The sequence below is a fragment of the Desulfosporosinus paludis genome (assembly GCF_045689965.1).
Classification (GTDB): Bacteria; Bacillota; Desulfitobacteriia; order Desulfitobacteriales; family Desulfitobacteriaceae; genus Desulfosporosinus; species Desulfosporosinus paludis.
Genome location: NZ_CP144211.1, coordinates 3178356 through 3236026, shown reverse-complemented (window position 1 = coordinate 3236026; position 57671 = coordinate 3178356). Strand labels below are relative to the sequence as shown.

Here is a 57671-nt window from a genome sequence, read left to right as displayed (position 1 = left end):
GATGTAACCAATTCTGCCTCAATTTCAAAGTATACATAAAATGTTGTACCTTCGAGACCGGTTTCAACACTTATCCGCGCGTTATGCCGTGAAACAATACCGTAACACACGGCAAGCCCTAAACCCGTACCTTGTTCTTTCGTTGTGAAAAATGGCGTTCCTAACTTCTCTAGTACAGACTGCTCAATTCCTTTGCCTTGATCGGCCACGACTAGCGCTACCTCTCTACCAACAAAATAGGTTTTTATTGTTAATTTCCCACCACCGGACATTGCTTCAAATCCATTACGAACAAGGTTTAACAGCAGTTGGCGTATTTCCTGGGTATCAAGTTGTAAATCCGGAACATTATTAAGGTCTACTGTTAATAAGTTATCGTTGTATTGAGCGTCGGCTTCGATGAGCGGCAAGGTAGATGTGACTAAATCATTTAGATTATACCTTTCAAACAGAGTTGGCTTATTTCTGCTAATGGATAGGAACTCCGAAAGAATAGAATTGGCACGATCCAGTTCTTCTATCATAAGATCAAAGTATTCTTGGTCCTTAAGCTCTTGTTTCTTCTTAAGCAATTGCAAAAAGCCCTTTACCGTTGTCATAGGATTACGAACTTCATGACTAATACTTGCCGCCATTTGGCCAATTAGGTTTAATCTGTCCATCCGTACCATCTCTATCTCTGCTCGTTTACGTTCAACAATTTCTTGTGAAAGCAATTGGTTAGCGGCTTGCAATTCTTTAGTTCGCTCATTGACAAGATCCTCTAGGTAATAATAATGTATTAACTCCTGCTGTTTAACTTTATAAAGTAACGCCGATAGAAAAAAGGATATTATAACTATTAGGGAAGTGTTTATATAATCCCCTTGGCGTATATTAGGATCTTTTAGACTAATAGTAAGGAAGGTCATCATCGCAGTATATGATGATCCATACAAAAGCGCTGTAACTCTGAGCCGATAATTGAACGTTACAGCAATTGTAATACATGCCATGACGTAGACGATAATTTGTCCATGAATCTTCTGATCAATCAAACCTGAAATTACTGCAGTAAGATTGAGTATGAAGATGGCAAAAGAAATTACATATAATTTATGCACTGAAGTTATCTCATTGGTAAAATAGGCTTTAATTCTGTAGAAAATCACAATATAAAAGAAAGTAACCAGACCTAAAACTACATGAGAAAAGTATAAATAGTTATAGCCTTCGTTAATACTCCAGAGCCCCTGCAGCCTATTATTGTAGTCGATAAGAAGGAGAATAAAATTTGTTAAAAATAAGATCGCAGATAACCTTTTTGTTCGATCAAAATTTTCAAGAATTATAATTTTTTCCAGGGTATCTTTATTGTAATCAGAATCATGCTGCAATTGAAAGAATCCCATAGATGTAACTCCTATTCCAAATTCCTTTTGTTTAAATTAATAATAAATTCAACATAAAAACGCATTATTCCTTCTTATTTTTCTTTCTTAAGGTAAAGTTCGGACTATTTCCAAGCTACACCCTATCTATTAGAAAATCGCTGAATGCTAATGATATAACCGACCTCCATAATTCAGTCCCAAAATCTCCTGATAGTACATACCTTAATAATATACAGGTGTAAGGTGTTTGACACTACTATGCCATAAAATCCCCTAGAGCAAGTGGGTTAGCTTAGTATAATTTGCATTTTCCTAATAACATTGATTTGAGGTAAGAGCTTTGCGAGTATAGTTAAGCAAGTCCAATATCCCACTGGAAAGGCCACGATTACTATGAAAGTTGGCATACCAAGAGCACTTTTATATTATAAATACAAGCACCTCTGGGAAAGTTTTTTTGACGAATTAGAGATCGATTATATCGTAAGCCCCGCTACGAACAAAGAAATTATTCTTAAAGGCATAAATCATGCCATTGATGAATCATGCCTGTCTTCCAAGATCTACATTGGACATGTGGAATGGTTGCTGGATAAATGTGACTATATTCTCGTTCCTCGTATTTCAGATTACGGCAGTGATGGAACAGTCTGTACTAAGTTTCAAGCCATTTACGATATATTGGCCAACACTTTCAGAAATAGAAATATTAACTTGTTGGATTATAATATTGATTCCCAAGCCGCTGATTTTGAAATGAACGCCTTTGTCAAAATGGGTAAAATTCTTGGCAAAAGGAAGTCTCAGAGTTTATATGCCTACCTTGTCGCAAAACAAGTGCAAAAAAAGGCACAAGCAATGGAGCTCAATGAACAGGAAGGTTTGATGAACGAAAACAAACTTAAAATCTTATTAATAGCACACCGCTATAATATTTGCGATAGCTATATTGGTGAACCTATCACTAACTTTCTTTGTAAGTTGGGGACTGTTCCGATCATTGGCGATATAGCTCCGAAAAAAGAGGCTTTAGCGAGATCTGCCGAAATCAGCGAAACATTACCATGGGCTTTTAACAAAGAGCTTGTCGGCTCCATCCCTATCTTCAAAGACAAGATCGACGGCATTATCCTCATGAGTGCTTTTCCCTGCGGCCCAGATTCTCTTGTTAATGAGATGATTATACGGCGGGTCAAGGATAAACCCATCCTGAATTTAATGATTGACGGCCAAGAGGGAAACGCCGGAATAGAAACCCGTTTGGAAAGCTTTGTCGATATTATCAGGTTTAAAAAGGATGATTTTGATGAAAGAAATTAAGGCAAGCTTTCCCCAATTAGGCAACTATTGTACTCCACTGGAGCTCTTATTCACTGTCGGATTCGGAGTAGACTATATTGTACCTCCGCCCATTACCAAAAAAACGTTAGCTTTAGGAAGCCGTTACAGTCCGGATTACGTTTGTGCTCCCTTTAAATATAACCTTGGAAACTTTATCGAGACGATTGAAGCTGGCGCAAATACCCTTGTCCAAACTGGCGGTGTATGCAGATTGCGTTATTATGGAGAGCTTCACGAGCAGATCCTCCGTGATTTGGGTTATAAGGTTAAGTTTGTGAACATGGCCAAAGTTCAAGACGCAAATCCTATTTCCTTTTACAACGGATTAAAAGAAATTAACCCCCAGATGTCCTTGAAAAAGATAGCGGGAATTCTGCCTGTTGTTTTGAAGATGATTGAGTACATCGACAAGGCTGAAGACTTTATCCGTAAAAATGTCGGCTTTGAAAGTAAGGCAGGGGCATTTGACAAAGTTCATACTGACTTTTTGAACGATCTGCGTACCGTACGTGATAAGAAAGGGCTTAACATCACTTACCGGAATTATATGAAACGTTTCAAGGAAATTGAGGTAAAGAAGCCTTCGAATCCTCTTAAGGTAGGGATTGTCGGAGAATATTACACCATTATGGAGCCGTTCAGCAATCATTATATTGAGAAAGAACTAGCCCAAATGGGTATCGTCGTTGACAGATGGCTGAATGTTACCAACACTTTGCTTCATTATCCCAAAAAACAAATCAAAGAGCACATTGAAAATTATGCCAAGTACCCAATGGGTGCTACCAGCATGGCAACCATAGACAGAGCGTTGGAGTTTGCTAAAAAAGGCTATGACGGCATCATTCATGTCAAGTCCTTTGGCTGTACACCGGAAATTGATGCCATACCGATTCTGCAGAATATCAGCAATGATTACAAAATTCCTATTCTCTATTTCAGCTTTGACACTCAAACTAGTGAGACAGGTTTCAATACGCGTCTTGAGGCCTTTTATGACATGATCATCATGAGAAAGGAAACAAAGAAATGAGCAAATCATATTTAGGAATCGATATCGGCTCAATTTCTACCAAAGGGGTGGTCATCGACGAAAACAATCAAATTAAGGCAAGCGAATATCTGTGGACAGAAGGTGATCCCCTAAAAGCCGTCAAACGGTTATTGTCCGCTCTGAAGGACCAGCTTGACGGCAGTCATGGAAAAATTGTCGCCGTTGGCACCACAGGCAGTGCCCGCAAACTCATTGGAGCCATGACAGGCGCCACTGTGGTAAAAAACGAGATAACCGCTCACGCCATTGGGGCAATGTCTGTTCATCCAGATGTCCGTACGATTATTGAAATAGGCGGACAAGATTCTAAAATGATCCTGATTGAAAACGGTATCGTTATTGACTATGCCATGAACACGCTTTGCGCTGCCGGAACTGGTGCCTTCTTGTCCAGTCAGGCTCAGCGCCTTCACATTAATATTGAGGATTTCGGAAAAATCGCCTTACAGTCTACCAAGCCGACATCTATTGCCGCTCGCTGCACTGTTTTCGCAGAATCTGACCTCGTGCACAAAGCTCAAATCGGCCATAAGAAAGAGGACATTGTTGCCGGTTTATGCAAGGCCGTTGTTACTAACTATCTCAATAATGTGGGCAAGGGAAAAAAGATCATTTCTCCTATTGTTTTCCAAGGTGGCGTAAGCAAAAACGTGGGCGTAATTAAAGCCTTCGAAGAATCACTTGGGATGCCCGTTACGGTGGACCTTAACAGCCATTTAACCGGTGCCCTCGGGGTAGCAATTCTTGCTAAGAAATCAAACATTGAGAACGATTTCTTCTTCGACATAACTGATATTGAATTTAAAACGATGGGTTATGAATGTAAAAAATGTTCCAACAACTGTGAAATCATCTGTATCTACAGGGAAAATGAGATTATTGATGCCTGGGGCAATAAATGCGAAAACGGAACGGTCCGAGTTCCCACTTTAACTTCCCAATAAACTATTTTTTTAAGTTATAATTCTAAATCAGTCATGACAACGCGCTAGACTGTGTTATAGATTATTAGAAAAGGACGTCCATTTTGACGTCCTAATTATTATAAAAATACAAATTATTCTAGCTCACTTGATTCTTCGCAAGGAAACAACTTTGGTTCCAGACATGTAGCGATCGATAAACTCTTGTGGTAGTTTCTTGATCAACATAACGGGTATCGTAGACCGGGTAAGGACAGTGTGAGCCAAACTACCGAAAATCAACCCCTGTAAATTCGAATGTCCCCGTGTACCCATAACTATTAAATCAAATGAATTCCGTTTTGCATAATCAAGGATAAGATCAGCAGTGTCAGATATCTCGGATAGTCTCGTATTCGAGAATAGTTCTTCATGATAGATTTTGTATTTTCTATTAGAGAATATTTCATTGGTTTTAAATAATATCGTATTATATTCTTTTTGCAATTCTATATTAGAATCGTTGAGGACATGTTTAACCCACTCCGTGGTGGGGCTAATTGGCCATGTATGAATCCAACTTTTTTCTTTATCTTCGGGAACCTCATCACGATCATGTATATGCAAGACGGTTAAATACATACTGGGCATATTCTGTAACAGCATCGCAGTGTAAACAGCTGCTGAAAAAGCCTGATGAGATCCATCGGAATAGAGGAGTACTTTAAACTTTGCATCCGTCATATGACAACCTCCCGAAATTTTCTAAGCAATTATACCATAATTTTTTAAATAATAAACAAACAGCTAGTTTTTATCTAACGATAGATCGCCCTATCTCCAATCAATTTACCAGATAACTTTTAAATAGCATGATATTCAAAAGGGCCAATATAACAGCAATAACCCACAGAGTAATATTATGTCCCAAAGAATTTTTGTATTTGCCCATCACCTTTTGAGACGAAGTTAAATAAATCTGAAGAAATACTGTAATTGGCAGTTGAATACTAAGAAGCATTTGGCTGTAAATTAGACCCTTGAAGGGATCACTGATCAGAAAAATAACAAAGGTTGCCAATGATAGAATACCAACAACACCGATTTTAGTGTGTCTGTCCCCGATATCATAAGGTTCCCCAAAAAACCCTGCAAATATGGATCCGCCTGCCATTCCAGCTGTCATTGTTGAGGAAATTCCTGAGAACAATAGGGCAATACCAAAGATAAGTGCTGCTGAATCGCCTACTATCGGCACCAACATCTGCTGAGCCTGCCCCAGCTCTCCTACCCTGGCATGATTTATATAGAAAGTTGTAGCTGCTAGGATAATCATGGAACTATTAATCGCCCAGCCAATGATCATGGAGAAAAGCGTATCCATAAACTCAAACTTTAATTGTTTCTTAATGACTGCATCTTCTTCTAGATTCCACTGTCTGCTCTGGATGACTTCCGAATGCAAAAATAGATTGTGAGGCATCACGACGGCACCTAAAACCGACATGATGATCGGCATTGAACCGATTGGAAATTGAATTAAGGTCCAACCACGGACTGCTTCTTCCCAGTTCACATGCACCATACTTAATTCATAAAGAAAAGAAATACCGATGATTGATACAAAACCGATAATCCATTTTTCCAGCTTTTTATATGTATTGCTAAACAGTAAACCAATGATAAGTATTAAAATAAACACTGCACCCAGCTTGATGGGAATACGAAATAACAGGTTTAAGGCAATCGCTCCGCCTAAAATCTCCGCCATCGCCGTTGAAACAGCTGCAATTATTCCGGTAGACAGAATTATTTTTGACAGCCATGGTTTTAAATGCTTCTTAGCAGCTTCAGAAAGACAGTCACCTGTGACAATACCCAAATGGGCCACATTATGCTGTAATAGAATCAACATGATCGTAGACAGTGTCACCATCCAAAGAAGCTTGTATCCGTATTCTGAGCCTGCAGCAATATTGGACGCCCAATTTCCAGGATCAATAAACCCGACTGTAACCAATAAACCTGGACCGATATATCCCAATAATTCACGAAGTCCGAAGCTAGGGTTATGCCCATGCGTATTTAATATTTTTTTTAACTTCATAAATCGTCCCCTATCAATTATATCTTGTGGTTATTATAATTTTACAACCTTCGCTTCCACTTATCTACTCAATACATAATTCTATCCTCTCTTTAAGATATCTCGATTATTTCTAAATTCTTTTGGCGTAAAACCCATCTGCTTTTTGAAGTGTGTATAAAAATTGGACAAACTTTTAAAGCCTGTCATATAGGCGATCTCAAGAATATCTATTTCCTTTTGTCCAAGTAATTCTGCTGCTTTAGTACCTCTTGAGGATTCCAATGTCAGTTTTTTAACTGAGAAAGATTCGTTGAAACCATTAATTATAACCTTATCTTCATTACCCCTGGTAAGTTCACGGTAAACGCTGTTCCTTGCCCTAGTTGACTATTGACCGAAATTGTCCCGCCGTGGCTTTGAACAATCCATTGGGCTATAGCTAACCCAAGTCCGCTGCCGCCTGTCTGTTTCGATCTTGCCTTATCTTCACGGTAGAATCGCTCAAAAATATGGGCCAAATGTTCTGGAGCAATCCCCTCGCCCGTATCCGTAATCACGATTTGCCCACCGTTACCATGCTGAAGCACTTTAACGTTTATCATGCCTCCTACAGGTGTATGTTTTAGGGCGTTGTCCAACAAGATGAGAACAAGCTGTTTCAACCTGTTCCCGTCTCCCAGAACATGGATGTTTTCATTGTGGTAACGTTTATGGCAATACCATTTTGTTCTGCCAGCGGTCGAAATGATCCTACCGTGTCTTCAACCACTTCAACTAGCGATAACTCTTTTGCTTCAAGCAGAAGTTCTTCAGAGTCTGCTCTGGCTAAAAAGAGGAGGTCATTGACAAGCCTGGCCAATCGTTGAGTTTCTAGATTGATATAGTCAAGCCATTTCATTTGATTTGCTACGGTTTCATCCGAATTTCCTCTTACTAACTCCAAGTTAGTCTGAATGACCGCTAATGGAGTTCTTAGTTCATGAGACGCATCCGCGACAAATTCCTTTTGTTTTTGCCAAGACTCCATTATAGGCTTTAAAGCACGTACGGCCAGAAATCGCCCGCTGAAATATGCCAGTACCAAATAGAACAGTCCAACCGCACTCAAGGTAATTAATAAGAGGTAAAGTGTATCCTGATCATGATCCACGCCTACGAAGGCAATTAACTCGCTTGCATTGTCAGGATCAACTGTTTTTAGAAAACTGTATGAATCATCATCGAGATCAACTTGTCCCCTGGAAGTATGGTGTGACTAGATAATCATCGGCTCCAGCATCCAATCCTTGAACCCGGTCATGGATGCTGTCCTTAGCAGTTAACATAAGTACCGGAGTAGTTATCCTTTGCCCTCGCAGTTCTCTTAAAAGAGTTATTCCTTCCTTACCAAGCAACATACGGTCTAAAATAATGAGATCATAAGCTCCCGATTCTGCCAAGTTTTGCCCAGTATTTCCATCGTAAGCTACATCAATCCCATAATTCTGTTTCTTTAGAATGTAAGCCAGAGCCTCAGCTAATCGTTCTTCATCTTCGATCAACAACAAGCGCATCAATACCACCTCCTTCATATATTACAATCATTTTCTTTGAATCGGTTTTGATCAAATTAACAAGTTCAGAATTGCCGCGAAGTCAGTTAGTTATAAATGCATATTGTACGTATAACTTGCTGCTTTCTATTGTGAAGGAACCCATTAAAATAGTTTTGGTTTCGTCTTTTAACAATTCTAAAGAAAATTAAAGGTTCGTATCCTATTATTGTATTAATTTCTCTCGATGAGTCAGCAATTTATCTTGAGAAATCATTTCCCTATTAATTATCGCTTAAGGAGTGAAGTTTTTGAACTGTCTTCTTTTAATATCGGCAATACTAACTTTATCATTCGAAGAACTCAATAAGAAACCATTAGCCACCTGCCGTCTCCGGGAAATAACGAAATGCCGGGAATTTTGCCCGGCATATCCCTCAAAATAGGCCAGAGCCCCCCTTATCTAGAGCTCTGACCTTTAGCTTTTTCTATATTAAACTATCATCTTTTTAAAACATTTTTTGAATCAATAAAAAACTTAAAAGCTACGAAGACGAACTTCTTTTTGTACCCAATAAATCGAAGTACAGGATCGTAATAACTAAATGATACAACCTAAAGCACCAGAGAATGGATCAGAGATATTAATATCAGGGAGCAACGCCTAGATTTCTTGCTTTAATCCTTTTCACTGACTATGACTCCAAAAAACCTATCTTATTCATATAGGTAAATATGCGTTTCAGATAATCAGTGTCGATATCTGGCCAATAAAAACCTAGTTTCATTAAATCCTTAGTCGTTTTTTCACAACCCATTTTTATAGTAGAACTATAAGTTAGGCCTTTGTTTAGACTAAGATCAACAATCAAACCATTTAAGATTCCAAAATTTCCTCTTCGGGCAATATTTTTTAGATGTTGTTCAAATATATCTCGATTTAGAATTTTAAAAGAATAACCAAGTAATTCTAATTTCTTAAGCAGGTTTCTCAATGTAATTATTTTATAATTATAAATATGATACACAAATCCAGTTACCTCACAGGATCGTATGATTTCTACTATTCCTTTTGCACAGAAATCTACCGGAGTAAATTCGATCGGCTGTTCGAGAAGATCTTCAGGGATTATACCTAATCTAATAATTGACTTAAGCCTGTTATAAAAGGCATTTTCAAAAGCGTTTTTTTGAAATTTACCATCTAGATACCTACCTGTTAATATACCTACTCTAAAAATCTTTGCTCGCAATCCAGAGTTTCTTGCCTTAACGATTATAGTCTCAGCTTCAAATTTACTGCGAACATAGACATTGTCCTTATAATTTTGGCCAATATACAAATCATCTTCTGTAAATTCGGTATGTTTTTCTTGATTAACCAGATAATTTCCAGAAACGCTCATAGTGGAAATATGATTTAAATTCTTATGATGAGCCAAACAAAATTCAACTATTTCTTTGGTACCGTTAAGGTTAACTTTCTCAAACTCAGAATAATCACCATAATGCTTTACATTTGCCGCTGAATGAATGACTGTATTGATAACTTGAGTTAACATGTTAAAATCATCTTCAGCTAATCCGAATTTTTCTTTTGTTAAATCACCATTAATTATAATAAGTTTTTCACTAACCAATCTAGTTGATTCACCGGGAAAATAAAACTCAATTGATTGGACCAGCCGATCGAACGGTTTATTTCCACGTATTAGACAATAGATTTTACCCGAAATATTGGTTATTAGTTCCTTTAATATATGAATCCCTAAAAAGCCAGTTGCACCTGTTAATAATATATTACCTAATTCGTACCCTTCTGAAGGGAGTACAATTTGGTTTGTATTGACAAAATTATTAACTAAAACATCGATTGACTCATCTCTGAATTCTTCTTTGATATGCCCCTTGATTTTTGTGGATAATTCTCGTATGGTAGGAAAATCATAAAAATCCTGAGCGATAATTCCCCAATCATAAGAAAAAACATCAGATAAAATCTCTAATACCGTTAGAGAATCTCCACCCAAAGAAAACAGATTATCGTCTATGCCAACCATTTTCACTTCTAATGCCTTGGCCCATACCTCAGCAAGAACTATTTCAACCGTATTTCTTGGCGCAGTATACTCCAAGCTTACAAGCAATTCTATTTGATCTAATTCAGGCAACGCTTTGCGGTCAATTTTCCCATTGGGAGTTAACGGGATTTCGTTAACCCAGATAAAGTGTGTAGGGATCATATAATCTGGCAAATATTTTTCGATGAAGGAACGCAATTCTCCATCTGATACTTTATTGCCTACTAGATAAGCATTTAGGTAACCCTTGCCACTTCTATCCTCTTTCATAGTTACCGCAGCCTGTTCGACTTGTGCGAATTTTAAGAGGCAGTTTTCTATTTCACCAAGTTCAATCCTGAAACCCCTGATCTTTACTTGAGCATCATTTCTTCCAATATACTCTATGCTTCCATCGGGAAGCCACCGACCTAAGTCACCCGTTTTATATATTTTAGCATCTGCAGAATACGGATTGACTATAAATTTTTTTCTTGTCATTTCATGGTTATTTAAGTAACCTCGGGCTAACCCATCTCCGCCAATATAAATCTCGCCTGCAACACCGACTGGTAAGAGTTTTAGGTTAGAATCTAAAATATAAATCTGTGTATTAGCTATTGGTTTACCAATTGATATTTTATTTGCATCTTTCAGCTTTTGGACGGTCGACCAAACTGTTGTTTCAGTGGGTCCGTAAAGATTATAGACTTCAGCTGAAGTTAAATGTTTAATCCGGTCTAACAATGGCTCAGGAAAACGTTCACCTCCTATTAAGATTTTGGATAAATTTTTAAATGAATGTATTCCGTTTGTATCCTTCAAGATTGATAACATACGGGTCGGTGTTACTTGAATGATATTAACCTTATGACAGTTAATGAGGTTAAATAGCTTCCGAGGGATCCTTTGCTCATCTTCATTAGCAATAACAACTTTTAACCCTTTTGCCAATGGCAAGAGGGTCTCAAGAACAAAAATATCAAAAGAAAAGGTAGTTAAACATATAATAGTGTCATTCGGAGAAAAGTTTAATTCGTTATATATTGCATGGATAAAATTATTTACAGACTTATGCTCGATCATCACGCCTTTAGGATTTCCTGTTGACCCAGAGGTATAAATAGCATAAGCCAAATTGTTGGGTTCCGCGTTTTCATCCGGATTTTGGGAAACTCCATCGTATAAATTTATTTCGTCTAAATATATCCTTTCAATAGGAAAGTTCAAAGTTGATTCCAAATTTGAATGTGTTAATAGAATCTTTGCGTTACTATCTTTTAAAATATAATTAATTCGTGCTTCTGGATAACCCGAATCCAGAGGCAAGTAAGCTCCTCCAGCTTTCAGAACTCCAATCATTCCGATGAGCATTTCGAAAGATCGTTTAGCTAAAAGAGCCACAATGGTGTCTCTCGTAACCCCTCTTGAACGTAGGTAATGTGCCAAAGCGTTTGCTCTTCGATTTAATTCTCCATAAGTCAACTCTTGTTCCTCAAAAATTAGAGCAATTTTATCAGGGTTTTGTTCTACTTGATTCTCGAATAACCGATTGAGTGATTTATCATTTGAATAGTTGATCTTAGTCGAGTTGAATTTTAACAAAATCCTTTCTTTTTCCTCTTCCGATAATACTTCCAGTCCAGACAGCTCTTTCTGAGGATTATTAAGTATATTTTGAATCAGACTGTAAGCCCCATTATGGATTTGCTCTATCTCCTCAATGGTAAAAAGCTCTGATAAATAAACATAATCAAGAATTAATTGGCCTTCGCCTTCTCGATCATTAATATGAATGGCCAAAGAATTGATTTCATTGCCATTAAAACACCAATTCGCCTTGAATTTTGTATCCAACACATCAAATTTTGCGTTTTGGTAGGATAAGGTAATATCTGTGATCCGATCCAAATTTCTATACTTATTTCTTAAATCTCTTAATAATAAGTTATATGGATATCGTTGATTTTTAAGTATATTTCGCCAATCTTTAGTTAACTTTTGAGTATAAGAATAAAAATCTAATGATCTATCTATATGTGTTTTAAATAGTACATTATCTGTGAACATTCCAATAGTAGTCTTTTCTCTAGAATTCGATCTATTTAAAACAGGTGTTGAAATTACAATATCTTCATTTGAAATAATTCTTGAAATATAGATACTAAAAATGGCAAATAAAAAAATAAATATAGAAATTTTATTTTCTAAACAATATACATTTATTTCTTCAGTATTAGATAAAATGAAAGTCTTTCTTTTAGCATTAGTAGACTTTAAAGAACTTCTTTTTTTAATATAAGTAGACTTCTCGGGAAGTAAATCAAACTGGTTATTCCAAAAATTCTTATTTTTCTCAAATTTTTCAGAACAATAATACTCGTCTTCACTCAATAAATAATTAATATAAGATGGCTTTAATTCAAAAGAAACACTTTGGTTGTTTATAAGATTTCGGTAATTATTTAATATTTGATTAATTAATTGAATTGTCCCCCAAACGTCACTTATAATGTGATGACATTTTAAGTATAGTGCACCCTCTTGGTTGTTCGTTTTAAGTAAGGCGAAGTAAAATAATTCGGAATCTTTAATTGTGAAAGGAGTTTGAGTTGTCTCTTTTTCCCAAGTAGCCAAATCATTTAATCCATCAGGATACGTAAAATCTTTTAGTTCGAAGTCATGTACCTTATATTCGGAGATATATTGTAAAGGATTGTTATCTTGCTGAGTGATTTTAATTCTTAATGCATCATTTTGTTCGAGACAAAGATTAATAGCTTCTTTTAATTTATCATAATTCACTTCTTCAAAAATCGTAATCATAGTTGCAATGTTCGAGAAATTGCTTTGGTAATATTGTTCAAGAGTCCAAATTGACTGTTGTGGGTAAGAAAGATGGAAATATTTTTCATTCAAGGAAACCACCTCATTATTTTAATTAGTCCGCACCCTCGGGCCCTTTCTGTTAAAATTCATCGGAAAATACATATCTTGCTCATTAACATAGAATCTATAATTCAAGTGATTCGAAGTTTATCAAGGGTAGTCGATTCCTTTTTAGGAACTAACTTCCCTGACTTAAAGAGTTCGACAAAAGCATTAACTAATACAGGATCAAATTGAGTCCCAGCCCCCTTAATCAATTCATCGATTGCTGTTTGAAAAGTGCGGGGCAAACGATACGATCGTTTTGAAGTTATTGCATCTACAGTATCAGATATTGAAATGATACGGGCAAGATATGGTATGTTATCACCGATTAATCCATCCGGATAACCATTTCCATCATATCGTTCGTGATGATATCGAATGACCGGAAGGATTTCACGTGCAAAGTTTAATTTAGAGCATATATTTTCACCATTCTCTGGATGAGATTTCATAATCGGCCATTCTTCGTTACTTAAACTACCAGTCTTGTTTAAAATGGCATCCGGAATCCCAATCTTACCAATATCATGTAAAATAGCCGCACGCCATAGATTTTCCTGTAATTTTTCGGGTAAGCCAAGGTAACGTGCAAGTTCTAGAGAATATTCAGCAACTCGTTCAGAATGCCCATGAGTATATGGATCTTTCGACTCTAAAGCCATCGCTAAAGTAAAAATCATATTTTGACTTTCGTCAAGAGCACGTAAAGATAACTCAAGTTGCGAATTTGCTTTGCTAAGTTCTCTATTCGTTGACTGAAGTTCATTTCTTTGACGTTCGATAGTTTTTTTCTTAATAAAATCTTTAACCTTTAAGTCATATAGAAGCACGGAAAGTAACCACGCTACTACAACAATCAGCGTGCCATTTATATAATTACCTCTCAGAATGTTATAGTTCCCCTGTACCTTCGTAATACCTATTATAAATATTAGATACGACAAGAAATAGATAATAAAACTTATAAATGGCTTGATATATAGAATAATTGCAACGGCACAAGACGTAAATACATAAACTGTTATCTGACCGTGAATAAGTTGGTCATTAACAGAGGTTCCTGCCCCCATGAAAGTCCAAAAAACTGCAAAAAATAGAGAAATAAATCGATAAAAAAATAACTTATTCTTAAAGAAATTGATTTTTGTAAACCATGAAAGTATCAGTAAACCAGACATAGTCGCCAAAATAACAATGTGAGAATAAAAAAGCAAACGATACGCTGGAGTTTTATCCCACAGACCATTGCCCTTTCCTAGAATATCCGTATAAATAAGAATGCAGGATGCTGCAATTAGAAGAATAAAAAAATTATGGCAACGAGTATAATTAATATACTCCAATTCAGATTTAATTTCATCTTTGTAGTTTTCGAATGAATTAAGAAATTTTTCACCAATTGATAGCATTCTATTTCTTTTATAACTGTTTAGCATCTTAAGTCACTTCCAGTTTATATTAATCCTATCATACTCTTCAGAATAATCATAAAAATTTTTACTCAAAAGAAGGCATTATCTGCTAAGATTCAACATTTTTTGCGTATTTCCTTCTCAAATAACAAAATAATTAAGTCCAAAAAATAGCAAGAAAGTATGATCAAGGAATTGAAACTTAATTTTTTAGTGCTATGATTTTATGAGTTTAATCTGTATCCCAGAAACTTCACATTTACTTCAACCTTGCAGACGTTTAAATCTAAACCTCACTCCGTCTCCCTGCGAGAAAAATCGCCTTTGTCAGACCCGTGCCCAACCGCTCATGAAGGGCTAGATAGTCTAAATTTTCACGATCGTCTAACTTGTAAATACAATAACTTAATCAATAATTACACCTCTACCAATCATAGCTATCACAATGCTCCCGACACCTATCGTTGGAATTCCTGCTGACAAAAGCATTCCTAGCAGTCTCACTTCCGAAAAGAAGAGTCAGGGAGGGCTCTTCTTCTTATATCTTGATGTTAGTCATATGGATAACATTTTAGTCTTTTAATGCGGATGATGATTGTCATTGGCTGCTCAGCAAATCACGTACTTGTGGTGACTTTTCGTATCTCATCTTATTTTCTCCCTCACTTGTCACACTTGTCCACTGCCATTCATAAGCTACCCTGAGGTGATGAAATGACAGTGTTATTACGTTGTCCCAATTGTCAGAGCACGAACCACTTAAGCAAATGGGTTAACTGCACAGCTAGAACTTTGAAAATGGACATTCTTTCTGCTACTAAGAATCCTGCTTTCGTCTGTCCAAAATGCAAAAGCGAATCACACCGTGCGAGTATTCCACGGATCAAACATTAAAGTTCAACTTAACTGTTTAAATTCTGCGCACTTGTTCGTTCGCTTCACAAATAATAAAAATTCTTCCTACTTGTCGGAAGGCGCCCTTGGAGATTTATCTTTAAGGTCCTTACTTCCCATGTACCTTTTTAGCTTTTTCGTTCAGTCCCGGGTTTGAACATGATCAATTGTAATAATGCCAGCGTCTATCTTTGCCATCATTTTCGTGCTTAAGTCCTAATTTACAAGTGACCAATGACATATGCTCTTATTTCCCCTCCTCCTGTAAACTGTATAAAAAAAGCCGAAAGGGGACTTATAGTAAATGTATGGAAAGGCAAACAAACCCGGAACTTTGCAAACTGCGCAAATGATGTGCGAATGCGAAAAGGAAAATACTCCTTTGTCTAGCGATTGTATGACTCGATTAATGACAGCCGAAGATTGGGAAAAATACGGACCATTAATTCTAGTTAAGAAAAGAAAACAGCAAAAATTAAAGGACTTTTAAATCTCTATCAATGTCTCGGCATCCAGTATTCGGTGGATCGAAATATCCTTCTTAATAAGGGTACAATCCAAATTAAGATTTCCTTTCCTGCCTCGGCAATCACGGAATTCTTCATAGTCAGGTCACGAATTTCCCGGACCATTCTTGCTGCAACTTAATTACTCAAGTATCTCATGACAGTAATTGCACTCACCAAGACGTAATTCAGTCCATTAAACCTGCAGCAATAAATTTGCAAAAGATTATTGACAGTACTGGATTATGTGACACATATTTTCCGGCATTCCATGAATCGGACCTTTGCCGCAATGGGAATAAAGAGAAAACCCATCGAAGCCAAACACAAGCTGCTTATCAAGTAATTATTTAAGAATCCTGTTGCTATTAATAAAATACCAATTACAAGTGGAAATATATATAATACACCTTGTCTAATTTTTCTCGTTTACGCTCGACATAAAGATACTACCAAAGAACGACATGACTCCCATCAATGACATTAAAACACCATATCCGGTTTCTAGCTTATGCAATATCTCTTTCGCAAACACGAGACGAGAGCCTTCCGAAAATGATTAAATTAGTTATTTCTTTAATTTGAACCAAACATGTAGGTTATGTTTAACCCCAAAACTTACTTATAAAAAACTGCCGGTTGCTGTTCTCAAACCGACTGGCAGTTCATTTTATGCTCATCTTATACTTTTAACAAAAGATAGGATTTACCCTCAGTGGGTGCATCTTTTAACGAAAAGGGCGCAAAATCGAAAAAGCACCGCTTTAAACGATGCTTAATCTGCCCTAAGCCAAAAAATCCAGTAATACTAGACTTTTATGTTCTTTATTCGTATCAGTTATTGAGTACTTATTTGAGCGGATGAGGCTAAACCGCGATCCTAATACAATTTAATGATGACTCGTCTATTACAAGATCCTCCTCAAACGTTTAATCCATGTGCTCTCATAAGAGAGACCAACTTTTCACGGTTTGCATCCTCCATAGTAGTGAGAGGCGATCTGAGATAATCCTTGCAGAAACCCATAGCCGCCATAGCCGCCTTGACCGGAATAGGGTTTACTTCACAAAACAGTGCGTCTATAAGTGTATAAAGCTTATATTGCTGCTCTGCACTGCCTGCAATGTCACCATTAAAGAAACGGGTGCAAATCTCACGTGTCTGTGCCGGCATAATGTTAGAAAGCACAGAAATGCCGCCAACTCCACCAAGCGCCATAAGTGGAACTAACTGATCGTCATTGCCTGAATACAAATCAAGCTTGCCATGCACACGTGCCATCGTTTCAACAATTTTAGAAATGTTGCCATTTGCTTCTTTAATCCCTACTATGTTTTCGTGTTCAGCCAATACCTCGTAGGTTGCAGGCTCAATATTTATACCTGTCCTTGAAGGCACATTATAGAGGATGATAGGCTTAGTACTCTTGTCAGCAATTTGAGTAAACATTTTAATCAGGCCTTTTTGCGTAGCCTTGTTGTAATAAGGGGTAACTACGAGCATTGCATCCGCACCTGCATCGCAGGCACAACGAGTAAGGTCATGCACGTATTCGGTGTCATTGCTACCTGTGCCAGCAATGATCGGCACTCTGCCTTCTGCGTGCTGAACTGCAAATGTAATAGCCGCTCTGTGCTCAGCGTCAGTTAGGGTCGACGCTTCACCTGTCGTCCCACAAATTACCAGAGCATCAATCCCTTCTATAATTTGCCAATCGATTAATTTGCCAAACTGCTCATAATTAATTCCTGTTTCGTCCAGAGGAGTGATGAGAGCAGTAGCGATACCTTTGAAAACAGTGTTCTTTTTCATGTTAATTCTACGTCTCCTTTATATAAAAAAATAGCTGATACGGAATCAGCTACTAAATTACACGTATGATTTTCCAATCATACCGTAATATAGATAGCTCTCCGCAAACGCGACAGTTGAACAAATCTTATTTTGTCCAACCAGCCCAGTCCCCACGTAATTGGGACCAACTTCGGCATCTACACCTTTCACTGAAGCTACGGTCTTACGTAAACCTTAACAACTTCGGGTACTGATTGTACGATGCACCTCTATCAATTCAATTAAGTGTATCCATATATTGCTACACTTGTCAAGCACAAATTAGAAGCGCAAGGAGACGGGAGTACAAGGGAGCGGTTCTTGGGTATTAAATCCTTCTTGCATAGTAAAGAGTTCAGAAATCATAACCACGAACGAAAAGATGAGGTACTTTTGGATTTTGAGCTAAGGACCTGTGCGGCAGAAGAATTTTGCATCAAACGAATCATCTCAAGGACTTTATTTACGGCATCCTATTCTGTCGCACAATAAAATTTTCCCATATTACGTTCTTCTAATTCCTCGAAGCTTAAGCTTCGGTACAAATAAGGTATTATAGTATTTGGATTTATACTATTCCTCTCATAAACTTGATTATTGCAAACCATAAAAGGTTTAAAGAAAATAAAAGATTATGACTGTTGAATTTTAACAGTATGGTACAACAATTAATAGTATATATCTTCCATTTCACATATGATGTACTCAGATTAGAAAAAGCATTCTAACCATAGTAAAAAATTAATTGCAGATATCTCGGCAAAGAATGGCTATTAATAAACCCCCAAACGTTTATAGCGTATGGAGGTTTTTGTGTTTCCTGAGCATAAGCTCCTTAAGTGACCTTTTCAAACAGCATTAAAGGCGTAGCTTTTGAAACAGCGATTATTGAACGATATCGTCGTCGGGAAAGCTCTGGAGAAGAAGCACTCTTAATGTCATCGAAAGGCCAAACTGGGAGATTCGAGGTAGAACCCGAGTGGTAGGTACATTTCCATTTGCGAAAGAATATTGACAGTACCATCTAACCCCATAAAAATATATAATTCAGACGTAGAAATATATAGATGCAAATCTATTAGACTTTGTGTAAACCTCCGGACGCGGAGGCTTTTTTAATTTTAATAGAAAAAAAGCGCCCCTTTCGGAACGCTCTTTATACATAGTACCATAGATTTTAAATTAAATTTTACAGGTTTATGCCGAATCGCTGCCAATAAGTTTAACAGTGCGTGGAATTATTCTTAGCTATTTATTCCTTAATGCCAATATGAATGATATACTAATAGTGGACGGGGAGGTTTCCCCTCCCCTTGTGTGGCTCATTATCGTTTGTGCTTTCCCGGCTTACTACGATTATGGGCCTTTTAATGTTTTCTTTCATTTGATTCCTTAACTTCAACAAATACAGGACAACCCATAATGTACATTAAAAGTTGTTTTTTCATTAAACAATACCCCCCTTTTTACTTGTACTAATTATCACATACCAAACGTTAATTATTTGGTAATACTTGCTTGTGAATTCCCTTACTTTTGTATATCTATCATCTCCTGGTTTCTAAATATAGTTTAGATCAATTTTATATATAAGTAAAATACATAGTTGGAATGCAAATTATGCACAAAACGAATGATCTTGTTTAGAATTTATTTTCATCTCACCCCCTGGTCAGAGCCCAACTTCACGGGCAAATTTATGGGTATTCTGCCAACGCAGTCATATATGAACATAAAACGTTGGAAATTACCCCGTTGTAAAAGAGACAGGTCCTTACGCAATCCCAGCAGCGCCCAGCGAGATCGCTAAGACCCCCGTTGCCCCTAACATAGTGATTTTTTTGAACTGCATTTGTTTTACCTCCTAGTTTTATATTTGGAACGTCCATAGTATTTTCATAATTTTTGAACTTTGCCTATAGATTTTGTGAATATATTGTTAAGATTTTTGTTTAAATGTATTTAATCATGTCCGGAATGTGAAGGTTACCTTTTCTTATAGCTGTTCACGCATATAGCCTCGTTCCTTTAGCTTAAAATGCAGACTTTATTTATGCTTTTCTCAGTTAACCCGATCTCTGGCACAAAAAGAAAATTCTATTAGCACAATCCACCGGTGATGCATCTACTATTGTATCTCCACGATGGTTAAGGAGAATTACGGGTGCAATGAACCGGAGGGATTAGCATGATTACACTGAAGGGAATAACCAAGATTTATGACACCGGATCCGTCAAATCCATCGCTCTACAGGGAATCAATTTACATATCAATGCCGGAGAATTCGTGGCGGTAATGGGGCCTTCAGGATCCGGCAAGTCAACGATGCTAAACATAATTGGTTGTCTGGATAAACCTACAAGCGGCGAATATTATCTTGACGGTAATAATGTTGCTCAAGCTTCGACCACCCAATTGGCAGAAATACGCAATAGGAAAATAGGCTTCATTTTTCAGGGGTTTAACCTTCTGCCTCGCACAACAGCTTTAGAAAACGTTGAATTACCCCTTATCTATGCAGAAATTCATGGCAAAGAACGACGCCAACGAGCATTAAAGGCCTTAGATACAGTTGGGCTTGCCAACCGGGTGAATCACACAAGTAAAGAACTATCTGGCGGTCAGCAGCAACGAGTAGCCATTGCCCGTGCTCTGATACACAATCCAGCTGTCATCCTTGCCGATGAGCCAACAGGAAATTTAGATACTCAAGCCAGTAAGGAGGTTATGGCCATATTAGAGGATCTGCACCAAGCTGGAAACACCATCGTTGTTGTCACACATGAGCAAACTATAGCTGACTTCACAAATCGAGTAATTCGGTTCCGTGATGGCCGGATCGTAAGAGAGGATAGGAAAACGGTTTAAGCCTGAAAGTCCTAAACATTATTAGGCCAAACATAGCTGTCTAAACAGCGATAGCCGCTCTTGAAGAGCGGCTACTACTACTTACCATAACCATTATCAGATAGAATCAAATTAAATTTAGTAGCATGTATTATTTACCCATGACTTTATTGAACCCCATACCTGGTTGAGCGGTACCAGCAGTACTAAGTGGGATACTCTCGACAATACTACCTCACAATGAAAAAATAGGCTTAACGGAGTTCCGTTGAGCCTATTTTTTGTGTAATCCATTGATTAAATGGTTAGCTGGAGAATTCGTTTTTGTACATCCTCTTTAAATACGCCCCCATGGTAACAAATAACGTTTTCAATATCGTATTGAGCTAATTTCTTAACTGATTTATTCGCCTCATCCATATCATAAGTGGCAGATGGGTTTGGGCCCGATAATCGACCCTCATTTGCTGTAAGGGCATCCCCAGTCACTAAGGTTTTACTTGGCTTGTGATATAAACAGATGTGACCGGGAGTATGTCCTGGCGTATAGATAACAATTATACCACCACAATATGGCAGTTCCTCTCCGTCCTCAATCGTTCTGTCGATTTTTGCTTTTGGCGGGTTGGAAAACACTGCTTGAAGTCGTTTTCGTTGTTCTTCAGGTAAAGTTTCAAACAGTTTTGATCTTTTAGCTGCATCCGCCTTAATCAGTGGCTTATCACCCTGAATATAAGGTTTCTCTACCTCATGCGCTAAGACCTCAACTTTCCGTTGAGACTTAGCTAAGATTTCTGGCAAACTGCCGACATGATCAACATCCTGATGGGTTATGATCACTTTGTTCAATCGGTCAAAGGACACTCCTGCCATTTCGATGGCTTCTCTAATTTGTTGTTCTAAGCCAGGAAAACCGGCATCTACCAGAATTACAGATTCTTCATCCCAAAATAGTGTTGGATAAATAGTCGTTTCCCGCCCCATCAGATTTACGGTCAGTTCAAGTGCCTCCACACCATCAGCTATTCTCAATTCAATCCACCCCATTTTTTTAACTGCTTTGAACTTTAGTATTCGTCATTCTATCATAAGCTAATCCCACTTGTTCGATTGGAAATTCTATTTAGTGAGTTACTAAATACCTCCTTAGCGGAAAGCATTCCCTTTGTCAGTGTATTTTGCAGATTAGTTTCGACTTGCTTAAGATTGTAACCAAGAAGTTTTTGAGCAATAGTGCTCGACTCATTTTGAATGGATGCTTGAATCTTGGAAGTAGTATTCTTTGGTATTGTTGTACCATTAGTCATATTCGTATAAACCATTAATACTACAGCCAGCAAAGCTAACAGAATTATCCCTTTAACAAAGAAGCGTATAAACTTTACGATAATAATAATCCCCACGACTACTGCCAATATTATTAGGATTGTGTTTGTCATGTTAACACCTCCTATGGCGGTCCCGATCTGGTTAATGACAATTCTATTCGTTTCTCAGGTACGTCTATCTAACCAAATTTATTACAACTTAAGCCGACTTAGAACATCCCATAACTTCTTCAGATCCTCTTTGCTAAGAGTTACGCCTTTCCCCATCTTCGTATGATCCGGAGACCATTCTCTAATATCATACTTTGGTTCCTTATCATTCCAGCTAATAAGGTTAAGTTCCTTTTTCCAGCCCTTTGCTGATTCTGAAAGGACACCGACTGTTTCCTTAATCTCGAATTTTATGTCAGCCATTCGCTTATCTCCTTTTAATCTTTCTTCTTCCTTACCTTCGGTAAACCTCAAGTAGCTTCTGAGATATGTAATTTTTAAGGAAGCATATATTTTCCTAAACGAAATCTTATAGGTATTGCCACAATTGTATCAAATATTGAGTACTTATTTGGTGGAGGCGAGACGGTACTATTTTTGTGCCTAATGAATATTTCCATCATTTTAAAAGTACTCCCCACCAACGAGGGTACTTTTAAAGAATTACAGCAGTCATTCAAGTTTACCTTTTGAACCCTTTTCCTATAGCAATTTTTTTATTTTAATTTAATTTCATAAAGTTCGTTTGTCCCTGACTTTCTGGATGCAATAAAATAACTTGTAGCGTCTGATGGTAATTCATATACCCAATTCCCTGTTACTTTAATACTCGGAGGAAGTTCTTTGTAATCGAGATAATCATCAATTACCCCAATAGTATCGGAGTAGGTTTTAAACTGACGATCTTTATTGTCAACAATCACCAGATCCGGAGGTATTTTAAATGCTGTATTTGTTATATTAGTGAGGTCGGCATTGACTACAACAAACTTTGCACCTTCCGTAGCGGTTTTTGGCGAACCATATTTAGAACTGATTGTTTGTTTTTCTTCCACCCCATTAACTTTAAGCTTAATCGTAGCAAAAGTAATTTCGTCTCCAATGTTTTTTGTTATTATGATCGTATCATCTTTCTCTGCCTTTTCCACGGCAGTGGACGGTTGCTGAGACGTGCCGAAACTTTTGTTTCTCATGTCCCCATCTCTTCTGAAATATATAATTTTAATGAAGCATATCTTTTCCAAAACGAAAAGTTATGGGTATTGCCACATTGACGTGAATATAACTTACAGGGTTTTTAATGAGGTAATGAGGTGATGAGGCTAAAAAACACATTCTCTGATACAATTTAATGGTACACCTCCCGCTTAATGATCAAGGGTGGGCAGCAATATGTCTTTGGTTTCCGTAACTTCTAACTCAAAATTTTCTTGATAAACCCATTAGATATTCGACTTTATTAAGTGTCGCTGCTGCTTTTTTGGAAGCTTTAGCTGCACCAATAGTTAATACTTGATCAAGGTAGTTACTATTAACAAATTCATTATACCTTTCTTGAATGGGACGTATGGCTTCAATAATTGCTTCGGCTACATCATTTTTAAATTGTCCGTAACCTTTTCCGTCATATAGTTGCTCGATTTCATTAATTGACTTATTAGTAATTAAAGCATATATAGCCATAAGATTCGATATGCCCGCCTTAAACTCTTTATTATAATAAATTTTGTTTTCCGAATCAGTTTGAGCTTTTTTAATCTTTTTTAGAATTATTTCAGGTTCATCAAGTAAATAAATAGTAGCAAAGGAATTTGCATCAGATTTACTCATCTTTTTCTTCGGTTCTTGTAATGACATAATTCTTGCTCCGACTTCTTGAGTATGAATAGCAGGAATTTTAAAAGTTTCCCCATAACGACTATTAAAACGTTGTGCTAAATCCCTGGTTATTTCAATGTGTTGTTTCTGATCATCTCCAACTGGAACATAATCAGTTTGGTAAAGCAGTATATCCGCAGCCATTAACGGCGGATAAGTGAGTAAGCCGGCAGGGATAGAGTCACCATTTCCATGACGTTGAGATTTATCTTTATATTGAGTCATCCGTTCAAGCTCTCCAATATATGATAAAGTAGTCATAATCCATCCCAATTTGACATGTTCTGGTACTTCGGATTGAATAAATAATGTCACTTTATCAGGGTCCAAACCTACTGCCAAATATAATGCGGCTAAATTCCTTATGTTTCTCCTGAGTTGATTTGGTTCTTGGGAAACAGTAATTGCATGTTGATTGACAATACAGAAGTAGCACTCATGCTCATTTTGATATTTTGTAAAGTTTTTCATTGCTCCAAGATAATTCCCTAAAGAGATTGTTCCACTAGGTTGTATACCTGAGAAAATTACCGACATAACTAACTCTCCTTTAAACTAAAATAAAATAGCCCAATCACCCTAAAAGGGACGATTGGACCGTGGTACCACCCATATTTATTTAATATTACATAATATTAAATCACTCATTCCGTACTAAATAATACGGCACCTTTTGTAACGTGTGGATTATCACGTCAACTCCTACTAACATTTCGGGTTGCTGCTCAAGAGGCCATTCAATATTTATTCCACACTGATTCTCACCACCACCAGCTCTCTGACGCTTCCTAAATATTTACTCTTCTCTATCATTGCTTTTAATCACTATTTATAATGTTTAAAAAAAGTTTATCAGTTTCATACAATTAAATCAAGTTTTATTCTTCTACATCGTAGATAATTAACTATCCATACAAGATTCCTCAATTAGCACTGTTTATATAACAGTGCTAATTGAGGAATATCATCTGCAATCATTTTACGCACCATCATTCTTTGTACCCCCTTTATTGCCACACCGAAGTCGTTTATTACCAAAACATAATTTAGCTTTGCCTGAATTTAAGCTTCCTTGTCGTTAACAACCAGTGAATAATTCCTGGTTATAAGAGAACATTAGGACTTCCCTTTAATTGGGAAGGCTTTTGCAGAAAGCATGACCTTCCTTTAGGGCGTTTGGAACGTTCCGTTTAACTGCTCATCCCATTTATCTTTATTCTTCCAGCCTCGAATCGTCCCAGAAGGAAGATTAAGCTGGCTGGCGATTTCGACCAGGTCTATGTTTTCATGATGATCTTGGTATAGTTCGAATGCCTTAGCCCGGCCCGGGCTCTCTCTTTAGGCACATCACCTCACCTGCCGTCTTGCTTCGTTTGTTTTGGTTATCCTGGTATAATTAATCCTCTGTTGCTTCTCATTATTCGGTCATACACTTTGAATCTCGGGCTTTCTTCGTATCGTTCTTTTATGATTACTTCGTCTTTGCATTTAACCCCGTTCCAGTGGCCGCAGGGCAATTAGCCTTATCCTTGGGATCTAATTCGTTATAATTCCAACATTTCGGATTAGCCATATTGCAATCACTGCCTTTTGAAAACAAAACAAAATAAAATAAACACCCTCTTTGCGCACGTATTAATACGTGTTATAATATGGATGTAAGGAGGGGAGAACATATGACAGAATCGGAAGTCCTTCGCTTATTCAAGGCAAATGGATGGGAGATAACTGAAGGTAAGAGACATCATTTAGCAACTCATCCACAAAAGCCGGGAATAAAAGTTCCAATACCGAGACATAAGAAGGACATCCCATCAGGAACGTTACACAATATCCTCAAGATAGCGGGGTTGAAATAACCCCGCTATCCAAGGGATAATCAAATATAAACAAACAAATATAAATAATTTATGAAGGAGAAATATATCATGAAATATGCTTATCCGGCTATTTTTACACCGGAAGATGAAGGTGGCTATGGCGTCATGGTTCCAGATTTACCTGGTTGCTTTACGTGTGGTAATAATATTATCGACGCTATTGATATGGCTAGAGATGCAATTTCTATGTGGATATGTGATGCCGAAGACAAAAACGAAAGCATTCCTGAACCCAGTGATCTGTCCAAGCATCAACCATCATCAGGTGGTTTTATCAATCTCGTAGATGTCGACACTATTGAATACCGTCGCCAAAATGATAGCCGCGCCGTTAAAAAGACCTTGACTATTCCTAGCTGGCTTAACGTAAAGGCAGAAAAGGCTGGCATAAATTTCTCTCAGGTTTTACAAAACGCTCTTAAGGACCAACTTGACCTTAATAACTAAACAAATATAATTTTTCTGCAGCCTTAACCGGCTGCTTTATTATTCCATTATCCCTTGATTCTTCTCCTTTGCTCGTTCTAATGCAATTGGGGAATAGAACATTACCATATTAATACTAATACAGAAATCACTGCAAGAGTAATACTTGCTTTAAATGCTATTGGAGAAGGGCCAAAGGTTTCGTTATATAAGGTCGATTGGGAAAAACGCCTTACTAATCAATACATACAAACACTTTAGCTCAATTAATTTTCTTTCCGTGGATCCCAAAGAATTATGAATCATATCGACCTCACGGATCTTTAGCCTCAAATCCCTGATTTCAATCTCCATCTCTAATCTTCTGTCCACGTATCTCCCTGTTTGGTCGCTAATACTTCCAATAGAACGGCCAGGGCTTAGGCTAATCTGAGCCGTATTACTAGGAAATTCAGTCTCAAGCTTTGCAATAAGTATTTGTAGGCGATGTTTATCCTGCGTGTATGTCGTAAACCGACGGATCGTTTGTCGGTACCACAACGGCTTTACACGCTTTTTCTTTTCCTCAGCTGCAACTTCAGGTATGTCCAAGCCCCTTCCCTCCTTATCCACATTTAATCCAAGCCATTTTGCCATCTCCTTTATTCACTACATTTGCATTTATTATCTGCAAGTTTCCTGATATCAGTTTCAGGAATCACCTTGGGATTTTTGGGGAAAGATTAACTCATCTTTATTGATTGTGAGGGAACTATTGTGGAACTTAGCTTTCAAAGAAATTTAGGCGCTTTAGACAGAGGAATACGTGTTGTTATTAGCTTGGCATTATTTGGCTTAGTCGCGATGAAACTTCTAACCGGATGGGTAGCCACAATAGCCAATATCCTTGCGCTCTTCAACCTACTAGAAGCCGCTATCGGTTACTGAATTGTTTATGACATAATGGGTTGGTCAACCCGCGAAAAAATTGAATTACATTAACTATTTAAGTTTAAGTCCCCATGTTCGCCCTTCACTCATCCAAGGCTTCTCCACTAGTTCATGGTACAATTAAACGTTTTAAAATTTCCTCTTTTACAGGAACTAGATAAAATCTAGATCTGACGCAAAGGAGATTAAATTATGGCAACTTTAGGTAAGGGAAACAATTCAAAATTTGTACCAGAAGAATTTAGCATTCAGTAGTTTCAGCCATAGAAGGAGTTTCCAAATCTCCAATAGTAGTTAGGGTATAACTGAACGGCAGCCAAACCCACTTTTGTCCATGACGCTCTGTTATTACAAAATTCATTGTCTTTTCTTCAGGGGTAAGTTCTGAGACCGGGCAAAGAAAGCTTTTACTTAGAGGTTCCTCTTTGATATCTTCAAAAAGGTTTTCCTCCTCGGTAATGCCATGTTCCTTGAGATACCCTTCCTGAGCTTGCTCCTTCGATTCAGCTGCAACCCAATCATAATCATTCATTTTGAAGAGTTTAATCTTAGTTTTATCAATCATGACTCTTCAGCCATTACACGATTTACCAATGGTTCTATTTTCGAGAGATCCATGATACAATTTAAATGAGCTATTTATCGACGGTCTCTGTTGGCGCAGAGGCCTTTTTCGCGTCCCAGGGTAAGGAATCATCATTCCAAACTTGATTAAGGTAAATAAGAGTTTCTTTGATCTCTAGAATTTTTTGATCAGAAAGACAAGATGAATCCATAATTATACCTCTGATATTTCCAACAACATAATGATATAGGCTGTTTCTTCCACATTCTTTCGCCAGTTCGACTAATCGCTGCTTAAGGTCCAATGTAGATCACTCCCTCCTCAAGCCGAACGGCCTAATAATGTTCGGATTAACCCCACGCTGAGATATCCTTCGGGTATCCATGTAATCAACGATTACCTCAGAGACCTTCTCATCCGTACGAACAGAATTACTGATACACATAAACTTAGAAAATTTCTTTCGATCCTGGTACGCTTCAATTTCGTGCCTGATCCTTTCGGCCTTAAGGAGTTGGTTTCGCATAAACCTTATGAACCTTTTAATCATCTACGCCCCGCCTTTCTTCTCTTAGCTTTGTTCCTTCGTTTCATGTAACGTTTATAACGACTTGACTTAGCTTTTGTCGTTGTCGGGGTAATTAATGGACCTTGGTTATACCAAATAACCTTCTTGACCGAGTATCCAGAGAGCACCGCATAAGCATTTGGTCCGTATTTCCCCATCGGGAAATTCCATGGGTAAGCCACAATAACAGGTTTTCGACATTTGTTTTATTACCACAAAGAGCTCATCCTCCTGGTTAAATTGAGACCCCTCTCGCTCTAAGTTCTTTCTTCCACCATACCTGCATCTCTGGTGAACAATAGGCCATAGCATCCTCCCATGATGGCCAGCGGTCATGCTCTTTTCGGAATTTGTACTGGTAATAACGGCTTTGTTAGTCGCAACCTTCCCCTTATGGAGTGCAGAAAAACAAATTATCGCAATCTCTATCGTGTCATGAAGGCTTGTCATCTTACCAAAGCTGATGCGGTTTTTTTTATATCCGTGGTGGCAAGGTCGAGGATTTCTTTGAATTCCGAGTTGGTTATAGGTCCAAGAGTTGATTCGATGATTTTACGGAGCAATGGTTCCATCTCACCCCTCAAATTTCTTCCCACATGCAGAACAGTAACTAAACATGATCTGCTGCAACTCATCTACAGTATCGCCTTCCGGTAGTTCTTGAATTGCTTTCTGAAGCAATGCTTCCACATGTTTGCAATTGCAAAACGGGTCATATGGGAGCTGCTCTAGCGTCAGGTAAAAGGAGACGGTTTTATCGGCCAGCTCCTTTGCAAGCGCCCTGGACATTTCAATTTTCTCGTTGGACTTTGCACGACTGCCTTTTATAACCCACCCAATACGTGGCAAGTGCATGATCTTCATGGCCATGCCACGCGCCTGGTCTTTATTCATAATCTGTTCTTGCGTAGTCGCACTCATATGTTTCTCACCTCACTTTCGCTATTTATTTACAGGGTTTTCCTCGCATGTTGTCGAAGTTAGCAATATTCCTAACATTATGAAAGGGGTGAGTGTTTTGAATCCATCAATTAAAGACCTATCCGATCCGATTGAGCAAAACGATAAAGGAACTCATGCTTATATTTTTGATTGCTACAATATCCTCATTTGTAGGTCCTATGGTGAGACGAGCCCTTCATGCGTTGCCGGTAGCCATGCCAATACTAGATGTTCACTAGCCGAAAAAATGCAGATACGAATACTAAATGATTCGAACCCTAATGCAGTTTACAAACCGAGGAAAGTTTCTAGAGGGTAATATTTACAGGGTTTTCCCTCTAACATAGAATTTGGTAGTTATCCAGCTAACAAATTGACGAAAGGAGGAAGCTAATCTTGTATTTGTATAAAAGCCCAATTGGTTTAATGCAAATTTACTTTGATCCTGTCATGAGAAAGTACGCTTTAAAAATTGAAGATGTAGTTTATGAACATCATGAAAGTGCACAGTCGGCAGCAGATAACGTTTACGTTCATGTCAAGGGATGCTACGAATGGGATAAGCTTAACGGAATAGTCAACGGCCCTACTGATCTTTCGGAATGGGATTATCTCCCATAGGCATTCCTCCTTCGTTGAAAACGTCATCTTGCCTACCGAAAGCAGTTCGTTGCTTCCTGAAAAGTTAAACTTTTTTTCCTGATTAGTTTAATAAATTGCTGAGTAATATTATTGGTAGTTTTATGCCGATCTGAAACTAGCCCTTTCAGCTCGGCTATTTCTTTTTCTAAGGCAGATACGCGCTGCTCAAATGTTCGATCAAGCATCTTCTTGCATTCATAGATGGCTTCACGAAATTTAGCTTTTGCCTCCCAGTCTAAGTTTGTTCCCCATTTTTCTAACCAAGATTCAAGTGGGGCTTTGTTTGTTCATCGTTCTCACCTCCCTTCAATGCTTGTCCATCTCTTGGATAAATACCTAATTGTCTCCCACTCTTCCCGAATTCACGCCGAAGCACCGTTATTGGCCTTCTCCTTCCTTTCCGCCTCCTCCTTGAGTATTTGTTTAAGCACCAAACCTGCCAGAAGATTTATCCCTCTCTCTGGATTAAATAATCAAATGTCGGCTATACCGACTAAAGGGGAAGACACGCGTGACGCTAGGTGAAAGCATTAAGTTTTATCGAAATCAAAAAAAGCTTACTCAAAATGAATTAGCAATTCTTACTAATATGTACGTTCTTATTTAGCTGATATTGAGCATGATAGATATAACCCGAGTGTAGAAACATTAAAAGCTATAGCAGACGGCCTTTACATCAAGGTCTCGTTGTTAATGGACGAAGAGAACGTTCCCTCTCGGGCTACGTCAAAGGATAAACGCGATTTCAAGAAAATGCTTGAAGAAGACGATGACTTAATGTTTGATGGCGTCCCTATTGAGGGTGAGGATCAACAAAGGATTAAAGATGTTCTTACTGGTCTTTTCTGGGAGGCTAAACAGATGAACAAACGCAAAAAAAACCTGACAGCACGAACGACACCAAGAAATAATCATAGGTGCCGTTTTTTTAAAGGGGTGCTTTAAAATATGCACAAGCTTATACATAACCCGTAAGTATAAAACCAATTGCCCCTTCACCATTGTAGAACATCTTGGTATTCACATCCGGTATGCTGATCTTGGTGAACATACGCGTGGGATTTATTATAATAAACTTAGGCGCAGATTTATCGTGATTAACTCAAGGCTAAATTCTCATTGGCAACGTTTCATATGCGCTCACGAATTGGCACATGATAGGCTTCACAGGGGGCTAAATCGGTTTTTCTTAGATGAATATTCGTTTTTAAATGCAGATAAGTATAAAAGACAAGCTAACCAATTTGCTGTGGAATTGCTTTTAATAAATAAAGATATCCATTCTGGTGAAACTATTGAACAATTTTTTTTAAACATTGTGTTCCCATTGAAATGGTAAAATACTATCGATGAAAACTTAAAATAAGAAAAACCGAGGCTGCGGCTGCGGCCTCAGTCCTTTTATTGTTCTTGGATATCTGAAATTTTATATTCATAGCCATGAAATCCCTTATAATACTCTGGGTACATATCTCCTCCACATTCCTCACAACTAAACTGCGGAGGAACGGTTGGATCTCCATTATCCATTGCATCAAACGATCTTACTACATTTAGCGGGATCTCCTCAATTTGTTTCCACGCTAAACAAATATACTTGACTATACTCTGGGTTCCGACTAAGCTCCGGCTGTTTTGGGGTTTTTTCTTCTTTTTTATGGCCTTTCTCTGTTTTGATACCGGTGAAATTATAAATCATCCTTTCTAGACATGCTATTGCTGTATGGTCACTCGCATGTTTTATGGCCAATTGTCCCTCTTTTAGGCATACTTCTCCCTTGTATTCATAGTAATTCCCGCAATGTGGACATTGCATGGGATCCTTCCCCGTCTGTTCTTTGATCCGTTGCTCCCATTTCCTACGACTTATGGTCTTCTTTACTTTGACGATCCACTTCCGTGCTTCTTTTTGCCAAACTGAGATGACTTTCCTACAAAGAGCCTTGATTCTCCTGAAGTATACTCCATAGTAACGTATCATTTTGAATTGCTCATCCGGTATATGCACGATCAACCGTGCAATAAATTCTTCAACCGTTAGCTTTTCACGCTTTTCTTGTTCATCCGTTTTGTCATGATATCGAAACGTTACATATTGGCCATCATACTCCTCAATCCGACTCAGCGCTATTGCGGGTCGACGAATATACCGACCAATATATCCTATTTGCACCTTTACATTCCCTTTCTGTTTCGGTGCATAAACGTAAAATCCATCGCCATTGGCTTTATAAGCCTTTTGTAATAATGGTTGTACTTCCCTTTTTTCTCTCTCATCTAAAGATCTACGAATCAATTTTAAGACGACCGTTTGCCATTGTTTTCGGAACATTTCGAATGGAATATAGTCATAGACCTTCCATTCTCCACTCTTCTTCATTCCGACCATGGTTACAAGCATATGAACATGAGGATTAAAGTTCATCCGTGCCCCAAATGTATGTAATCCTGCTATAATTCCCGGAACTACTTTCGATTTCTTTTTATAATAGTCCTGAACTATCCGTACAGCCTCGATTGAAGTCACCGAGGAGAGCCTACGGAAGATGTTCTCCATGTTTAGGAAATTCGTTACGGAGAAAAATATCCCCGAGTGTAAGAAATTCATTGACAGCTACGTTGATAAAGTTATTGTTTACAAAGACCACCTTGAAGTATCATTCAAGGTGGCCCTTTCTTTTGAGCAGAAAAATAATATCTATTCTTTCAAGACATCAGTTAAACTCACCAATCTTATGAAGACTTACAGAAAAGCCGCCGGAATGTAAGGCCATGTGGACAACAAAGGAAGGAGTACATCCGTTGTTGGCGATGTACTCCTGGGACATAAATCAAATACAAGGATCGACCCGGCATATTGTACGGAACGTCTACTACGCAGTTTGGGTCTTTAGCGAAGGTGTTATTGCTGAATATAATGAGTCTTATACACAGCAAGGTCTGTTCATCATTCGTAGTTTCGCTAAACCCCCTCTAAGGGAATCGTCAACTGTCCCTCTCCTGAAATACCTTAGAGTCTATTCTTACGTAAATCATGATATACTAACAGAATTTCATCTTAACATGCAAAAAAGCCTTGAGTCGTACTTATTAATGTACCTCAAGGCTTTCATTATGTATCTGTCATTTTACCCATATTTCTTCCCCTCAATGAAACCATATTTTTTCCTTAAAACCTTAGAAATACACCTCCAATATTTCGAAATCTACTGTATAATGGAACAATATTTTTACCGCGGGGAAAAACATGAATCATATTATTGCCACGGGAATTTACCAGGTCTTCTCACATTATCCAAGGGAAAAGTTTGAAAAAATTTATTCCTTCGTATTACTATTTATGAAGCTTAGAAGTTGTCCATAACCAGGCTTATATTAACATCCACAAAACTTCTTATTATTGTAAGCGAAAGTAATCCTGTGTATGGAAATTTGTTTCCTATTCATAAAATGTATAGTAATCGATCTCTATCTTGTTTAGGCTGATTATAGAAATTTCTTGATCTAATAAGAAGATCAAAACACATCGGAAACCTTATATAATTCATCGTTACCCTAAATCAAAAGATACTCCTACTGTAACAATCCTAGGTGATGAGGGGTATCAAAGGTACTTCCGCGAAAAGTGTTAGTCTCCAAATCTTATATAATCACTTTTAATGGTCTCAAGAAGCTGCTTGGATAACTCGTACCAATCAACTTTTTCTTTGTTATCCAACCGATAAAAATATTGTTTTAACCAAATAGCAAAACTATCAATTCGTTCCTTGTCGTCTTGTAAATGATAATAATAGTAAATAACATCCAGTACTTCACGACTATTGACCGTCAGATTAAACAATGCTTGTGTCTCCAAATTCATCCAAACAACCCCTTATATAAAGACAATGTAAGAACCAGTCTCTAATAGACAATTGAAAAGTGTTTACCGTTAGAATATTGTTCCAAGATGGAAAAGTAAATGAGTCCGTTTATAAGGAATCGATCTGTAACCCTAAGTATAAATCACTTTTAACTTTATTGAAAATAATGGAAACCTCGAGTGAGCTCCTTAGCGGATTAAGGCTTCGCCTAAGTGCAATAGTCGCTCATAAAGTTTTAGACCTCGACAGCAACAAGATGCAGTTGTTCATCCGCAACGCTAAAGGTAGTAAAGACCGATAGGCTCTGCTTTCACAAACTAATCTCATATTCTCAGAATTTACTGGAAGGCTTATCGCCCTAAAGATAGCTTTTTTACAGCAGAAATCGTATTGGTACTCCTATGAGAGGACCAGAGCCATTCAAAATCTCTTTCAATGAGACTGAAGAATGTGGTGAAAACAAGAAAGCTTTTAACAAATTGTTGTTTATAGTTTTATAGAAATTTAACAATTCGTATGATGGGGGTATAGCTCCCCTCGCCTTGACTGAGATGATGAGGCTAAAAAACACATTCTTTGATACAATTTAACGATACATCTTTCGATTATAGTCAAAGGGGTGCATTTGCTTAATGGGGGCTGCAGCAACTTCTTGGTACAATCTACAAAAAGGATTTCATTAACGATTATAGAATACTCTAGCTACCAGATACCGAGATGAGATTCGCCAGATATTCCAGTCTCCGAAAGGATTGAAGGTAGCCGTGAGCCTAGAGAGAAAAGTAACAAGAGTTGATCACTATCCACTAATAAAAAGGTTAAAAGTAGCCATCTACTGCAGGGTCAGCACCTCCCACGAAGATCAAGCCCACAGCCTTGCGAACCAAACTTCCTATTTTAGAGATCTGGTTGATAGTCATTTGGATTGGGAACTTGTGGGCATTTATGCTGACGTGTGTTCTGGAAAGAACACCTCCGGACGTCCAGAGTTCCAAAGAATGCTGGAAGAATGCCGCAATCATAAAATTGAGATGATAATAACAAAATCAATCAGCCGCTTTGGCAGGAACACAGTAGAAACCATTGATGCGATAAATGAGCTACGATCCCTTTTAGTCGACGTATACTTTGAAAACGATAATATTCACTCTAAGGGATCTAAGAATGATTTTATTGTATCCATTCTAGAAGCCTATGCACAAGCCGAAAGCCAGGCTCGGAGCGAGAACATAAAATGGGGTATCGCCAAAGGTTTTAAGGACGGAAGCTCGAAACTGTATAACAGAAGGTGTTTCGGTTACCGTCATGATCAGGAAGGCGAACTGATCATCGACGAGAAAGAAGCTCTAATCGTTCAAAATATCTTCGATAAGTACTTAAACGGATACAGTGTAATTGCTACTATCCGTGAACTTGAGACTCTAAGGATAAAATCGCCTACCGGCAAAGATCGTTGGAGCAAAAGAGCAATAGAAAATATGCTAATCAATGAGAAATACATAGGCAATGTCTTAGTTGGTAAAACGTATTCTAACGACTTTCCGAACAATAAACGCTTGGCGGACAAAAATGAAAGCGATAAATATTTGGCCGAAGACTGCCATCCCGCTATTATTTCGAAGGAGAAGTTTGATCGCATTCAAGCTGAAAAGGCACGTCGAAGCAATATGGAAACCGATGGTGTTAAACGCAAAAGCACTCACTATAGTATGAAAAGGGTCAACTATCCGGAATAAATTAAACCGAAATTTCGCATAGAAAAACCTTTTTATTTACTGCTTTCTTTTATATGCCGTAGTGAAAGTACGCAGTTGTTAGTTACAAAGACCAGAATACTTTTGCAGACCATGCTTTGTACAATACAAATATAAATCTCCACCCTTTTTCATCATTGGAATACGGGCTTCTGCACTCTGTTCAGGATACAAGCGGATGAGAAGTACTCTATCGTAAAGCACATACGCCACAAAAGTGATATAGTGGTCTTTCGTCATAATATGACGAATAGAAACATAGTAGTCCATGTCCATTTCTTCCACTGTAATTTCATGTTCTATTGTGTAGGGCACGGGCTTTAGCTGCCGTAGTTTTCGCCCACAGCATGTAATGGAGGCGTTCCCAGTGCTTGTCAGAATGTTTCCGCAGGCGGGGCATACATAAAATTGAGTATTATAAATCTTTCCCACATCAGGCAGGTTGGGATCAAGTTTACCCTCCAGCATATTTTGAATATCTGCCCCTAGTACTTCTGAAAGCTCAGACCATAGCGTAACATCGGGACAACCCAAACCGCACTCCCATTTGGATATGGTCTTATTGCTGATATTCAGTAAATCTGCAACCTGTTGCTGTGTCAGGCCCTTTTCTTTTCGCAGATGAAAAATCAAACGCCCAACCTTGGCGCAATCCACATTAATCACCTCCAGTTGTTACGAGATTATCTATACTATAGATATTTTGCAATAACTTGAACCAGCCGTATCGGAAGCTGCCGTAAATCGGTGATATCTAAAAAGTGTTCTTGTCCGTAAATATCACAAATGGTCTCTTTATCCTGCCCTATGGCAGCAGCTAGAAACAATATCCCTTTGCGCTTATATTCCTGTATTACTTCTTTCATATCAGTTATGGCTTTCTCACCGGTATAGTTTGGCATAGCTTTTGGCTGACCGTCGCTGATGCTGATGAGCAGCTTTGTCTTTTGCGGAGCTTTCATTAGTTTTTCTGCCAGGATTCGCAGCGCCATGCCATCCCGGTTGTTGCTGTGTCCTTGTATCGCCATAAGGCAATACTTGTCGTTCAGGGCTGGATTTTCGTAATCGATATAGGAGTAAAGCGACATCTGCTCCAGAGATGAGCGGTCTGCAGTATCCCCGTAAATTAACATTGGTATTTTGCAGCTTTCACAAAATTCATAAACAGCAACAGCAGCCTGCTTTGCAGCATCCAACCGCCCAAAGGCGCTCATAGAGGCCGATTCGTCAATTCGTAATGCCACCGCAAGAGAAAGTTCTTCATCCGGCGGACATTTCTGGGAATAGTAGTGAAAATCAGGAGAAGCTAGCTTTTCTGCATGGAATTTCGTCCCGTAAAGACGAGATTTCGCTAACTCCGTGGATACTTCGTGTTCCAAAAGCGGAAGGATTTTTCGTATCAACTCCCGGACTATTGGCATTAGCGTCGATGCAATCTGTTGATATTCACGGTGATGGGCGATCGTTGCTTCCGGTCTGTGAACAATTAGATTGACTTTCTCATGGGAAGAACCCTTAACTATTTCCCGCGCTTGACGATTCAGATGTTTGCGAAAATCTCTCCTTTGCTGCTCCAATTCCAGATTGTTTTTTTGTTGCAACTCGTGATATATAGGGTCTCCGTCCTCGCCGTGGTCTGAGCTTTGCGTATCGGCTGCGTTTTCCGCGTCATCATTTGAATAACCTTCGTTGTCAGCTGACTTTCGCAGGGCTACCGCCAAGATGTCATCCGCAATAGTGTTAAAAAACTCTGTTTCCATAGTTCCTTCTGTATGGATTTCCATAACCTGGCCGTTGGTTTTGATTTGCCGTTCCGATATCTCTTCCAGTTCTGACAACACTCCATGCTTTGATAAGGCTTGTTCCAGAATAACGATTTCATCGGGGTCGGTAGTGATTTTATAAATTACCTTGTGATATAGTGCATTCACCGTCTCTGAGCCCTGAAGTACAGCGTCCACCCAGAAAAAATAGGAACGCATACCTGCAACACTCTTGATGGCGTTTGCCTTGGCGGTTTGATCCAATAAAACAATAACACGGGCAAAGGTCAACAGCAATTCTTCATCAGTACAGCCGGTTTTAGCCGCCGCTCTTGTCGACATAACTTCGATGGGGGGTAAATCCATCTTTTCACTGTGCTGCACACGGTCACGCAGGGCCTCGTTCAACGGGCGGCAGCCATTGTAGCCCCGATTTGTAGTAATAACAGCGATAAAATCAGGATGACGATGCAAAATCCGAGTAGGCAGATTGATGCTGCCGTCCGCCTCCAACGCCGAGTTCAGTGCCATCAGTACCGCTGCGTCACGAATTACTGTAGGCTCCTGAATTTCCAGCAACCAGCCGTTTTCATAAGCTCGCACAATTTCTGAGGGATAATATTTGTAAGTTACGCCTTTAGTATTGTTTTCATCCTCCGGCAGCACAGGCAGGATAGAACCTAATACGTCGGATTTATCCATATCCGCAAAACAGGTCACCTTCGTATAGGGAAGTCCAAAGTCAGCGGAGAGGGCTTTGGCAAGCTGTGTCTTACCGGAACCGGCATCTCCTTCTAAAAGGATATTTGTGATTTTCATTTCACCGCGTGTCCAATTGCGCTTTACTTCTGAACATATACGGCGTTCAGCGTCACTTTCAATGTGGGTGACAGGCTTTTGCCAAACAAGGGATCTTTCTACTTCCGTCAACTGTCTTTTAGGGGACAGAAGCCATTGATTTTCCATTTTAATAATACTCCATTTCCTCAAATATACGAGACAGCACGCGCAGCCGTTCGCCGGTCAGCTCTCCTAAATTGCTTAACGCTTCTGAGAACTTTTGAATATCTTCGTTGATATTCGGATTCTCAGTACACACAGCGATTGGCATTACGCTGCCCTGCACGCCAATCCGTTCCACTATCGGCTTCTCCGGGTCGTATAACAGCGGCAGCCTATAGGCCTCACGAAAATACAGCAAGGTGCGGCTTAGAAAAATCATCAGATCAATCGCCTGATGTATGGGAAGCTCAGCACTGAGTTCTAATTCGCCGTTCGCTTCTTGTTTCCAGATTTGCACTGCAATTTGCATATTCTTGTTGATTTCCAAAGTTGGTGCGCCCAGTGTCAGACGTTTGATATCTGACTTATAGGCATTTCTCCCATCGATGCGGTCATACTGATCAGCAATCATTACAATATCTTTGCTCATTTCCAGATCCTCCTTGCTTGTTTGTCCTGTGCCAGACACTGCTCACGCAACGCTTCCAGTTCGGCGGTGTGATCGTCGGCAGGGTTTTCATATTTAAGGACTTTCATTACGGAAAGCTCAAAGCCTCTCATGCCGTAATGATTCCAAAGTTCTAGGAGCCTTTTATTAGGATGATAGTTTCCATCAAGTTTGGCGCTGGTACTATTAAAGTCGGCCTTCGTATCTTTGGAAATACCCAAGAAAGACTCATTAGTTGCTATGCAACGGTAAGAAATCACGCCCATTTCGGGTCGTCTGTTTTTATATTCCTCAAGAAGTTGCTTTTTTCTTTTCATATCCATTTTGTTCACCTCGGCTTTATTGTATAAGTTGCATATAATGAAAACAATCCACGCCCCGTAGAGTCTACACTCTAATTAAACTAGATATAATAAAGAAACCTATGTCATTTATTTGTGGATCCCATTACAATTTTGTATTTTGCTTTTTTTCATCTTCTTTTTTTTACTTTACCTACTCATCTTAAGTATTTAGCCTACTTATCTATACTTGCTAACCTTTTTATTCCGTCCCTATGATCGGCAGAATATCCTCTAAATTAGCTATATTTTCCGCTCTTCAGAATTTAAGTACTTGATTCTCAGCTTTACACTTTTTAAACGTTTCCTCATACCTTTTAACGATTCCTATACTTTTTAACGAAAGGTAGTAATCGTTAAAAAGTAGGGTGCATCATTAAACAATTTGGTTTAAAAACAAAGAAAGCACCGCCCTAAACGATGCTTTACTTTGCCCTAAATAGCCGAAAAGCCCAGCATTGCTGGACTTTTTATGTTCATTAATGTGACTTAACTCATTTCTTTTCCGGCTGCGTAACGATATCTTTTCCGTCAAAGGCCCGTTTACTGACCTTTGAGTTTAGTAGATTCTTTACTTTTGGAACCATAACTTTTCCTTTAACACAAAAAGGAAGCATAACATTTCTTATAGCGATTTCTCTTTCATTGTTAAAAAGCGATGGTTCTACTTGTTTGTCTAAGCTTTTTCGCCGGGACCGTGTCCGAAAAATCACTAGCCTTGCATGAAATATATAATGATTTGTCAAGTGCAGTCTTACAGTGATATGTCATGAAAACTGCCTAATAACAGCTGAAATATGCTAAAAATCCTGTTTTTTGGTATAAAAAAGCCTTATAATTAGAGATGGAGTAGTTCTTGTCCAAATCTAAGTATAAGGAAAAACAAAAATGCAGGACAAGAATACCACGGAATCCACTTTTTTTCAATTGTTAGGACCCATTTTATCTCAGGATCTTTGGCGAAAAATTAGCCGAAACGTTGAGTTCGTCGATAAGTATGTTAAGAAGTTAAAAACCGTTCAGCTCGTCCAACTGGTGATCAATGCAGAAATACAAGAATATACAAGTCTGGACGAGATCAGCAACAGTTTAAACAAAGATGCGTTTGCCAAAGCCATCCACTTGGACTCCATTAGTACTTCTCAGATTTCTCGTCGATTCAGAGACATGTCAACCAATGTCGCAGATATTATTCATAAAAGCATTGTACAAACGTTAGGCGTAGAACAGGGTTTCAAGACTTTACGTCAATCATTAGGTCGCATCTACTTAATTGATGCTTCGACCATCAGTCTTTGTCTTTCCCAATACTTATGGGCAGACTTTAGAGAGACGAAAGGTGGGGTGAAACTCCACCAACGAATTCGATTTGATGGCGATCCTATACCGGATGAAGCCACGATTACAGTCGCTCGTAAATCCGACAAAAGTCAACTGGAATTCCTGGTTGTTGAGGATGAGGATGCCTTAAATGTTTTTGATCGGGGCTATTTAGAGTATAAGCAGTTTGATCGTTATTGCAGGGACGGCATTCGTTTTGTCACTCGCTTAAAAAATAACGCCTGTGTTGAAGTTCTACAAGAACTTGAGGTTGACGAAGAGAGCATCATAGAAGAAGACCTCATCGTACGTCTCGGTAAAAGGAAAAAACGAATGGAATCCGACTTAAGGCTTGTGGTCACGAAGGATACCGAAGGTAAAGCCATCATGATTTTAACCAACGATTTTAACATAACGGCTGAAGAGATCGGCGATATCTATCGCTACAGGTGGCAAATAGAACTTTTCTTCAAATGGATCAAGCAACATTTGACGATTAAGCATCTGTTTGGTAAGAGTAAAGCTGCAGTTGTGAACCAATTGGTTATCGCCTTAATTACCTATTGTTTGATGATGTTGGTCAAGTATCGATCGGCCTACCAAGGTCCTTTGCTTGATATTCAACGACTCTTAATTACGTGTTTATACGAGCCCTTCACCACCTTCGTGCAAAAACTTCACAGGAAAGGTTACCCAACGAAGGGACGCCAGCGTCAGGATCCTGAACGGATCTACTTAGAAACGTTGAATCAAGTACTTTCTGGAGAGTTGGATGACCTTTTCTTTAGCATCGAGATTTTCTAAATGCCAAAACAAATAAATGTAAAAATGTGGATAAGAACTACCTCTTAGGTGGTGGTCAACTTTCTCAGGGAAAGAAAAAACTATTGGATGTATGTACCAAATAAGGATGTTATAAGAAACATAAAGTCTTCCTGATTTCCACTTGACAAGGGCAGATTATTTTAATGCAACCCTAGTGCCGAAAAATAAGATTATGACAATAGCATCAGCTCTAAAGGCTGAAGTCCATTATATATCGAGCTATTATATTTCCATGAATCATCCGAAGTAGCCATTTCCCAGTGCAATAAAATTAAACTCAATAAATCCATATTTGGTAAATCGGAGCTTATTGTTTAATCACTTAAAATGTCAAAATATCTTAATAAGCAATCTTCAAGTAAAACGGTAAGTTTTTTAATTAAGGTACTTTCATCATTAGATAATAAATCTTTAATACTTAAACATATACTTCTAAACATTCCCCCAATATATATAAAAAAATATACAAAGATACTCACAGTAATCATTAAAGCAAATGCTGATAACTGGTCAATAGCATACTTATATATAATTGTAACGAATTGAACCCATACTGGCAGTAAGGCGCAACAAAAGATGGTATCTTACGTCGCTCAGATTCTTTAATTAACAAATCAATAAGTAACTTGAGCTTCTTTTCTGTAAATAGTTGATTCTGAATCAAATATTTTCTAAGCTTCTCAGCTCGCATTTTATCAAAGGATTCACCTCTCCATATATTTCCTATAACCTCAATATTGTGCTCTGATCTAAGAACTTGTTTAGCATTATAGTTAAAAACCCTAAACATATAGACCCCTGTCATTAAGGTAATAAGAAGAATGAAAAATGCTTGAGTTATATACAATTTTAAAGCTATTGATAGACAGAATATCATAATAGCTACAAAAGTTAGAATCCATGCGATTATAAAGAACCAATATTTCCACTTAAAATGTTGAAAAACTAAACTATAAGTTGTGAGGTTTACCTTATAATATTCGAATACGCTATCAACCAAAAAACGGCTCTCCTCTCTATTTAAGTCTACAGATTGACTTATATATTCAGTACAAATAATTTTTTGACGCCCATAACAAAGGTTATGACCATTATCAGAAGCCCCCTCATCCTATAACCTAACGTTCAGCAGTTCCCGCAGCCTCATACTGCATTTATCTATTCTAAGTTGCGGGAACTGCGTGTTGTCGAAGGACCGTGGCTAAATAGTATTACTTGAAAAATGGTTTTTCAGTACTCTATTTAGGTTATCGTTTTTTGCTTCCTTTGCCTTCTCAGATATTTGTTTAGCGTCAAAAAATCTAATTTCATACTTTTTTGTTGATTCTGTAGCCTTTCTCAGCTTGTCCGTTGCAGATTCATCAAATCCTCCTGTTGACCATAATTCAAATACCATCTTTTTATGGACATATTCATCCTGACTCAATGCCCACTTCCTAATCGTAGGTATGTTATCACTTAACCATTTGGTTACATAATCTTCAAGAAGTGGATAATTATAACCCTTGCACTCTATGAACCTTACTTCATTCGGGTACTTGACATATACGTCAATTTCTTTACTTTTACCACTTTCGTGTTCTCTAATCAACTTGTTAATTTCTATATAGGGAGCAAGTTGAGAATAGTAATATCCGACAGCTAGTTCGAAGACATCTCCTTTAAGATTACACGCTTTTCCCTCTAACTTTGTTAGAGCATCAAGAAATTCAAAATATTGGTCAGGATTTTTTGTCATAATTGCTGAAGCATTCTCTACTATGGCTACAAGAGATCTGAGTGTTTCCAGATAGTTCTTGCCAAATAACTTATCTATAAAACCCAATATTACTCCAGCAGATTTAAGTCTTGAAAAGGCCTTCTCTTCCAGACCTTCGGTTATCAGCACTGGTATAAAGAGGGAGTGCCTTTTACTTTGGCTAATCACGTTTACCTTTGCAAGAAAATATTCAATATCCTCTTCCAAAAGTTGTTTTCCTAAAATTACGTCTGCCACAACGAAACCAGGTGTTTTGCCTTTTTGTAATCCTTTAACATAAGAAGGTGCTGTAAAACTCCACTGGAATTTATGAAATTCTGGTATTTGTTCAAGCAACTTACCTGAATTATAAGACACTAGATTAATCTTGCGTGCCCAGTCATAAAAATCATTCATAATTGTTTTCTTTGCTAAGTCTAATGCTTTAAACCGTGTATAGCTCTGAGGAATATCTAGAAACGGATTCATTTGTAATAAGCCATCACCATTGTCAATTAATAAATTTATATATATGAGATCTTTAATTATTGAGTCAGCTGGTTTATGTCCCTTCAGTGGTTGTATTGGAGAACTTGAGTAGGTTGCTACTTCTCTTGAACTAATAAACCCATTATTATTAATGATAGCATTTATAAAATAGTAGTAAGCCTTCGAATTAAGCTTTATATTTTTTAACAGTTTTTCAAAAAACTCATTCTTTGTAAAGTGTGCATCAAGATATAAAAACTTCTGGTTGTTGTCGAAGGTAATATTCTTTAATTTTCTGATTGGTGTAGATGCCCGAGAGATTTCTTTTCGCGCTGCTTCTCTGGATATTGAGAATTTGTTCACTAATTCAGTAGCCAAAACTCCAGACATTAAAGGCCCTCTATTTTCAAGAATTGTGCTTATTCGAGACATCAATCTCACCCTCCAATAAAAGCATGTCACACCTCACTATTTATAATACAAAACTTATAGCAAAAGGTTTTTTTATTTATTTATTTGAAGCCGCTTGTACCAAGGACTTTCAGTCTTACAAATTTTCCTTCTGTCACGCCACTTATTTACAGTCTTTCGCATAACGTGTCGGGTGTTCCTGTAGCGCTATACTACATTCATATTGGCAAAGTACGCGAACACCTTAATCTATGATTATTTAACGCTTAGGTCAATGGGATACTAAAGTAAGGGCCCTTCAAACAATACGTTCATTCTCATCCATTTCGGATTCAATTTCTTCATGAATCATTCTTTTCCTTTGAAATTGTTTCTCAATATAGTAAGTCAAATTCTTCACTGACTTCAATCCAGAATGTCCCGACATGTATCTTATTCAAAGCTTCAGATGAAGTAAACTTTGTTATAACTCAATGAAAATCCCCAGTTCTTTTTCTTTGGTAAGTAAACCTTCAGAATCCCATAATTCTAATTGGTATAAGCTTTTATAACTTGAATTAATGAATGATTTTAATTTTTCAAATGTATCAAAAATTTTACTTTTTACCTTACTTAAATCCTTTTCAGTAACAATTGTAAAAAGTAACGGTACATCATTTAATGTGGAACAAATATCCAGAAGTACGCGAATATCCGCTAGGTCTTTTGAGTATTCGTAATCAGTTTCACCGAGCCAGTTATTTTCATGTACCGCTATAAAATGTACTTTTTCGTTTATTCCCTTAGGAGATAACTTTTTCGATAAATCTAGTTCAAAATTTTTTTCTTTTTTACTGTATAAATGAAAACTTCCCTGTGAACTAGGAATACTAAAAATTCTATCCTTTGAAATGATAGTGTTAGTTAAGTAGCTCTTCTCCAAACTTAATAGTTTTGTTACTCTTTCAGTTCTTACTTTTACAGAACCTAAATAAGGTTGGGATGATTTCTCTATTCCAAGAGATTTACGCTCTTCATTTTGAAAATCACCTTTTATTATGGACTCAAGTTCTTTCTTGAGGTTCATATTTTCTTCTTCTAATTCACGAGTGTTTTTTTGCATTATGCTTGGCAATCTATCAAGCACTGGGCTATCGGAGCGATCTGGTGCAGTATATATTTCGTCCAAATATCTTTTAAATTTATCTTCAAACAATTTCGCCCCCTTTAAACTTATGTCATATATTATAGTTCTATATTCTCTTAAGTCGGACGGAATATCATCAAGTAACTGTGATATAAGTATTGTTCTGGTACTTAAAGAATGACGAATACCAAGTTCATAAAACACATTTGGGTTTTTCCCAGTAAGATCAGCAATAACAATAAAAGATTCCAATATCTTTTCAAGAATATCTTTTACAAAAGAACCAGAATGTTCAATATCATCCGCACGTATTACCTTCAATTTATATCCGGAGTTTTTAATTGCTGGAGTAATAATATAGTCAAGAACCTCTTTAAATAGCTCATATGTTTCTGTCCCATCTTTCCCTATCGGTGAAATAACGAAACAAATCTTTTCAGTAGCATTCTCCGTTATTCCTTTATTAATTTTTCTTACCAACTTGTATCTACTCCTTCTCTTTTTGGGTCCTATAACTAAGATTATGACAATAGCATTCATTATAGAGTTTTTGGAATGTCTCACCAGTTTGGACTAACAGCGTTCTTTATCCCACACATACCAGGAACCGCATTGCTTACACACCAGAATATATAACTTATCAAACATTCCGTCATTCCAATCAGCTTCTTTCATAGCTTTCTCAGTATCTCCATCAAAAAAGTAGTTTAAGTAGTCCTGATCAAAATGTATTGCTATAAGCTCATCGTTTTTATCAAATTCACACTTCCACACACAATACCAATAAGCATCCCAAAGGCCTTTACTCCTACATTCACAAGTAACTACAGCAGGAATTTCCTCATCATAAATTTCAACAAATCGGTGAAGATTTTTTATTACAAAGTCGTAACAATGATTTTTGTAAAATCTATCATTTGGATCGTTACTAAAAGCATTATAACTGTCCTCTTTTACTAAATTTCTAATATTAAACATATGCAGCATTCTTGGTTCTATTTTATAGTTATTAGTATAAGTGAAAATTAGATCAGGTACAGAGTATATACCCCTATATTCGTTATATCCCCTCTGATGGTTATTTATTAAAACCCAATAATGGTACGGAATTTTTAGATCAATAAATTGTGCAATATCTTGAAGGAATGAATCTTTTATATTAAATTTTTCTTTTAGATCAGGCTTAGTTTGTAAAAAAGTTTTAGCAAGAATGATTCGATCTAATTTATTAATAGAATCAACACTCAGCACAAAGGGATAGTTCGAGTTGATATATTTAACTACAAATCGCCCTATCGCAATTTTTAAGGACTTTACAAAAGCCCTGTTGTTATTGAGAAGATAACTAAATAATAGCAGGTTACCAGATTTTTTATTTTCACTCATTTATACATAACTTCCTTACTCGGTGTTTTATTGTTTACCATTTACAAGTTATCAGCAGAGGAAAAGGTTGCAATAGCGACCCCTTTAGTAAGAAATCTTGGGTCCGATAATGGACATTACATTCACTTATTCAAAAACCAATTTCCCCGTTTTGGCCAAAATTGACCGTGAGCGACGATTTAGGTGTTTCGATTTCTGCTTTTTTGCATGCTAGAAGCGTGTTTTATACTAAATGCTAAAGTCCGTTTTTCTTTCGTTTTCGTCTATTTACTAATGTTGCTTTTTTTGACAACTAAATATTTTATTACATAATTTTCGAGCTACAATTATAGACCAGGTTACAAAGCCGTCTCTACAATCCTCGAAAGGAAGCGTAGCATTTTACATACGTCATGAGTTACCGATGTCTTAAATTACTCTATTCAAGATTCTACAAATTTCCTGAATATTCCTGCCAAAAGTACGGTATCAGGGAAAAATAAAACCAGAACATTTCATAAAAAACGTTCTGGAGCTGTATGGGATAGTCGACAATTGCCAATGTGATGCTTTTAGTTTTAAACTTGCATTTATCTTTACTAGGAGTGTGTCTGGAAAAATGTCCTGTTTGAACGAGCGTTTATTTAGCCGATCGCGTAGTTTATGATGTGCTCAGTTTCTGGTGGCTTTGCTATTTGACTCCAATTCCCTTCGCCAAGATATCCCCCAGTTTGTAACCATTGGAACCACGTTTCTTCCTCGCTTAAACTGTGGATTCCTTTTTCGATCTTCTCTACTACGATGTAGTTATATATGCCTTCATTTAGATTACATCTGTTTTCGCAAACAGCAAGTAAGGCTTCTTCCTTTGTTGGATAATACCCAAAACATCTAGTATCGTTTGATTCTTCAAGGCTTGTTAGAGCAGTTATAAAATACATGGTCATTCTCCTTTCGTGATGAAAATGTTAAACTACCCGATGGTATTTTGAAGATACTTTGCGTTTAGATTTTAGTACATCAAAATAAATGAGTGTTGGGTTGAGCGTATCTCCGAACAGACTATCTAAGTTAGTAAAATAATTTCTAGTAAAAAACTGGCTATGTACAACTAATCGAAAATCAACCCTCAGGGCTATATTCTTGACTGTACTCTGGTTTAATTATGTTTTCAACTATTCTTTCGATATTCTATCCACCAAGGTGCATCGTCGTAGAATTTATCCACAGCATCCAGATAACCCCTATCTCTTCATGTGAATTGGGTTAAGGCAACTGATTCACTGTGCTAAATGTATACTTCAGTAGATCTTTGAGCTTCTGAATATCAGTTGCGTTTGAATCCACAATTTCGGATGTACCTAAATATAATTATTAGTCCATAGTTTGCAAAATAAATTAATTTCTAAAAATCAAGTTTAAGTCCCAATGATAAAACGGCTTTCTCCCAAGCTGCATAATTAGATTTTTTTCTGAAAAGCCAGCCATTTCCCATTTCTCCACAAACTGCATTACGATTTGGATATTTTCCCTTGTGATATATTCTAATAACTGTTCTCTCAATTTCTTCTTGTACTTCAAGTTCTTTTAACTGGCTTTTTCTTCTACTTAATTCTCTTCGTTTTGCTGCAATGTCACGAACCTTTTCAGGGAAATGATAGCGAAGGGTCCTTTGGTCTATTGAAACCTGTCTCGCAATTTCATTAATTGACGGTGTAAAGCTATCCAAGATAGCAGAGTTTAGGCTATGTTCACATAACTCGCGATCAATAGCCCTGTTTATATATGAGCGTTTCTTCACCGGTTGCCTTAATAAAGTTATTTCGGTGCTATCTAACAGTAATTGGTCTGTAGCTATTTGTTTTATTGTTAAGCCGATACAATAGCCTAGACCTAACAACAAATTCAGATTAGGCCGTACATCGCGGGTTATCCATTTATAGAGTGTCGAACGTTTCAAATCAACTATTTGTGCAAATTTTCTTAAACCATTACCGGAATAATGATTCATTATTCTTTTTAGATTATTAGTTATAAGATATTTATCGCTGATTTGTAATATTTTTGGAGATTCGGAAATGAGCTCAGCAATATTATCATATACCCACCAATGCCATTGACCTTTTTCAATATTTAAGTTTTTTGGGTAACTATTAGTATTTCCTAACCAGCAACGACATCTTGAACAATATCCTGGTATTGAGCTTGGAGTTAATAAATGCATCTCTTGTCCACAATCTGGGCATTTTGTTTGCAATGGATACCTATGCTTTTTACAGAACTCTACAATTGAAAAGTTCCATATTAGAGGCTCGTAGATGATTCCCCCTTCTGATCTAAACTGTTCTAAACAATGTGGACACCATGCGCGGAAATTTCGAAAAATCCTACTATTACCGAAGCGATCACCAATGTTGAAATTTAGGGATATCAAATCATTGTTACCCGTTAATTCCTCAAGAACTTGAATCAACTCTCTCGAGAGCATGGAGGCAGAATATAGTCGTCTAACTCCGGTATAGAAATTTGATCTTCCTCCAATTAAGTTCAGTTTTAAACGAGGAATTATTTCATATTGCACTAGAGTTCCTACAGTAACCCGATGAGCCATAGCAAGCCGCATGATGTAACTAGGTAAACTCTCACTCAATGAACTAAATATCGCCACCGGTTTCAGTGAATATAATCGGCTAACGTCTTTGCTTACAAGCCGAGAATATTCTTTTTCTTTAATTTTCATTTATGTTAATGCCCCCGTACTTTGCGTTATGAAAATTCAGCCTTAATATTTATAATTTAATTGCTAGCCAACATTTAATTGCAAGGAAGGACTTAGGAATTATGTCGGCGTATACATCCAAGATTTATAACCATAGAACCACTTTATAAGTTTATGGCAAAATAAATATTAACCTCACCCTACCGCATCTCTCTTAGGATTCCGGATACCCGGCAAGGTGCGTTTCTTAGCTTTTGGAGTGAGTTTCTTTGTCGCTTCTTTGTTCTCCTTATTAATACCGAGTGCAGTATCAATATCACCATCAGACTGTATTATTGCCATCTTTCTCTCTCCATCAGTAATACTCTTAAGCATCCCCATACTACGGTGTCCAGAAATTCTAGTCTCGTCCAAATGTTTCTTAGTTAATGTGACGGTCTGTTCCTGTAACGCCAAATCATACGCGCTATTAAGCCAGTCTTTTAGAGACCCCGCACACCCTAATGTATATTTATAAAAATACATAAAATCATGTTTCACTAAGGCCTCAGCTGTTTTCTCCAGTGGCATGTGACGTAATAACTGTATTATGGTATTTCCGAACATTTCTACCTGACTCTTAGTATCATGACGGTATCGAGGAAATTCCACTATACTTGTTCTCCGGTTAACCTGATCAGTCAAAGATTTATCTAAATCCTCCAAAAATGTGGTTAGTTCATATGTCCCCACCAGAACGATAGGGGTTTGGCTCTTGTTAGCTAAAGACTTTATTACATCTACTTCCCAGTTTGCTTTTTTACCGCTCGATACCCTTAACAAGTGGTGAGCCTCATTAATAATTAGGGCCGAACTTTGCCTATACTGGAGAACATCTTCAAGTACCTCCCGCATATCACCTTTCTTGATCCTAGATAGAACAACCCGTTCCCCCTCAGTATTTATAACTTCATTGAAATTTGCGTCTGAAATAGGCTCTTTCATTGACCTTAAAGCACTACTCCACAATTTCGGAAAATTGAAGTTTCCCGAATCCGGGGCCGACGCTTCGACATTTACAACAGGTATACATCCTTTATTGCTAAGAAGCTTCGGTTTTGCTAGTTCAATCAGTCTTGTGGTCACTTTGTTTACAAGCTCTTTTTTCCCAACACCTGTCGGCCCGCACACAAAAACAATTCTTTCAGATCTAATACTTCCGATCTTGGAAACTGTGTCCTTAACAGCTTGTTTTAGAAATGGGTGGGGAATGATGTAATTACTAAAGTAGTCACGACGCTCTAGTACAGACTTATTTAACAATTCTACTGGAAACCCTAGGTTTTCAACACCATCTCCCATACGGACACTTCCTTGCCAAATCATTACGTCTCGCTGTCATAACTTCTCCAGTTACGGCAGACATCTAAACAACCAGCTATAAGTGGAGTATAATTATTAGCTTTAAACTCTTCGTAAAAGTTTAAGTTAATAATCGTTTAAATCGAACTCTGTTCAACGTCTGCTTGTTCTTGCTTAATATACATGGCCGTTTCTATCATCACTGCATCCACCTATCTTTGCCATCTTTCTCTCTCCATCAGTAATACTCTTAAGCATCCCCATACTACGGTGTCCAGAAATCCTAGTCTCCTCCAAATGTTTTTTAGTCAATGTTACGGCTTGATCCTGTAACGCTAAATCATATGCGCTATTAAGCCAGCCTTTAAGCGACCCTACACATCCCAATGTATACTTATAAAAGTACATAAAATCATGTTTCACTAAGGCCACCGCTGTTTTCTCCAGTGGCATGTGACGTAAAAACTGTATAATGATATTCCCGAATGTTTCTATCTGACTTTTAACCTCGTGGCTGTAGCGAGGAAATTCTACTATACTTACCTGGTCTGTGAAAGATTTATCTAAATCCTCCAAAAATGTCGTCAGTTCATATGTACCCACTAGAACTATAGAGGTTTGGCTATTGTTAGCTAAAGACTTTATTACTTCCCAGTTTGCATCATTCTCGTTCGTTACCCGTAACAAGTGATGTGCCTCATTAATAACCAGGGCTGAACTTTGCCTGTACCGGAGAGCATTTTCAAGTACCTCCCGCATATCACCTTTCTTGATCTTAGACAGAACCACCAGTTCCCCCTCAGGATTTATAGTAACCTCATTGATATATTTAACCTTTTTGTCAAGCATAGGCTCTTTCATTATCTTTAAGGCACTACTCCACAATTTTGGGAAATTGAAGTTTCTCGAATCCGGTGCCGACGCTTCGACATTCACAACAGGTATACAACCTTTATTGCTAAGAAGCTTCGGTTGAGCTAGTTCAATCAGTCTTGCCGTCACTTTGTTTACAAGTTCCTTTTTCCCAACCCCTGTCGGCCCGCATACAACAATAATTCTCCCAGATCTAATACTCACAACCTTGGAAACTATGGCATTCACAGCTTGTTTTAGAAATGGGTGGAGTACGATGTAATCACCAAAGTACTCACGACGTTCTAGTACCGACTTATCCAACAATTCCACTGGAAACCCTAGGTTTCCAACGCTATCACCCATTCGGACACTTCCTTAGCCACATCATTACGGCTCGCTTATGGCAGACACTTAAACCACCTGCCGTAAGCAGAGTATGATATTAGTCTTTAAACTCTGCTTCGAAGTTGAAGCTAATGTCTGTCAAATCGAATTCCGGTTCAAGGTCAACTTCTTCTTGGTTATATACATGTTGACTTCTATCATCAGTGCAATATCCACCGTTTATTACTGTTAATTGGGGTTGTAATTCTGAATCAGCAAGTTGTTGTGCGAGCAGTGCCTCTGAAGCCTCCGCCTTCAAAATGAAATCACCCAACTCCCTTGCTAAAATTTTGAACTTTTTAGAGCTATTTCCTTTCTGTTTGATAAGCTCCTCTGTAGCGATTCTTATTTCCAGCTCACTCCTGCCTTTGAAAATTGAATAATACTCGGAATAGCACTTTACCCAGTGTCCACGAACAAAGGTATAAACAATGCCCCCGTCCCAAGGATCATAACGTACTGGAACATCGCTTCCCGCAACATCCGGTTTTTTAAAATCCTCGCAATAATAATTAAGATAACGAACTTTAATACCCCGTTGGGGGTCAACTTTGGACGTTCCGCGCTTAATCGCGGGAAGCGTCATCATCAGAAAATCTTCATCATATGGAATGATTCTGAAAGGTCTCTTCCCAGCGAGTATCATTGCCCGTTCAAATAACTCACGGGGTGATTCACCAAGGGACGAGTGCTCTGAGGTGTCATAGAACTCGTAGAAATACTCTCTGCACAATTCGTAAAGTGCAGGCAGCGTCCAAACTGCATGACTAGAAGGATTCACCGACTTAGTGACTTGACGGACGTTTTTCATGATTTTACTGTTGCCCATCAAGTTGTGAAAAAGCTGCGTATTACTCGTTCCAAACATCCTTTCGCATATTGAACCGTTACGCGACTCGTGCGGAGGCCTAAGTTTGGGTGTAATATTATATCGAGCCAATAGCGATTGAAAGTATGTGCTTTTGAAATCGCGCCCGTTGTCAGTAACAATAATTTGCGGAAGTCTGTAAAACCTTCGGACGCACTCACGCATTACCATCATGTCAGAACGATATGATGGTGGGTCAAACGTAATATAAAAAGCCAGTATTCTTCTTGAAAAGGCGTCTACCATCAACGTCAACCAGAACTTCCCCATGTTGCCACCTGTCACGGAGTGCACAGTCTGCAAATCGACTTCGGTATGGTCAATATGCGCAATTTCGAATGGCCGTTCTCCATGCCGTGGGGTGGTCATGTCTATCTGCCAGTAAAAATCGTCAGCCTTATCGTAACCAACTCTGCTACCTAGAGTGTTATAAACCCGTTCTTTTCTAGGTCTTTGTCTTATTTTTTTACGGAATGTGGTAAAACTCGGAATAATATATCCTTTTTTTTCGCAAATCTCTTGAAGCTTTCCGTAGAGCACTTTTTGTTTCTGGTTTACAGGCGTTTCATTTTTTATTAGAAAATCATCAAAATCTTTTAGCATTTCCTGTGGGAGTCGTTCTGTCCTGTTTCCACGATTTTTCACCTGGGGTATAAGGCCAATGTATCCAGCACCGTATTCCTGTTCTGCTTGACGATATGAATTGCACCAATTACGGATTGTTCGTGGTGTTACTTCTATATCCGTAAACCCTGGTTTCTTTTCTCCTTCAAGTATTGGTAAGATCATTTGGTACCTCAAATTTGCTACTGCAAGATCCTTTTCGCTCACGTCATCGAATATAGACTTGATCAAGCATGTTTTAGGCTCTAAAATCTCACTCTCAACACCTCTTATCCGTTGTTCACAAACCAGATTAGTAAACGTTTTCCTAGACAATTCTGTAATATTGCCTTGTGAAACCAAAGAAATATTGTCATTTCCCAGATTAGCTATTGTCCAAGGACATCCATCCCAGAATACTTTGGAGCCGGGAGCGACTTCTAATAGATTCGTTTTTAATATTGCAATAGTTTTGGTTGAATTCATTAGTTTGTACGCTAAACTGGTTTGGTCATCGGCAAATACATGGGTACGCTCTGGCTCCGTTAGCAATTCATCCTCGAGGTCAACGTAAATTTCCCACCTGGCAATCATATAATAAACATCATCCGCCTTAACATTTGGAGCGTTAAGGAGATTTATTAAAAGAATTCCTGGTTCTCTCCGAACAGCTGCAAAAATCACCTCCGCCGCTTCCGACAATAGCTGAGCTTTTGTATCAAGCCAATAATCCTCCAAGAAGCAGATATTACGTTGAAGTTTCCAATTAATCTCTGCTGAGGACTTAACCCAGTAGTGAAGACCAAACACTTTTGCGTAATCTTCACCCGGCGGACAATACCACTTTCCGTCAATTAAGACATATCGGTTAGGTGACTGCTCAGAAAGCTTAATTAATTCTTCTTCTGTTTTCCACTCTTCCCACCCAGCTTCGTCTTTCTTTAGTACGAAATAGTCTGGAGTATGATAAAACCCAACCACTCTATCGTTACGCGAATTATAGGTCAACTTAATTGCAGGCGGTTGGTCATAGTATTCCAGCACATTAAGATCATGTTCTTTTAAATAAATTCCTGGGAACTCTACCTTATGACTCTCAAATTGAATGGATACTCCCATTTTTAAACTCGGGTATGCACCCACCACATTTTTTCTTCCACCTCCGACCCGCCGTGATGGTTCACTGGTTCTGATTCGGCTAATTAATGCAATTGCCTCTTCGGTAAGTTTTCGCCTTGTACACCACCGGTTAAAATCTAAATCATTGAGCACAATGTACGTCTCCTTTTTGGTTCACATTCCGTAGGAAGAATGAATTACTTTTTGGATTCTTGTTGTTGGTTCTCAAATAATTCGAGAACTTATCCTATAGGGGCTTTGTTCATAGTTATTTAGTCGTCCACTTTCTTTGTCATATTAAGATCTAGATGTATAGGCGCTTTTCATTTTGAATTTCTCCTTTTTGGTTAAATATGTTGTTTTGGGGTAATAGCATTTTAGGTCACCAAAAGCCTCATTTACTTTGATTCAAGTTAGTTAAAATGATAAATCAAGATCTATAGGTTATGAACAAGACTTTTAATCGGAGGAAAAGGTAAACAAATAGTATGTTTTCCGTTTACCAAAAAAAGCAAAACCGGCTAGATGTTTACCTAGCCGGCCTTTTAAACGTGCGCGTATATTTAGTTTCTTTCTCAGAAAGAAATTCAAAGGCACTTTATTCGCCCTCACTTACCAATAAGATACCTCAGTTTATAGTGTAATTAATAATAATAACTTTGTCAAATTAAACCAGTAATTATTGATTATTGTAGAATTCCCGTTTCTTTAGAGTATCATGCCATGTTGTCTGAACTGACTTTTCTCGCATTATCAACCTGGAGCCCAATATTTTCTCTACTCGTCGTCGACTAGGGTAGACCCCTTGGTTGAGTAAGTCTTCTGTCACATCTTTGACCTTTACACATGCCTCATTAATCCGTTTACTCCGGCATTCCTGCACATAAGCGGTATGTTTCTCGGACACAGCTTTACACAAGCTAGAACAATGTTTGTATAGTAATCGTTTATCACATAGCAAGCTCTTTGCTACCGCCCTAACTGACGGAGGTGGATTTACTTTACCTTCAATGATCTCTTTGAGTACAGATTCTGTTCGATCTTGGTCAAAAGGTCTTCTCCGTTTAACCGGTTTTGGTGTGAACATAAGCTCTGAACCCACTGCAAGACAATAGCCAGTACCCCTAAATCCCACTACTATGTCCTTTAGTTGCTGTTTAACTCCAAAACAAATTATCAGTAGGGCATCTAACCTTGGCTTATTATTTCCACCATACCAGGCTCTTACAGTAGTCTTTGGAATGCCAACAGCCCGTGAAAAAGCACCTTTGCTACCGTAAATATCTACCATTGATTTAATAAAAGCATGGATTTCCTTATGACGTAATAAGGAGACCTGTCCCATAGCAAGTAATTCCATTACATTTGTTACGACAAAATACTCCCAGCTTGTTGGTTGATGCACTCCATTTATACAAATCCTGGAGTGCCCCAACCAACAACCGCAATATGAGCAAAATCCGTTTCTTGTTTTGCGGGTCAAAATGGGTATTTCCTTGGAACAATTAGGGCATTTATTTTGAAGTGAATGCCCATGTTCGATGCAAACAGTCACGGCTTTAAAACTCCATAGCAATGGTTCGTAAATGTCTTGATTATTTTCCTTCCATTTTTCCAGACATTCCGGACACCATGCTTTTTTTCACGAAGCACTCCTCTTGATGGAATCATCTGATTCCATGACACTAGCGTTAAGTTCTTTAGATCAGTGCCTCCCGTTAAAATCTCAAGCCCTTGAGAGCAGTCCTCTGCAACTTTTCCAAATCCATTTACCTCTGACGCCGCATCAAAAAATCTACTGCCACCCTCTAAACTACTTTTTAAGATGAACTTTTTTGCCAAAACAGGGGCAAGTTCTTTCCCGATGAGGGTTCCAACAGAGACTGAATGAGTCTCGGAAAGCCTAGCAATATAACTGGCTTGACTTTCGATCATCCCTGTTCCAATCCCAATTGGCCTCAGACTAAATAGCCGTGTACCGATATTAAACACCCCAAAATCCAGCAATTCAAAATCAGAAGGATTCTAACCGAATTTTCGAGGGTTTATACCAATTTATATTATTTTATTTCCTCACTCCATGGAAAGACCAGTACCGCATCCCATATCTATAACAGCTACTCGTCATATTGGTGGCAGATTGGATTTATACACTACTAGGTGGTTTAAATCTAAGGAGGTCATAACAATGAGAAATCCTCCGGTTAGATAGACAAGGGATCAGTCAGCATAGCATCTCAGCAAGTTGCGAGTGCTCGCAACTTATCCTACTATGGGAAGTTTATTGGATTCTTTCAACAAGTTAATATATTAAAAACCGTTCAATAATTGTTAGTTTTCATTAACGTAACCGACACTTTATTCACTGTTACGCTCCATTGATTTCCCAAAGGTTACTTGATATAGTTGCTTAAAGGTTTTGTCCAAGATTTGATTGACAAACTTTGAAGAAACATAAGTATTACCACGCTCAATAACTAAGTTGTTACTGACGCTGTTTAATGTCCGAAGATTGACGGCGTAAGTTGTCCATAGAATGACGGATAACGTGACCAAATTTATTTGTCCGTCCGTCCGTCAGTCTTTGAACTAAAAAAATAGAGCCAATAGCTAGCTGCAACCGGCTCACTATTGGCTATTTCTCTTACTAGTATTTTTTCCTCGTATTAAAGACCAGAATTTCTCCTCTGGCCTCTTGTAATTTCTCCTGAAAAACCATTCTAAACCAAGCCGTTCGGTTTCTAGTCGGAGGATACTGAAAATACTTGTCATGAACTTTGCAAATGGCCTCAACCATTTCACTTTGGTCATATCCTAAATTTTTGGCCAGTTGCAGGGCCATTGGTAGTAAGTCATAAAAACCGGTTTGTATGAAATAATCCTCCAAACTTAATCGGCCAGCCATACGTCGTATTGGATTGTTCATGACAATTCCCCCTCGATGACACGTTTCACCATACGGTCATCAATAATTCGATGACCATTTTGCGCAACATACATGAGACAATGGGTACATACTTTGTTGACGAGTCTGGCCGCGCCAGTGGAATAGCGATAAATATCATCCATTGCTTGGTCCGAAAAGATGGCATGCTTTGCCCCGGCATAGTCTAGGTGTCGCTTGATGTATGCTTCAACCTCAGCCCGATCATAGTGCGTCAGTTTGCATTGCAAGTCGATGCGCTGGCAGATCGCTGCGTAAGCTTGTAATTGCAGTCTATCCCACAACTCACTTTGGCCAACAAGTATTAAGGCCATCGGACTCTGGGCATCCATCTTCATATTTAATAAAAAGCGAACTTCTTCTAGCATCTCCCGGTCTAAAAGATGGGCCTCGTCAACAACTACCACCGGTTGCTGGTGATGAATTCCCCGCATAAGCTCGATTTCCCGGTGTAACTGACGCTT

53 protein-coding genes, 1 pseudogene, 1 riboswitch and 1 other annotated feature (2 of these 56 cut by a window edge) are annotated in these 57671 nt (G+C 38.1%); of the genes and pseudogenes, 13 read left to right on the top strand and 41 right to left on the bottom strand.

The window, feature by feature from the left end:
• Nucleotides 1–1391, bottom strand: the 5' portion of a protein-coding gene (locus VZF35_RS16210) for an ATP-binding protein (RefSeq protein WP_407306473.1). 25 nt of this gene lie to the left of the window's left edge; the window shows 1391 of its 1416 coding nt (coding positions 1–1391); its start codon is at nucleotides 1389–1391; its stop codon lies off the left edge, out of view.
• Between the two features lie 375 nt (nucleotides 1392–1766).
• On the opposite strand from VZF35_RS16210, the gene VZF35_RS16205 reads away from it, so the two are divergent.
• From VZF35_RS16205 to VZF35_RS16195, 3 genes are read left to right on the top strand one after another with little or no spacing between them, the layout of a single operon-like run.
• A complete protein-coding gene (locus tag VZF35_RS16205; RefSeq protein ID WP_407306472.1) occupies nucleotides 1767–2693 on the top strand; it encodes an acyl-CoA dehydratase activase-related protein in 927 nt (308 codons plus the stop codon).
• Nucleotides 2680–3747, top strand: coding sequence for a hypothetical protein (locus VZF35_RS16200; protein WP_407306470.1), 1068 nt, complete (start codon nucleotides 2680–2682; stop codon nucleotides 3745–3747). Before VZF35_RS16205 ends, VZF35_RS16200 begins: the two co-directional genes overlap by 14 nt.
• Nucleotides 3744–4712: an acyl-CoA dehydratase activase gene (locus tag VZF35_RS16195; protein ID WP_407306468.1), complete on the top strand. Its 969-nt coding sequence runs from the start codon at nucleotides 3744–3746 to the stop codon at nucleotides 4710–4712. Before VZF35_RS16200 ends, VZF35_RS16195 begins: the two co-directional genes overlap by 4 nt.
• Before the next feature lie 123 nt (nucleotides 4713–4835).
• Here the strand turns inward: VZF35_RS16195 and VZF35_RS16190 are convergent, their stop codons facing one another.
• The 8 genes and pseudogenes from VZF35_RS16190 to VZF35_RS16155 all read right to left on the bottom strand — a co-directional run bounded on the left by VZF35_RS16190 (nucleotide 4836) and on the right by VZF35_RS16155 (nucleotide 14721).
• Nucleotides 4836–5414 carry a universal stress protein gene (locus tag VZF35_RS16190; RefSeq protein ID WP_407306466.1) on the bottom strand — a complete coding sequence of 193 codons (579 nt, stop codon included), beginning with the start codon at nucleotides 5412–5414 and terminating at the stop codon, nucleotides 4836–4838.
• Nucleotides 5415–5514: 100 nt separating this feature from the next.
• A complete protein-coding gene (locus VZF35_RS16185; protein WP_407306464.1) occupies nucleotides 5515–6777 on the bottom strand; it encodes an Nramp family divalent metal transporter in 1263 nt (420 codons plus the stop codon).
• Nucleotides 6778–6858: 81 nt separating this feature from the next.
• The gene (locus tag VZF35_RS16180) at nucleotides 6859–7041 is read right to left on the bottom strand and encodes a helix-turn-helix domain-containing protein (protein WP_407306462.1); all 183 of its coding nucleotides are present in this window, start codon (nucleotides 7039–7041) and stop codon (nucleotides 6859–6861) included.
• Between the two features lie 41 nt (nucleotides 7042–7082).
• Complete coding sequence (locus tag VZF35_RS16175) at nucleotides 7083–7397, bottom strand: sensor histidine kinase (protein WP_407314648.1); 315 nt, start codon at nucleotides 7395–7397, stop codon at nucleotides 7083–7085.
• A gap of 20 nt (nucleotides 7398–7417) precedes the next feature.
• Nucleotides 7418–7909: a histidine kinase dimerization/phospho-acceptor domain-containing protein gene (locus tag VZF35_RS16170; RefSeq protein WP_407306461.1), complete on the bottom strand. Its 492-nt coding sequence runs from the start codon at nucleotides 7907–7909 to the stop codon at nucleotides 7418–7420.
• 94 nt (nucleotides 7910–8003) lie between these two features.
• A pseudogene (locus VZF35_RS16165) lies at nucleotides 8004–8312 on the bottom strand (response regulator); the annotation flags it as partial.
• A 674-nt stretch (nucleotides 8313–8986) separates the two neighbouring features.
• A complete protein-coding gene (locus VZF35_RS16160) occupies nucleotides 8987–13270 on the bottom strand; it encodes an amino acid adenylation domain-containing protein (RefSeq protein WP_407306459.1) in 4284 nt (1427 codons plus the stop codon).
• A 101-nt stretch (nucleotides 13271–13371) separates the two neighbouring features.
• Nucleotides 13372–14721, bottom strand: coding sequence for an HD-GYP domain-containing protein (locus VZF35_RS16155; RefSeq protein WP_407306458.1), 1350 nt, complete (start codon nucleotides 14719–14721; stop codon nucleotides 13372–13374).
• Between the two features lie 1174 nt (nucleotides 14722–15895).
• Here VZF35_RS16155 and VZF35_RS16150 point away from each other — a divergent pair.
• Complete coding sequence (locus VZF35_RS16150; protein WP_407306457.1) at nucleotides 15896–16081, top strand: hypothetical protein; 186 nt, start codon at nucleotides 15896–15898, stop codon at nucleotides 16079–16081.
• Between the two features lie 938 nt (nucleotides 16082–17019).
• On the opposite strand, the gene dapA is transcribed toward VZF35_RS16150, so the two are convergent.
• Entirely contained in the window at nucleotides 17020–17910 is an 891-nt protein-coding gene (dapA, locus tag VZF35_RS16145; RefSeq protein ID WP_407306455.1) for a 4-hydroxy-tetrahydrodipicolinate synthase, read from the bottom strand.
• A gap of 86 nt (nucleotides 17911–17996) precedes the next feature.
• A riboswitch (Lysine riboswitch) is annotated at nucleotides 17997–18172 on the bottom strand.
• 1947 nt (nucleotides 18173–20119) lie between these two features.
• Between dapA and VZF35_RS16140 the strand changes: the two genes are divergently transcribed.
• A complete protein-coding gene (locus VZF35_RS16140; RefSeq protein ID WP_407306453.1) occupies nucleotides 20120–20800 on the top strand; it encodes an ABC transporter ATP-binding protein in 681 nt (226 codons plus the stop codon).
• 276 nt (nucleotides 20801–21076) lie between these two features.
• Here VZF35_RS16140 and VZF35_RS16135 read toward each other — a convergent pair whose 3' ends face one another.
• The 6 genes from VZF35_RS16135 to VZF35_RS16110 all read right to left on the bottom strand — a co-directional run bounded on the left by VZF35_RS16135 (nucleotide 21077) and on the right by VZF35_RS16110 (nucleotide 25251).
• Complete coding sequence (locus VZF35_RS16135; RefSeq protein ID WP_407314646.1) at nucleotides 21077–21811, bottom strand: MBL fold metallo-hydrolase; 735 nt, start codon at nucleotides 21809–21811, stop codon at nucleotides 21077–21079.
• Nucleotides 21812–21864: 53 nt separating this feature from the next.
• The gene (locus VZF35_RS16130; RefSeq protein WP_407306452.1) at nucleotides 21865–22218 is read right to left on the bottom strand and encodes a hypothetical protein; all 354 of its coding nucleotides are present in this window, start codon (nucleotides 22216–22218) and stop codon (nucleotides 21865–21867) included.
• Between the two features lie 81 nt (nucleotides 22219–22299).
• Entirely contained in the window at nucleotides 22300–22521 is a 222-nt protein-coding gene (locus tag VZF35_RS16125) for a YdbC family protein (RefSeq protein ID WP_407306450.1), read from the bottom strand.
• A 293-nt stretch (nucleotides 22522–22814) separates the two neighbouring features.
• On the bottom strand, nucleotides 22815–23291 hold the full coding sequence (locus VZF35_RS16120) for a DUF4352 domain-containing protein (protein WP_407306448.1): 477 nt from the start codon (nucleotides 23289–23291) through the stop codon (nucleotides 22815–22817).
• 226 nt (nucleotides 23292–23517) lie between these two features.
• Nucleotides 23518–24513 carry a tryptophan--tRNA ligase gene (trpS, locus tag VZF35_RS16115; RefSeq protein WP_407306446.1) on the bottom strand — a complete coding sequence of 332 codons (996 nt, stop codon included), beginning with the start codon at nucleotides 24511–24513 and terminating at the stop codon, nucleotides 23518–23520.
• A 44-nt stretch (nucleotides 24514–24557) separates the two neighbouring features.
• Nucleotides 24558–24798 (bottom strand) — a binding site (T-box leader).
• A 345-nt stretch (nucleotides 24799–25143) separates the two neighbouring features.
• Complete coding sequence (locus VZF35_RS16110) at nucleotides 25144–25251, bottom strand: phage terminase small subunit-related protein (protein ID WP_407314644.1); 108 nt, start codon at nucleotides 25249–25251, stop codon at nucleotides 25144–25146.
• A gap of 401 nt (nucleotides 25252–25652) precedes the next feature.
• Between VZF35_RS16110 and VZF35_RS16105 the strand changes: the two genes are divergently transcribed.
• Nucleotides 25653–25835 carry a type II toxin-antitoxin system HicA family toxin gene (locus VZF35_RS16105; RefSeq protein ID WP_407306444.1) on the top strand — a complete coding sequence of 61 codons (183 nt, stop codon included), beginning with the start codon at nucleotides 25653–25655 and terminating at the stop codon, nucleotides 25833–25835.
• A gap of 69 nt (nucleotides 25836–25904) precedes the next feature.
• Complete coding sequence (locus VZF35_RS16100; protein WP_407306442.1) at nucleotides 25905–26303, top strand: type II toxin-antitoxin system HicB family antitoxin; 399 nt, start codon at nucleotides 25905–25907, stop codon at nucleotides 26301–26303.
• 183 nt (nucleotides 26304–26486) lie between these two features.
• On the opposite strand, the gene VZF35_RS16095 is transcribed toward VZF35_RS16100, so the two are convergent.
• A complete protein-coding gene (locus tag VZF35_RS16095) occupies nucleotides 26487–26873 on the bottom strand; it encodes a hypothetical protein (protein WP_407306441.1) in 387 nt (128 codons plus the stop codon).
• A gap of 165 nt (nucleotides 26874–27038) precedes the next feature.
• Between VZF35_RS16095 and VZF35_RS16090 the strand changes: the two genes are divergently transcribed.
• Nucleotides 27039–27209 carry a YgaP-like transmembrane domain gene (locus VZF35_RS16090; protein ID WP_407306439.1) on the top strand — a complete coding sequence of 57 codons (171 nt, stop codon included), beginning with the start codon at nucleotides 27039–27041 and terminating at the stop codon, nucleotides 27207–27209.
• A 244-nt stretch (nucleotides 27210–27453) separates the two neighbouring features.
• Here the strand turns inward: VZF35_RS16090 and VZF35_RS16085 are convergent, their stop codons facing one another.
• The 5 genes from VZF35_RS16085 to VZF35_RS16065 all read right to left on the bottom strand — a co-directional run bounded on the left by VZF35_RS16085 (nucleotide 27454) and on the right by VZF35_RS16065 (nucleotide 29266).
• Entirely contained in the window at nucleotides 27454–27777 is a 324-nt protein-coding gene (locus VZF35_RS16085) for a hypothetical protein (RefSeq protein ID WP_407306437.1), read from the bottom strand.
• 70 nt (nucleotides 27778–27847) lie between these two features.
• Nucleotides 27848–28081, bottom strand: coding sequence for a hypothetical protein (locus VZF35_RS16080; protein ID WP_407306435.1), 234 nt, complete (start codon nucleotides 28079–28081; stop codon nucleotides 27848–27850).
• Between the two features lie 6 nt (nucleotides 28082–28087).
• On the bottom strand, nucleotides 28088–28303 hold the full coding sequence (locus VZF35_RS16075; RefSeq protein ID WP_407306433.1) for a hypothetical protein: 216 nt from the start codon (nucleotides 28301–28303) through the stop codon (nucleotides 28088–28090).
• Nucleotides 28304–28432: 129 nt separating this feature from the next.
• On the bottom strand, nucleotides 28433–28795 hold the full coding sequence (locus VZF35_RS16070) for a hypothetical protein (protein WP_407306431.1): 363 nt from the start codon (nucleotides 28793–28795) through the stop codon (nucleotides 28433–28435).
• 123 nt (nucleotides 28796–28918) lie between these two features.
• Complete coding sequence (locus tag VZF35_RS16065) at nucleotides 28919–29266, bottom strand: hypothetical protein (protein WP_407306429.1); 348 nt, start codon at nucleotides 29264–29266, stop codon at nucleotides 28919–28921.
• A 417-nt stretch (nucleotides 29267–29683) separates the two neighbouring features.
• Here VZF35_RS16065 and VZF35_RS16060 point away from each other — a divergent pair, with 417 nt between their 5' ends.
• From VZF35_RS16060 to VZF35_RS16050, 3 genes are all read left to right on the top strand, one after another.
• Entirely contained in the window at nucleotides 29684–29908 is a 225-nt protein-coding gene (locus VZF35_RS16060) for a hypothetical protein (RefSeq protein ID WP_407306427.1), read from the top strand.
• Between the two features lie 714 nt (nucleotides 29909–30622).
• The gene (locus tag VZF35_RS16055) at nucleotides 30623–30874 is read left to right on the top strand and encodes a hypothetical protein (protein WP_407306425.1); all 252 of its coding nucleotides are present in this window, start codon (nucleotides 30623–30625) and stop codon (nucleotides 30872–30874) included.
• Nucleotides 30837–31268 carry an ImmA/IrrE family metallo-endopeptidase gene (locus VZF35_RS16050; RefSeq protein WP_407314642.1) on the top strand — a complete coding sequence of 144 codons (432 nt, stop codon included), beginning with the start codon at nucleotides 30837–30839 and terminating at the stop codon, nucleotides 31266–31268. The genes VZF35_RS16055 and VZF35_RS16050 overlap by 38 nt, the downstream gene beginning before the upstream one ends.
• A gap of 62 nt (nucleotides 31269–31330) precedes the next feature.
• On the opposite strand, the gene VZF35_RS16045 is transcribed toward VZF35_RS16050, so the two are convergent.
• The 3 genes from VZF35_RS16045 to VZF35_RS16035 all read right to left on the bottom strand — a co-directional run bounded on the left by VZF35_RS16045 (nucleotide 31331) and on the right by VZF35_RS16035 (nucleotide 33791).
• Nucleotides 31331–31459 (bottom strand): hypothetical protein, encoded by a 129-nt coding sequence (locus tag VZF35_RS16045; protein WP_407306423.1) that lies wholly within the window; start codon nucleotides 31457–31459, stop codon nucleotides 31331–31333.
• Nucleotides 31460–31496: 37 nt separating this feature from the next.
• Nucleotides 31497–32456, bottom strand: coding sequence for a transposase (locus tag VZF35_RS16040; RefSeq protein WP_407306421.1), 960 nt, complete (start codon nucleotides 32454–32456; stop codon nucleotides 31497–31499).
• A gap of 1101 nt (nucleotides 32457–33557) precedes the next feature.
• On the bottom strand, nucleotides 33558–33791 hold the full coding sequence (locus VZF35_RS16035) for a hypothetical protein (protein ID WP_407306419.1): 234 nt from the start codon (nucleotides 33789–33791) through the stop codon (nucleotides 33558–33560).
• 765 nt (nucleotides 33792–34556) lie between these two features.
• On the opposite strand from VZF35_RS16035, the gene VZF35_RS16030 reads away from it, so the two are divergent.
• Nucleotides 34557–35528 carry a recombinase family protein gene (locus VZF35_RS16030; protein WP_407306417.1) on the top strand — a complete coding sequence of 324 codons (972 nt, stop codon included), beginning with the start codon at nucleotides 34557–34559 and terminating at the stop codon, nucleotides 35526–35528.
• 78 nt (nucleotides 35529–35606) lie between these two features.
• Here the strand turns inward: VZF35_RS16030 and VZF35_RS16025 are convergent, their stop codons facing one another.
• From VZF35_RS16025 to VZF35_RS16010, 4 genes are read right to left on the bottom strand one after another with little or no spacing between them, the layout of a single operon-like run.
• Nucleotides 35607–36203, bottom strand: coding sequence for a helix-turn-helix domain-containing protein (locus VZF35_RS16025; RefSeq protein ID WP_407306415.1), 597 nt, complete (start codon nucleotides 36201–36203; stop codon nucleotides 35607–35609).
• 35 nt (nucleotides 36204–36238) lie between these two features.
• Nucleotides 36239–38275 (bottom strand): AAA family ATPase, encoded by a 2037-nt coding sequence (locus VZF35_RS16020; RefSeq protein ID WP_407314640.1) that lies wholly within the window; start codon nucleotides 38273–38275, stop codon nucleotides 36239–36241.
• Nucleotide 38276: 1 nt separating this feature from the next.
• On the bottom strand, nucleotides 38277–38741 hold the full coding sequence (locus VZF35_RS16015; RefSeq protein WP_407306414.1) for a DUF6530 family protein: 465 nt from the start codon (nucleotides 38739–38741) through the stop codon (nucleotides 38277–38279).
• Nucleotides 38738–39076: a GIY-YIG nuclease family protein gene (locus VZF35_RS16010; protein ID WP_407306412.1), complete on the bottom strand. Its 339-nt coding sequence runs from the start codon at nucleotides 39074–39076 to the stop codon at nucleotides 38738–38740. Before VZF35_RS16010 ends, VZF35_RS16015 begins: the two co-directional genes overlap by 4 nt.
• Before the next feature lie 912 nt (nucleotides 39077–39988).
• On the opposite strand from VZF35_RS16010, the gene VZF35_RS16005 reads away from it, so the two are divergent.
• Nucleotides 39989–41224, top strand: a complete 1236-nt coding sequence (locus tag VZF35_RS16005) for an IS4 family transposase (RefSeq protein WP_407306410.1) — start codon at nucleotides 39989–39991, stop codon at nucleotides 41222–41224.
• Between the two features lie 1222 nt (nucleotides 41225–42446).
• Here the strand turns inward: VZF35_RS16005 and VZF35_RS16000 are convergent.
• From VZF35_RS16000 to VZF35_RS15945, 12 genes are all read right to left on the bottom strand, one after another.
• Nucleotides 42447–43904 (bottom strand): hypothetical protein, encoded by a 1458-nt coding sequence (locus tag VZF35_RS16000; protein WP_407306407.1) that lies wholly within the window; start codon nucleotides 43902–43904, stop codon nucleotides 42447–42449.
• 442 nt (nucleotides 43905–44346) lie between these two features.
• Complete coding sequence (locus tag VZF35_RS15995; protein WP_407306405.1) at nucleotides 44347–45489, bottom strand: hypothetical protein; 1143 nt, start codon at nucleotides 45487–45489, stop codon at nucleotides 44347–44349.
• Nucleotides 45490–45582: 93 nt separating this feature from the next.
• The gene (locus tag VZF35_RS15990) at nucleotides 45583–46395 is read right to left on the bottom strand and encodes a hypothetical protein (protein ID WP_407306403.1); all 813 of its coding nucleotides are present in this window, start codon (nucleotides 46393–46395) and stop codon (nucleotides 45583–45585) included.
• Nucleotides 46396–47018: 623 nt separating this feature from the next.
• On the bottom strand, nucleotides 47019–47315 hold the full coding sequence (locus tag VZF35_RS15985; RefSeq protein ID WP_407306401.1) for a hypothetical protein: 297 nt from the start codon (nucleotides 47313–47315) through the stop codon (nucleotides 47019–47021).
• Nucleotides 47316–47779: 464 nt separating this feature from the next.
• Entirely contained in the window at nucleotides 47780–49114 is a 1335-nt protein-coding gene (locus tag VZF35_RS15980) for a TniQ family protein (protein WP_407306398.1), read from the bottom strand.
• A gap of 174 nt (nucleotides 49115–49288) precedes the next feature.
• The gene (locus VZF35_RS15975) at nucleotides 49289–50434 is read right to left on the bottom strand and encodes an ATP-binding protein (protein WP_407306396.1); all 1146 of its coding nucleotides are present in this window, start codon (nucleotides 50432–50434) and stop codon (nucleotides 49289–49291) included.
• A gap of 174 nt (nucleotides 50435–50608) precedes the next feature.
• Complete coding sequence (locus tag VZF35_RS15970) at nucleotides 50609–51652, bottom strand: ATP-binding protein (protein ID WP_407306394.1); 1044 nt, start codon at nucleotides 51650–51652, stop codon at nucleotides 50609–50611.
• Nucleotides 51653–51731: 79 nt separating this feature from the next.
• Nucleotides 51732–54416 (bottom strand): DDE-type integrase/transposase/recombinase, encoded by a 2685-nt coding sequence (locus VZF35_RS15965; protein ID WP_407306392.1) that lies wholly within the window; start codon nucleotides 54414–54416, stop codon nucleotides 51732–51734.
• Nucleotides 54417–54942: 526 nt separating this feature from the next.
• Nucleotides 54943–55851 carry a hypothetical protein gene (locus VZF35_RS15960; RefSeq protein ID WP_407314638.1) on the bottom strand — a complete coding sequence of 303 codons (909 nt, stop codon included), beginning with the start codon at nucleotides 55849–55851 and terminating at the stop codon, nucleotides 54943–54945.
• On the bottom strand, nucleotides 55815–56270 hold the full coding sequence (locus tag VZF35_RS15955) for a hypothetical protein (protein ID WP_407306390.1): 456 nt from the start codon (nucleotides 56268–56270) through the stop codon (nucleotides 55815–55817). The genes VZF35_RS15960 and VZF35_RS15955 overlap by 37 nt, the downstream gene beginning before the upstream one ends.
• 640 nt (nucleotides 56271–56910) lie before the next feature.
• Nucleotides 56911–57189: a hypothetical protein gene (locus VZF35_RS15950; protein WP_407306388.1), complete on the bottom strand. Its 279-nt coding sequence runs from the start codon at nucleotides 57187–57189 to the stop codon at nucleotides 56911–56913.
• A protein-coding gene (locus VZF35_RS15945) for an ExeA family protein (RefSeq protein WP_407306387.1) crosses the window boundary here: on the bottom strand, nucleotides 57186–57671 show its 3' portion. The gene runs 315 nt beyond the window's last position; 486 of the gene's 801 nt are visible here — the last part of the coding sequence; its start codon lies off the right edge, out of view — the gene reads right to left on this strand; it ends in the stop codon at nucleotides 57186–57188. Before VZF35_RS15945 ends, VZF35_RS15950 begins: the two co-directional genes overlap by 4 nt.

Bases quoted from the DNA above. Each gene is read 5' to 3' on its own strand.
- VZF35_RS16205 (WP_407306472.1), top strand. From the start codon at position 1,767: ATGAAAGTTGGCATACCAAGAGCACTTTTATATTATAAATACAAGCAC.
- VZF35_RS16200 (WP_407306470.1), top strand. From the start codon at position 2,680: ATGAAAGAAATTAAGGCAAGCTTTCCCCAATTAGGCAACTATTGTACT.
- VZF35_RS16195 (WP_407306468.1), top strand. From the start codon at position 3,744: ATGAGCAAATCATATTTAGGAATCGATATCGGCTCAATTTCTACCAAA.
- VZF35_RS16190 (WP_407306466.1), bottom strand. From the start codon at position 5,414: ATGACGGATGCAAAGTTTAAAGTACTCCTCTATTCCGATGGATCTCAT.
- VZF35_RS16185 (WP_407306464.1), bottom strand. From the start codon at position 6,777: ATGAAGTTAAAAAAAATATTAAATACGCATGGGCATAACCCTAGCTTC.
- VZF35_RS16155 (WP_407306458.1), bottom strand. From the start codon at position 14,721: ATGCTAAACAGTTATAAAAGAAATAGAATGCTATCAATTGGTGAAAAA.
- VZF35_RS16150 (WP_407306457.1), top strand. From the start codon at position 15,896: ATGTATGGAAAGGCAAACAAACCCGGAACTTTGCAAACTGCGCAAATG.
- dapA (WP_407306455.1), bottom strand. From the start codon at position 17,910: ATGAAAAAGAACACTGTTTTCAAAGGTATCGCTACTGCTCTCATCACT.
- VZF35_RS16140 (WP_407306453.1), top strand. From the start codon at position 20,120: ATGATTACACTGAAGGGAATAACCAAGATTTATGACACCGGATCCGTC.
- VZF35_RS16130 (WP_407306452.1), bottom strand. From the start codon at position 22,218: ATGACAAACACAATCCTAATAATATTGGCAGTAGTCGTGGGGATTATT.
- VZF35_RS16125 (WP_407306450.1), bottom strand. From the start codon at position 22,521: ATGGCTGACATAAAATTCGAGATTAAGGAAACAGTCGGTGTCCTTTCA.
- VZF35_RS16120 (WP_407306448.1), bottom strand. From the start codon at position 23,291: ATGAGAAACAAAAGTTTCGGCACGTCTCAGCAACCGTCCACTGCCGTG.
- trpS (WP_407306446.1), bottom strand. From the start codon at position 24,513: ATGTCGGTAATTTTCTCAGGTATACAACCTAGTGGAACAATCTCTTTA.
- VZF35_RS16105 (WP_407306444.1), top strand. From the start codon at position 25,653: ATGACAGAATCGGAAGTCCTTCGCTTATTCAAGGCAAATGGATGGGAG.
- VZF35_RS16100 (WP_407306442.1), top strand. From the start codon at position 25,905: ATGAAATATGCTTATCCGGCTATTTTTACACCGGAAGATGAAGGTGGC.
- VZF35_RS16085 (WP_407306437.1), bottom strand. From the start codon at position 27,777: ATGATTGATAAAACTAAGATTAAACTCTTCAAAATGAATGATTATGAT.
- VZF35_RS16075 (WP_407306433.1), bottom strand. From the start codon at position 28,303: ATGCGAAACCAACTCCTTAAGGCCGAAAGGATCAGGCACGAAATTGAA.
- VZF35_RS16070 (WP_407306431.1), bottom strand. From the start codon at position 28,795: ATGACAAGCCTTCATGACACGATAGAGATTGCGATAATTTGTTTTTCT.
- VZF35_RS16065 (WP_407306429.1), bottom strand. From the start codon at position 29,266: ATGAGTGCGACTACGCAAGAACAGATTATGAATAAAGACCAGGCGCGT.
- VZF35_RS16055 (WP_407306425.1), top strand. From the start codon at position 30,623: ATGGACGAAGAGAACGTTCCCTCTCGGGCTACGTCAAAGGATAAACGC.
- VZF35_RS16045 (WP_407306423.1), bottom strand. From the start codon at position 31,459: ATGGATAATGGAGATCCAACCGTTCCTCCGCAGTTTAGTTGTGAGGAA.
- VZF35_RS16035 (WP_407306419.1), bottom strand. From the start codon at position 33,791: ATGAATTTGGAGACACAAGCATTGTTTAATCTGACGGTCAATAGTCGT.
- VZF35_RS16020 (WP_407314640.1), bottom strand. From the start codon at position 38,275: ATGGAAAATCAATGGCTTCTGTCCCCTAAAAGACAGTTGACGGAAGTA.
- VZF35_RS16015 (WP_407306414.1), bottom strand. From the start codon at position 38,741: ATGAGCAAAGATATTGTAATGATTGCTGATCAGTATGACCGCATCGAT.
- VZF35_RS16010 (WP_407306412.1), bottom strand. From the start codon at position 39,076: ATGAAAAGAAAAAAGCAACTTCTTGAGGAATATAAAAACAGACGACCC.
- VZF35_RS16005 (WP_407306410.1), top strand. From the start codon at position 39,989: ATGCAGGACAAGAATACCACGGAATCCACTTTTTTTCAATTGTTAGGA.
- VZF35_RS16000 (WP_407306407.1), bottom strand. From the start codon at position 43,904: ATGTCTCGAATAAGCACAATTCTTGAAAATAGAGGGCCTTTAATGTCT.
- VZF35_RS15990 (WP_407306403.1), bottom strand. From the start codon at position 46,395: ATGAGTGAAAATAAAAAATCTGGTAACCTGCTATTATTTAGTTATCTT.
- VZF35_RS15985 (WP_407306401.1), bottom strand. From the start codon at position 47,315: ATGTATTTTATAACTGCTCTAACAAGCCTTGAAGAATCAAACGATACT.
- VZF35_RS15980 (WP_407306398.1), bottom strand. From the start codon at position 49,114: ATGAAAATTAAAGAAAAAGAATATTCTCGGCTTGTAAGCAAAGACGTT.
- VZF35_RS15975 (WP_407306396.1), bottom strand. From the start codon at position 50,434: ATGGGAGATGGTGTTGAAAACCTAGGGTTTCCAGTAGAATTGTTAAAT.
- VZF35_RS15970 (WP_407306394.1), bottom strand. From the start codon at position 51,652: ATGGGTGATAGCGTTGGAAACCTAGGGTTTCCAGTGGAATTGTTGGAT.
- VZF35_RS15950 (WP_407306388.1), bottom strand. From the start codon at position 57,189: ATGAACAATCCAATACGACGTATGGCTGGCCGATTAAGTTTGGAGGAT.